The 57,671-nt window shown below is 50.9% G+C and carries 49 protein-coding genes and 1 tRNA gene (1 of these 50 running past the window's edge); 18 read left to right on the plus strand and 32 right to left on the minus strand.

The window, feature by feature from the left end; translation table 11 throughout:
• Positions 1-648: 648 nt before the first annotated feature.
• Positions 649-1,140 (minus strand): helix-turn-helix transcriptional regulator, encoded by a 492-nt coding sequence (locus tag LQ777_RS12605; RefSeq protein WP_232558281.1) that lies wholly within the window; start codon positions 1,138-1,140, stop codon positions 649-651.
• 193 nt (positions 1,141-1,333) lie between these two features.
• On the minus strand, positions 1,334-2,149 hold the full coding sequence (locus LQ777_RS12610) for a 2,3,4,5-tetrahydropyridine-2,6-dicarboxylate N-succinyltransferase (RefSeq protein ID WP_232558282.1): 816 nt from the start codon (positions 2,147-2,149) through the stop codon (positions 1,334-1,336).
• Positions 2,150-3,226: 1,077 nt separating this feature from the next.
• Between LQ777_RS12610 and gap the strand changes: the two genes are divergently transcribed.
• Entirely contained in the window at positions 3,227-4,222 is a 996-nt protein-coding gene (gene gap / locus LQ777_RS12615; RefSeq protein WP_232558283.1) for a type I glyceraldehyde-3-phosphate dehydrogenase, read from the plus strand.
• A 97-nt stretch (positions 4,223-4,319) separates the two neighbouring features.
• Here gap and trmB read toward each other — a convergent pair whose 3' ends face one another.
• Genes trmB through LQ777_RS12630 form a run of 3 tightly spaced genes read right to left on the minus strand, consistent with a single transcriptional unit; the run spans position 4,320 to position 7,213 of the window.
• Positions 4,320-4,985, minus strand: a complete 666-nt coding sequence (gene trmB / locus LQ777_RS12620; protein WP_232558284.1) for a tRNA (guanosine(46)-N7)-methyltransferase TrmB — start codon at positions 4,983-4,985, stop codon at positions 4,320-4,322.
• Between the two features lie 2 nt (positions 4,986-4,987).
• Positions 4,988-6,274: a bifunctional folylpolyglutamate synthase/dihydrofolate synthase gene (locus LQ777_RS12625; RefSeq protein ID WP_232558285.1), complete on the minus strand. Its 1,287-nt coding sequence runs from the start codon at positions 6,272-6,274 to the stop codon at positions 4,988-4,990.
• Positions 6,275-7,213 (minus strand): energy transducer TonB, encoded by a 939-nt coding sequence (locus tag LQ777_RS12630; RefSeq protein WP_232558286.1) that lies wholly within the window; start codon positions 7,211-7,213, stop codon positions 6,275-6,277. It lies immediately after the preceding gene.
• Between the two features lie 257 nt (positions 7,214-7,470).
• Here LQ777_RS12630 and menD point away from each other — a divergent pair, with 257 nt between their 5' ends.
• A complete protein-coding gene (gene menD / locus LQ777_RS12635; RefSeq protein WP_232558287.1) occupies positions 7,471-9,213 on the plus strand; it encodes a 2-succinyl-5-enolpyruvyl-6-hydroxy-3-cyclohexene-1-carboxylic-acid synthase in 1,743 nt (580 codons plus the stop codon).
• 154 nt (positions 9,214-9,367) lie between these two features.
• Here the strand turns inward: menD and LQ777_RS12640 are convergent, their stop codons facing one another.
• The 3 genes from LQ777_RS12640 to LQ777_RS12650 all read right to left on the minus strand — a co-directional run bounded on the left by LQ777_RS12640 (position 9,368) and on the right by LQ777_RS12650 (position 12,388).
• The gene (locus LQ777_RS12640) at positions 9,368-10,198 is read right to left on the minus strand and encodes an oxidoreductase (RefSeq protein ID WP_232558288.1); all 831 of its coding nucleotides are present in this window, start codon (positions 10,196-10,198) and stop codon (positions 9,368-9,370) included.
• 81 nt (positions 10,199-10,279) lie between these two features.
• Positions 10,280-11,182 carry a helix-turn-helix domain-containing protein gene (locus tag LQ777_RS12645; protein ID WP_232558289.1) on the minus strand — a complete coding sequence of 301 codons (903 nt, stop codon included), beginning with the start codon at positions 11,180-11,182 and terminating at the stop codon, positions 10,280-10,282.
• Between the two features lie 120 nt (positions 11,183-11,302).
• Positions 11,303-12,388, minus strand: coding sequence for a tetratricopeptide repeat protein (locus tag LQ777_RS12650; RefSeq protein ID WP_232558290.1), 1,086 nt, complete (start codon positions 12,386-12,388; stop codon positions 11,303-11,305).
• A gap of 41 nt (positions 12,389-12,429) precedes the next feature.
• Here LQ777_RS12650 and LQ777_RS12655 point away from each other — a divergent pair, with 41 nt between their 5' ends.
• Complete coding sequence (locus tag LQ777_RS12655; protein WP_232558291.1) at positions 12,430-12,678, plus strand: hypothetical protein; 249 nt, start codon at positions 12,430-12,432, stop codon at positions 12,676-12,678.
• Positions 12,679-12,710: 32 nt separating this feature from the next.
• Here LQ777_RS12655 and LQ777_RS12660 read toward each other — a convergent pair whose 3' ends face one another.
• The 4 genes from LQ777_RS12660 to LQ777_RS12675 form a co-directional block, all read right to left on the minus strand.
• Complete coding sequence (locus LQ777_RS12660) at positions 12,711-13,922, minus strand: ATP-grasp domain-containing protein (RefSeq protein ID WP_232558292.1); 1,212 nt, start codon at positions 13,920-13,922, stop codon at positions 12,711-12,713.
• Positions 13,923-14,031: 109 nt separating this feature from the next.
• On the minus strand, positions 14,032-15,519 hold the full coding sequence (locus LQ777_RS12665; RefSeq protein WP_232558293.1) for a leucyl aminopeptidase family protein: 1,488 nt from the start codon (positions 15,517-15,519) through the stop codon (positions 14,032-14,034).
• 48 nt (positions 15,520-15,567) lie between these two features.
• Positions 15,568-16,641 carry an alpha/beta hydrolase gene (locus LQ777_RS12670; protein WP_232558294.1) on the minus strand — a complete coding sequence of 358 codons (1,074 nt, stop codon included), beginning with the start codon at positions 16,639-16,641 and terminating at the stop codon, positions 15,568-15,570.
• 103 nt (positions 16,642-16,744) lie between these two features.
• Positions 16,745-18,601 (minus strand): M61 family metallopeptidase, encoded by a 1,857-nt coding sequence (locus LQ777_RS12675; RefSeq protein WP_232558295.1) that lies wholly within the window; start codon positions 18,599-18,601, stop codon positions 16,745-16,747.
• A gap of 108 nt (positions 18,602-18,709) precedes the next feature.
• Between LQ777_RS12675 and LQ777_RS12680 the strand changes: the two genes are divergently transcribed.
• The 3 genes from LQ777_RS12680 (at position 18,710) to LQ777_RS12690 (ending at position 24,685) form a co-directional block, all read left to right on the plus strand.
• Complete coding sequence (locus LQ777_RS12680; protein WP_232558296.1) at positions 18,710-21,769, plus strand: tetratricopeptide repeat protein; 3,060 nt, start codon at positions 18,710-18,712, stop codon at positions 21,767-21,769.
• An 88-nt stretch (positions 21,770-21,857) separates the two neighbouring features.
• The gene (locus tag LQ777_RS12685) at positions 21,858-23,546 is read left to right on the plus strand and encodes a porin family protein (RefSeq protein ID WP_232558297.1); all 1,689 of its coding nucleotides are present in this window, start codon (positions 21,858-21,860) and stop codon (positions 23,544-23,546) included.
• Positions 23,547-23,566: 20 nt separating this feature from the next.
• Positions 23,567-24,685, plus strand: a complete 1,119-nt coding sequence (locus tag LQ777_RS12690; RefSeq protein WP_232558298.1) for an HU domain-containing protein — start codon at positions 23,567-23,569, stop codon at positions 24,683-24,685.
• Positions 24,686-24,776: 91 nt separating this feature from the next.
• Here the strand turns inward: LQ777_RS12690 and LQ777_RS12695 are convergent, their stop codons facing one another.
• The 6 genes from LQ777_RS12695 to LQ777_RS12720 form a co-directional block, all read right to left on the minus strand.
• The gene (locus tag LQ777_RS12695) at positions 24,777-25,637 is read right to left on the minus strand and encodes a glycosyltransferase family 2 protein (RefSeq protein WP_232558299.1); all 861 of its coding nucleotides are present in this window, start codon (positions 25,635-25,637) and stop codon (positions 24,777-24,779) included.
• Between the two features lie 176 nt (positions 25,638-25,813).
• On the minus strand, positions 25,814-26,677 hold the full coding sequence (locus LQ777_RS12700) for a sigma-70 family RNA polymerase sigma factor (RefSeq protein ID WP_009282104.1): 864 nt from the start codon (positions 26,675-26,677) through the stop codon (positions 25,814-25,816).
• Between the two features lie 75 nt (positions 26,678-26,752).
• The gene (locus LQ777_RS12705) at positions 26,753-28,879 is read right to left on the minus strand and encodes a polyribonucleotide nucleotidyltransferase (RefSeq protein ID WP_232558300.1); all 2,127 of its coding nucleotides are present in this window, start codon (positions 28,877-28,879) and stop codon (positions 26,753-26,755) included.
• Between the two features lie 181 nt (positions 28,880-29,060).
• Positions 29,061-29,336, minus strand: coding sequence for a 30S ribosomal protein S15 (gene rpsO / locus LQ777_RS12710; RefSeq protein WP_232558301.1), 276 nt, complete (start codon positions 29,334-29,336; stop codon positions 29,061-29,063).
• Between the two features lie 117 nt (positions 29,337-29,453).
• The gene (locus LQ777_RS12715; protein WP_232558302.1) at positions 29,454-30,965 is read right to left on the minus strand and encodes an LptF/LptG family permease; all 1,512 of its coding nucleotides are present in this window, start codon (positions 30,963-30,965) and stop codon (positions 29,454-29,456) included.
• Between the two features lie 111 nt (positions 30,966-31,076).
• Positions 31,077-31,469 carry an START-like domain-containing protein gene (locus LQ777_RS12720; RefSeq protein ID WP_232558303.1) on the minus strand — a complete coding sequence of 131 codons (393 nt, stop codon included), beginning with the start codon at positions 31,467-31,469 and terminating at the stop codon, positions 31,077-31,079.
• Between the two features lie 174 nt (positions 31,470-31,643).
• Between LQ777_RS12720 and LQ777_RS12725 the strand changes: the two genes are divergently transcribed.
• Together LQ777_RS12725 and LQ777_RS12730 are read left to right on the plus strand one after the other, a co-directional pair.
• A tRNA-Met gene (locus LQ777_RS12725) sits at positions 31,644-31,717 on the plus strand.
• A gap of 359 nt (positions 31,718-32,076) precedes the next feature.
• The gene (locus tag LQ777_RS12730; RefSeq protein ID WP_232558304.1) at positions 32,077-33,171 is read left to right on the plus strand and encodes a lactonase family protein; all 1,095 of its coding nucleotides are present in this window, start codon (positions 32,077-32,079) and stop codon (positions 33,169-33,171) included.
• Positions 33,172-33,205: 34 nt separating this feature from the next.
• Here the strand turns inward: LQ777_RS12730 and LQ777_RS12735 are convergent, their stop codons facing one another.
• Positions 33,206-34,399, minus strand: coding sequence for a cysteine desulfurase family protein (locus LQ777_RS12735; RefSeq protein WP_232558305.1), 1,194 nt, complete (start codon positions 34,397-34,399; stop codon positions 33,206-33,208).
• A gap of 202 nt (positions 34,400-34,601) precedes the next feature.
• Between LQ777_RS12735 and LQ777_RS12740 the strand changes: the two genes are divergently transcribed.
• Both LQ777_RS12740 and LQ777_RS12745 read left to right on the plus strand, forming a co-directional pair.
• Entirely contained in the window at positions 34,602-35,414 is an 813-nt protein-coding gene (locus LQ777_RS12740) for a DUF2490 domain-containing protein (RefSeq protein ID WP_232558306.1), read from the plus strand.
• Positions 35,415-35,509: 95 nt separating this feature from the next.
• On the plus strand, positions 35,510-36,103 hold the full coding sequence (locus LQ777_RS12745) for a hypothetical protein (protein ID WP_232558307.1): 594 nt from the start codon (positions 35,510-35,512) through the stop codon (positions 36,101-36,103).
• Positions 36,104-36,162: 59 nt separating this feature from the next.
• Here the strand turns inward: LQ777_RS12745 and LQ777_RS12750 are convergent, their stop codons facing one another.
• Entirely contained in the window at positions 36,163-37,563 is a 1,401-nt protein-coding gene (locus tag LQ777_RS12750; protein WP_232558308.1) for a tetratricopeptide repeat protein, read from the minus strand.
• A 158-nt stretch (positions 37,564-37,721) separates the two neighbouring features.
• Positions 37,722-38,735, minus strand: a complete 1,014-nt coding sequence (locus LQ777_RS12755; RefSeq protein ID WP_232558309.1) for an NAD-dependent epimerase/dehydratase family protein — start codon at positions 38,733-38,735, stop codon at positions 37,722-37,724.
• A 298-nt stretch (positions 38,736-39,033) separates the two neighbouring features.
• On the opposite strand from LQ777_RS12755, the gene metG reads away from it, so the two are divergent.
• Complete coding sequence (gene metG, locus LQ777_RS12760) at positions 39,034-41,100, plus strand: methionine--tRNA ligase (RefSeq protein ID WP_232558310.1); 2,067 nt, start codon at positions 39,034-39,036, stop codon at positions 41,098-41,100.
• A gap of 63 nt (positions 41,101-41,163) precedes the next feature.
• Here the strand turns inward: metG and LQ777_RS12765 are convergent, their stop codons facing one another.
• Positions 41,164-42,417: a DUF2264 domain-containing protein gene (locus tag LQ777_RS12765; RefSeq protein ID WP_232562844.1), complete on the minus strand. Its 1,254-nt coding sequence runs from the start codon at positions 42,415-42,417 to the stop codon at positions 41,164-41,166.
• A 215-nt stretch (positions 42,418-42,632) separates the two neighbouring features.
• Here LQ777_RS12765 and LQ777_RS12770 point away from each other — a divergent pair, with 215 nt between their 5' ends.
• Complete coding sequence (locus LQ777_RS12770; RefSeq protein ID WP_232558311.1) at positions 42,633-44,408, plus strand: ABC transporter ATP-binding protein; 1,776 nt, start codon at positions 42,633-42,635, stop codon at positions 44,406-44,408.
• 73 nt (positions 44,409-44,481) lie between these two features.
• Here the strand turns inward: LQ777_RS12770 and LQ777_RS12775 are convergent, their stop codons facing one another.
• Both LQ777_RS12775 and LQ777_RS12780 read right to left on the minus strand, forming a co-directional pair.
• Entirely contained in the window at positions 44,482-44,802 is a 321-nt protein-coding gene (locus LQ777_RS12775; protein ID WP_232558312.1) for a hypothetical protein, read from the minus strand.
• Between the two features lie 53 nt (positions 44,803-44,855).
• Positions 44,856-46,145, minus strand: coding sequence for a hemolysin family protein (locus LQ777_RS12780; protein WP_232558313.1), 1,290 nt, complete (start codon positions 46,143-46,145; stop codon positions 44,856-44,858).
• A gap of 105 nt (positions 46,146-46,250) precedes the next feature.
• On the opposite strand from LQ777_RS12780, the gene LQ777_RS12785 reads away from it, so the two are divergent.
• Positions 46,251-46,952: an NUDIX hydrolase gene (locus LQ777_RS12785; protein WP_232558314.1), complete on the plus strand. Its 702-nt coding sequence runs from the start codon at positions 46,251-46,253 to the stop codon at positions 46,950-46,952.
• Between the two features lie 6 nt (positions 46,953-46,958).
• Here the strand turns inward: LQ777_RS12785 and coaD are convergent, their stop codons facing one another.
• The 4 genes from coaD to LQ777_RS12805 form a co-directional block, all read right to left on the minus strand.
• Positions 46,959-47,426, minus strand: coding sequence for a pantetheine-phosphate adenylyltransferase (gene coaD, locus LQ777_RS12790; protein WP_232558315.1), 468 nt, complete (start codon positions 47,424-47,426; stop codon positions 46,959-46,961).
• Between the two features lie 64 nt (positions 47,427-47,490).
• Positions 47,491-48,381: a DUF3822 family protein gene (locus LQ777_RS12795; protein ID WP_232558316.1), complete on the minus strand. Its 891-nt coding sequence runs from the start codon at positions 48,379-48,381 to the stop codon at positions 47,491-47,493.
• A gap of 104 nt (positions 48,382-48,485) precedes the next feature.
• A complete protein-coding gene (locus LQ777_RS12800; RefSeq protein WP_232562845.1) occupies positions 48,486-49,010 on the minus strand; it encodes an NUDIX domain-containing protein in 525 nt (174 codons plus the stop codon).
• 100 nt (positions 49,011-49,110) lie between these two features.
• Positions 49,111-49,548, minus strand: coding sequence for a CBS domain-containing protein (locus tag LQ777_RS12805; protein ID WP_232558317.1), 438 nt, complete (start codon positions 49,546-49,548; stop codon positions 49,111-49,113).
• 609 nt (positions 49,549-50,157) lie between these two features.
• On the opposite strand from LQ777_RS12805, the gene LQ777_RS12810 reads away from it, so the two are divergent.
• Both LQ777_RS12810 and LQ777_RS12815 read left to right on the plus strand, forming a co-directional pair.
• Positions 50,158-51,648 (plus strand): ATP-dependent DNA helicase, encoded by a 1,491-nt coding sequence (locus tag LQ777_RS12810; RefSeq protein ID WP_232558318.1) that lies wholly within the window; start codon positions 50,158-50,160, stop codon positions 51,646-51,648.
• Between the two features lie 94 nt (positions 51,649-51,742).
• Positions 51,743-52,378, plus strand: coding sequence for a DUF4126 domain-containing protein (locus LQ777_RS12815; protein WP_232558319.1), 636 nt, complete (start codon positions 51,743-51,745; stop codon positions 52,376-52,378).
• A 96-nt stretch (positions 52,379-52,474) separates the two neighbouring features.
• Here the strand turns inward: LQ777_RS12815 and htpG are convergent, their stop codons facing one another.
• Positions 52,475-54,304, minus strand: a complete 1,830-nt coding sequence (gene htpG / locus LQ777_RS12820; protein WP_232558320.1) for a molecular chaperone HtpG — start codon at positions 54,302-54,304, stop codon at positions 52,475-52,477.
• Positions 54,305-54,468: 164 nt separating this feature from the next.
• Here htpG and LQ777_RS12825 point away from each other — a divergent pair, with 164 nt between their 5' ends.
• Together LQ777_RS12825 and LQ777_RS12830 are read left to right on the plus strand one after the other, a co-directional pair.
• A complete protein-coding gene (locus tag LQ777_RS12825) occupies positions 54,469-54,837 on the plus strand; it encodes a hypothetical protein (RefSeq protein WP_232558321.1) in 369 nt (122 codons plus the stop codon).
• Between the two features lie 45 nt (positions 54,838-54,882).
• Positions 54,883-55,191, plus strand: a complete 309-nt coding sequence (locus LQ777_RS12830; RefSeq protein ID WP_232558322.1) for a rhodanese-like domain-containing protein — start codon at positions 54,883-54,885, stop codon at positions 55,189-55,191.
• A 30-nt stretch (positions 55,192-55,221) separates the two neighbouring features.
• On the opposite strand, the gene LQ777_RS12835 is transcribed toward LQ777_RS12830, so the two are convergent.
• From LQ777_RS12835 to rplS, 3 genes are all read right to left on the minus strand, one after another.
• The gene (locus tag LQ777_RS12835) at positions 55,222-56,151 is read right to left on the minus strand and encodes a bestrophin family protein (RefSeq protein ID WP_232558323.1); all 930 of its coding nucleotides are present in this window, start codon (positions 56,149-56,151) and stop codon (positions 55,222-55,224) included.
• A gap of 55 nt (positions 56,152-56,206) precedes the next feature.
• On the minus strand, positions 56,207-56,980 hold the full coding sequence (gene dapF / locus LQ777_RS12840) for a diaminopimelate epimerase (RefSeq protein WP_232558324.1): 774 nt from the start codon (positions 56,978-56,980) through the stop codon (positions 56,207-56,209).
• A gap of 127 nt (positions 56,981-57,107) precedes the next feature.
• Positions 57,108-57,482, minus strand: a complete 375-nt coding sequence (rplS, locus tag LQ777_RS12845; protein ID WP_232558325.1) for a 50S ribosomal protein L19 — start codon at positions 57,480-57,482, stop codon at positions 57,108-57,110.
• Between the two features lie 114 nt (positions 57,483-57,596).
• Here rplS and LQ777_RS12850 point away from each other — a divergent pair, with 114 nt between their 5' ends.
• Positions 57,597-57,671 carry the start of an NAD(P)H-hydrate dehydratase gene (locus LQ777_RS12850; RefSeq protein ID WP_232558326.1) on the plus strand. Its footprint extends 1,428 nt past the window's final position, so the window shows 75 of its 1,503 coding nt (coding positions 1-75); it begins with the start codon at positions 57,597-57,599; the stop codon falls past the right edge of the window.

Genomic DNA, 57,671 nt, shown 5'->3' on the forward strand with positions numbered 1-57,671 from the left:
GGGCCGGTACCAAAAGTATCGGCCCTCTTTTATGATGATCTTACTTAACATAATATAAATTATATAACAAATCGTATTGTACTGGAATAGCTGTCATGATACCGACCATGTTTAGTTTAGCTATGAAAGTAAGTAGTTTTCTTGAGATCAAGAAAACTACCAAGAGGGTGCCTTTCGCTGCAAGGTGATTGAACTCTACCGTGGGATTGGTGAGTAAAGACTAGCTTTTAGCTGAATTAAAAATCTTCCCAAATTCGCAGCATGTCTTAAACCAGATCTATCGACGCCATTATTATAAGTTCAAATAGCCTTGGCTGAGGAAAAACAAAATCGATGATTGGCGTACGCTCAGCAAGCAATTATCCCATGCTCCAAGTGGAAAAAATAAAGCTCAAAACCGTATGGTTTGCGTGACTTGATCGACAAGTTATCCACGTGGAACGCTAAAGTATTGCTTTACAAGGGTTTAGGGCATAAACGCAAAAAACAGTCTCCAGAGCATTCTAAAGGCTGTTTTCTAAGTATCTACAATTGGTTATTGGCGGTGAAACCGACGAGTAAAACGAATTAACGATCCTGATTCAACTGAGTTTATAACAAGAAACTAGCTCCAATAGGTCTAGTAGCTAATTATCTTCGGCAGCAACGTCAATGAGTTGATGTATACTCCCGGAATGAGCCATCCGTATAAAAAATCAGGATTCGTTCAACCTTCTTCTCTGCTGTGGTTGGCATCGGGGCTGGCTCCTCGACAAACTCAGAATTTATAGGAACTGTCGGCGAACTTGGTGGAATTTCATTGCGCTGGCTTCTTACGCCTAGAGGCTGCGGTACGGAATAAGAGACCTCTTGATGAAATCGATCAGGACGATCGTTCGGGCGAATCGTATTTCTAGTGGAGTAATTGATAGACGACGCCTGGGACGGCATCGGGTTTTGACTTTCATCTTCCATAATCCACTCGTAGCCCAACTCAGGAAAACGGCGAATTATTTTTTGTATAATGTCGAAACTAGGTCGATTTCGTCCTGATAATATATGAGAGATGCTAGACCGCTGAACCCCTATCTCATCGGCGAAATAAGACGGAGACAAGTTCTTTTCAATTAGGATCTGTTTAATCTTATCATTGATGGTCATAATTCTTCTTTGTCTACGGAATACCATATGCGATACAAAGATAAACGTAAATTCTGTACCGTAAATTACAGCCGTAAATGTACGGACATAATACAAAAATAAATAGGGTGTACAATTGAATAATAACAATTGTACACCCTATTTATTTTTGTCACGTTACTGGTTATGTAAGTAAATGTGACTTTGTAAACTATTAAACTGTTACATTGTTCTCGCGCAACGCATCGTTCAGGGATGTTTTTAAATCTGTAGATTCTTTACGCTGGCCAATAATAATAGCACAAGGAACATGAAATTCGCCAGCCGGAAATTGTTTAGCATAGCTACCAGGGATCACAACGGAGTTAGCAGGAACTTTTCCTTTGTACTCGACGGGCTTTTCACCAGTAACGTCAATGATTTTTGATGAGCCAGTGATGGTTACTCCGGCGCCGAGTACAGCCCGCTTACCTATGTGAGCTCCCTCAACAACAATGCAACGCGAACCAATAAAGGCTCCATCTTCAACAATGACGGGTGCGGCTTGTGGTGGTTCAAGTACTCCCCCAATGCCAACACCGCCACTAAGGTGAACATCTTTACCAATCTGAGCGCAACTGCCTACGGTAGCCCATGTATCAACCATCGTACGTTCATCTACATAAGCACCAATGTTTACATACGAAGGCATAAGGATAACCCCCGGCGCCTGATAGGAACCGTATCGGGCAACAGCCGGTGGAACTACCCGTACTTTAGCTTCAGCGAATTTAGTTTTTAATGGGATCTTGTCGTGGAATGAAAAAATTCCTACCTCCTCTTGTTTCATCTGTTGACTAATGAAATAAAGAAGTATGGATTTTTTTACCCACTCATTGACGATCCATTCCCCCTGTTCATCAGTCGATGGATTGGCCACCCGCAGAACTCCCCTATCTAATTGATCTATTACTTCTTTGATCAACTCAATTGATTTTGGATCAGCTAATAATTCTCGATTAGCCCAAATAGCTTCGATTTCGTTACGCATTCAGTTAAAGTAAAAGTTTATAGATAACCTTATAACTTTCTCATATTCAGTGTTATATACTAATAAGCAGAATATTCTTTTATATTTCAATGATATTATATAGGTATATAAATTCTAGCGACTCAAAGATAGTAATAAGACGCGTATAGTTTAAATATAGCTTAGAATTTTTGAGGACTGTTTTTAAAGGATGGTTCTAAAGCAGTTAAGTATCATTGGTCCTCTATTAACTTGTTGCATAAATAATGCCATCTACATATAGGAACCACAAAATCGAACTGATAGTAGTTTTGGAAAAAAAAGAATAAATGTTTCTACTATCTATGACTGTGTTAAATTATTGATCTGCTAGCAAGCGCATAGTTGGGATTGTACTCGCTTGGTTAACAAAAAGAACTATGTCCTACCTGTTAAGATCGACAAATTCCTATCTATTTTAAGCTTTATGAAGCCATTTATAAATCAATAAATAAAGTCATCATTGGTCCAGTATGTTCTTAACTGATATGCATTGTAGGTGTACGTATAGATTTTAATTTCTGATCTAATAGTCACGATAAGACTTCTAACTCAGTATGCTTCTGATTCCAAGTAGAATAAATTAACCAATCAAACTTAGTAGACTCGAGAGAAATATAAGAGAATATAAAGCCTTCAGGCGTTCTGTATGCATGCAAAAATAATAGTAGAAATTGAGCCTCACTGTGGGCAAAAATCAGCAATAATCTATTTCAATATGATTACCGACGATCGTAGAACCATAGTCTAAAGTCAAATTAGTTATAGCTCTCCTATTCAAAAGAGATTTAGCTGATAAAACTAAGTTAGTAAAATTAGTATTCTCTGTAGTATTTTATGCGAAAATTAGCAATTTGTTTAGTATATTCCTATAAATATTAGGAAACATTGCAAATACGGCTAAATATTGTTAGTTTTACTAATATAATTTACTAAATTTATAAACTGATTTACTAATATACTAAAATTGTCTTTCTGATATTGCTAAATATCTTATCTTTTTATCTCCTCTACTTTAATCCGTATATTTGAGGCCAAAACAAATTATTTTTTAAGTTCATGGAAAAAATACGCGTTGCCATTAATGGCTTCGGTCGCATCGGTCGCCTTTCTTTCAGACAACTACTAGCAAAGGAAAACATTGAAGTTGTAGCGATTAATGATCTAACAGATAATGCAACATTAGCACATCTGTTAAAGTATGATTCCGTACACGGCAAGTTTTCTGGAAGTGTCGAGTCAGATAAAGAAAGTATTACCGTAAACGGTCAGCGGATAAACGCTTACGCGGAGCGGGACCCCAAGAATCTTCCCTGGAAAGATCTAAACGTTGACGTGGTTCTTGAGTCAACTGGCCGCTTTGTAGATGAAGCTGGTGCCGGACAACATTTGCAAGCCGGTGCTAAAAAAGTAGTTATCTCTGCTCCCGCTAAAGGCAACATCCCTACGGTTGTTTTAGGCGTCAATGACGAAACACTGACAGGCGAGGAAACAATCGTATCGAATGCTTCCTGTACAACCAACTGCCTGGCGCCAATGGCAAAAGTTCTGGATGATGTTTTCGGTATCGAGAAAGGATACATGACAACCATCCACGCTTATACCGCTGACCAGAATTTGCAGGACGCTCCTCACTCTGATCTACGTCGGGCCCGGGCAGCTGCTCTATCAATCGTTCCAACGTCTACCGGTGCCGCTAAAGCAGTTGGTTTAGTACTTCCTCAATTGAAGGGTAAACTAGACGGAAACGCACTCCGCGTACCAACTCCCGATGGATCGCTGACCGATTTAACGGTCGTTTTGAAACGGGAAGTCACGATTGAAGAGATCAACAATGCGATCAAAGAAGCATCGGAAACGACGCTGAAAGGGTATCTGGAATACACGGAGGATCCAATCGTTTCTATTGACATCGTAGGCAACCCACACTCATGCATATTCGATTCACAGTTGACTGCTGCTAATGGAAACCTGGCAAAAGTAGTGGGCTGGTACGATAACGAATTTGGCTACTCAAGCCGTGTTGCTGACTTGATCGTAAAGCTATTTAAGTAAGTCACAAATGTAAACTAAGTCGCTGGAAGGCCAGTCATCTACCTAGTTTACCTTATTGAATAGACTTTCTGGTTCTTAATTTACAAATGGGTGCGGTTTACAAAACTGCACCCATTTTACATTGTAAATAGTTGATTGTAAAGCCTTTATTAAAAAACATTTCTTCGTATTTAGTCTTTATACCGATGTGAATTCTATTTAAATTGGACTGATATAGGTCTGTTGTTGATTGTAAATCGTAGCAACCGTTGCCTTTAACTTGTTCCAGACTATACGCGAACAGCTCGGGATTGTCAGTTTTCAAATGTAATGATCCACCAGGCTTAAGTAGTCGTTTGTAAACAGCCAAAAAGCGTGGATGCGTCAGTCGGTGCTTCTCTTGTTTCGGCCTGGGTTGCGGGTCAGGAAATGTAATCCAGATCTCATTGACCTCTCCTTCGTCAAAGAATTCCTCCAGGTAATTAATGTCTGTCCGTAGGAATGCCACGTTCGACAAACCCAGGGTCTGCGCGATCTTCGACCCTCTCGCAATCCGGTCTCCTTTGATATCGACACCGATGAAATTTTTGTCGGGAAACGCCTGCGCTAAGCCAACGGTGTATTCACCTTTCCCACACGCCAACTCCAGTATTAGCGGATTTTCGTTTGTAAAATAGTCGGCACGCCAATGACCTTTAATGCTTTTGTAAAGAGGTTTACCAACTTCAATGACGTTTGTGCTTTCCGCATTTTGCAGAAAGAAATGATGTTTGCGACGAGTCACGGTTATAAATTAATTAATTCAGCAATGTGATAATTACTCCCCGTAACGACCACTAAATCGTTAGGGGATGCTTCCTGTAAAGCAGCTTCAAGCGCACTGTTTACATCCTTGTAGTAAGCGCCGAAACGGCCCAGCACCTGTGCTTCCGCTTGCAACGTTTCGGCGGGCAGTGACCGGGGTGAATCGGCCTGACAGAAATAGTAAGTAGCCGATGTGGGTAAGGTGAGCAGAACCGAAGTCCGATCTTTGTCGGCAACCAGGCCGATGACCATTCGCAACGAAGCACATGACATGGTTTGCAGCGTGGCAAAAAGCGCTTCCAGTCCCGGTTTATTATGGGCTGTATCGACAATAACACGGGGCTCCTGACGAAGCATCTGGAAACGACCTTTCAGTCCGGTCAGTGAAACCACCGATCGTAAACCGTTCTCAATAGCCTCGAATGAGACGGGCCATATTGGCTGTAAAACAGCGATTGTGGCGAGCACCGTTGCTACGTTCCGAAGCTGGTAACCGCCCGTCAAATCCAACGACAAGGACCGCGTTGGAGCCGTATCGTTGCGAACGCGTAGCTGCCGCAGCCCTTCCGAAACCCCATCCTGTTCTACTAAATACTGCTGGTCGGCAATGGTCAGTGGGGCATTTAGCAAATTAGCAATATCGGTAAAGACCGGAATTGTTTCGGCCTGCGTTTCTCCCACGATGACCGGAACGCCGGGTTTTATAATTCCGGCTTTCTCCCGGGCGATTTGCGGGAGTGTGTCACCCAACACGTCGGTATGATCATAGCCGATATTGGTGATCACCGATGCCAGCGGTGTAATTACGTTGGTCGAGTCGAGCCGCCCCCCCAGGCCTACTTCAATGATCGCCACATCGAGTTGCTGGCGGGCGAAATAATCGAAAGCCATTGCTACAGTTACCTCGAAAAAAGACGGTTCGATGGTTTCGATCAACGCCTGATTGGCTGTTACGAAAGCGGCTACCTCCTCTTCGGCGATCGGCTGCCCATTGAGCCGAATGCGCTCGGTAAACGATTTTAGGTGTGGAGATGTGTACAATCCTACCCGATAACCCGCCGACTGATAAACAGCCGCCAGCATGTGTGAGGTACTGCCCTTGCCGTTTGTTCCGGCAACATGAATACTGTTAAACTGGTGTTGCGGATTACCGAGTGCCTCACACAATCGGAGCGTATTGGTCAATCCGGGCTTGAGTGCCTTGGCACCGATCCGGTGAAAAACGGGGAGCCGACTGTACAGATAGTCGAGCGCTTCCTGATACTGCATTTACTTGGACGTGATAATAAAGGTAATCGTACCGGTGGCTACGGGTGGCGTAGCGCCCCCTTTGGGCCGAAGTCGAAGCCGTTGCACCGCTTTCCGGTAAACTTCGACGACGGACGGACTAACGGTTGTTTGCTGGGTTTGAACGCGGGTAATTTCGCCCTCGCCATCAACGGTAATCTTAAACACAATCTTTCCGGTTTCATCCGAATCGTCGTTCACGCTCGGACGACCGGCCAGTGACCAGCCCGACACGTCAAATGCAACGCCCGTAGCGGCCCCACCCGGCGTACCGTATAAACTCTTGGCATCAATTTTACCGTTTGGATTGCCTTTGTCCCCAACGCCACTGGCGTCATCCCCGTTGTTGTTGCCCCCGACACCGGATGCTTTGCCAATTGTTCCATTGGAACCTCCGCTGCTGGTTGATTTTTTAAACAAGGCATCACTGTTTACCGACTCGGCTTTCCGGGTCGGAGCGGGTGGAGCAGGCCGTTCGGCGGGGGCTACCTTCGCGGTTTCGATTCGTTTCGGTTCCGGACGTTCGGGCGTGGTTACCGGGCTTTCCGCTTTGCTGGCAATAATCGGCTTTTCCGTTGCGGTTTTGGCGGGTTTGGCATCCTCAACCTTCGGCGTTGGAACGGGCCGGACCTTTTCCAGCTTGGGCGTCATCGTTACTTTCGGATTCTCGCGTTTTTCGGACGCTTTCACTTCTTCGGGGTTGGGCGAATCGGATGCCTTATTGTGCGTCTGGATGCGACCGCTTCCCCGCGTATCTGTTCCGAAGTTAACCTCCACAAACTGGATAGGCGTTGGAACGGGAACGGTCTGCGACAGATGAACAAATAAGAGAACGGCCACCAACAGGACGTTGATAAGGGCTGCCCCCGCCAGCGACTTTACCCGAATGGATTCTTCGTTGTCAAATGTGATTCGGTTCATGAAGTAGGATTAACGGATTAAATGGATTGGTGTACACTATAACGTTACCAGCCTCCGCTTCGTTTATGACGGATTAGCTGGATTGACAGAACGGACCGATTTCATTGATCAGTGGGGTGAAAAAGAACAGGCCAATGGGTGCGGATTCGGGCAAAAAGTAATTCTATAAACAAAGTAACGTAAAATCTAGGACAGATGGCCGAACGCTGTCCCGTTTCAATGGTTATGTTTGCAGCCCTAACGTCTCTTTACGCTTTATGCCGGTCCTGCAACCCATTGTCAACATCGCCGAACTTCTTTATCAGAAAGGAATCACCGACGTGATGGTCGCGCCGGGTTCGCGCTCCGCTCCGCTTACACTGGCGGTCGCCCGCCATCCGCATCTTCGGGTGCGCGTCGTTGCCGATGAGCGGTCAGCTGGCTTTATTGCCCTGGGCATGGCTCAGCAAAGCCAAAATCCGGTGGCGTTGATCTGTACCTCCGGCAGTGCGGTGTACAACCTCGCCCCCGCCGTTGTTGAAGCGTATTTTCAGCAGGTCCCGCTGCTGCTGCTGACCGCCGACCGGCCGCACGAGTGGTTGCACCAGCAGGATGGTCAAACCATCGATCAGGCGACTATCTTCGGAACGCACGTCAAGCGGAGTTACGATCTGCCCGCCGATTACAGCCACCCCGATGCCCGCTGGTTTATCGAACGCTCGGTCAACGAAGCCATCAATCTGTGTCGCCTGCCCGCACCGGGGCCGGTTCACATCAACGTTCCCCTGCGGGAGCCTTTTTATCCAACTGCCGAAGAATCGTTTCGGGCCGAGCGGGTACGGGTACTCGATACCCTTCCGGCTCAGCCTACGCTGTCAACCGACACCTGGCACAAGCTGCTCAATGAATGGGATCAAAGCGAACGCACGCTCCTGGCGGTGGGGCAGATTCCCTACGATCCGGCCTTACTGGCTATTCTTCGGAAAATAAGCGAGGAACTGGGCGTACCGGTCGTCGGGGAAATTACCACTTCGATGGCCCACAATGATCAGTTTATCACGCATACGGACACGTTTCTGGCGGGGATCGACGCGACAAACGCCGAAGCGCTGCGACCCGACCTGCTGATTACCCTCGGCAATTCCTTTCTGACCCGAAACCTGAAAACCTATTTCCGCCAGTATCCCGCCCGACGCCACTGGCACATCCACCCCACCGTTGACCGCATCAATGATTCGTTTCAATCCCTGACAACGCTTGTCCCCTCCGAACCCCGGCCTTTCCTCGACAAACTATTTGCCGATTTAGATTACCAGCGTTTTTTGCAGGGCGACGATGCCGATCAAAACGACACCTTTCTCAACCGGTGGCAAACCGCCGACCGACAGGCCACTAAACTAGTTCGGCAAACCGTCAGCGGTACCGATCGCCGACTAACCGACTGGTCGGCGGTACAACAGGTACTCGATCACTTGCCGGCGCAGTCGGTATTACACCTGGCGAATAGTATGCCCGTGCGGTACGCAAATCTCTGCGGCATCGATGAACAGCAGCACATTCAGGTCTGGGCCAACCGGGGCGTCAGTGGTATCGATGGTTGTTTGAGTACGGCGGTCGGTACTGCGTTACTAACCGATCAGATCGTGACACTTGTGGTGGGCGACGTTGCTTTTTTTTACGACCGGAATGCCTTATGGTCGAATCCCGTACCGCCTAACCTGCGCATTGTCCTTCTTAACAATGACGGTGGACATATCTTTCGGATCATCGACGGGCCGAGCCGACAACCTGAGCTGGAACGCTATTTCGAAACACCGCACGGTTATACGGCCCGGAACACCGCCGAGGATGCCAGGCTCGACTACCAGGTATGCACCTCGCTCGAAACGGTACAGACCCTCCTACCGGATTTTTTCACCCGGAGTGAACGAGCTAAACTACTGGAAGTAACGACCGACAAGTACGTCAACCAGGAACAGTTTGCCACCTACAAAGCACAGTGTCGGCAACTGTTCCAATAACTACAACTACAGGTATAGTTAATTAGTTGGTCCCTTCAACAGAAGCGTTCGCCTTCCCCGAAAAGCCAGTACAGTAAACTCCCTGACTGGTTTTTGGGGAAGACGAACGCTTATAGGACGGGCTATCCGGATTATGACGAACCAGTTATTGTTATCAATAATCCGTCGATTTGGTTAAGCGCTCCCAGGTGGCCCATTCCGTTCGCATAACGTCCAGCTTGTGAAAGGCTCGTTGATACGCATCGGTACCCAATAAGAGATAAAGCGGAGGATCAGGAACCGATGCCACCTCAATCATGGCTGATGCCGCTTTCTCCGGGTCGCCGGCCTGCTTGCCATCCAGGGTAAGGTAGTAAGCGTGAGAGGACCGTACAGCTTCGTATGCGTCAATGGGGTTCTTTGCCATCACGATCGACTCGTCACTCAGAAACTGCGTTCTGAACGCGCCCGGTGCCACCACGGTTACGTTGATACCAAACGCCCGTACGTCTTGCGCCAACACCTCCGAAAGCCCCACCACGGCGTATTTAGCGGCCCCATAAACAGCCCATCCGGTGTTGGCCGTAATACCGGCAATGGACGAAATGTTGATAATGTGGCCGGACTGCTGCGCCCGCAGGATGGGCATAACCTGCCGAATCACATTCAAGGTTCCAAACACATTGACGTCGAAGCTCGCGCGGGCTTCTTCATCGGTCAGTTCTTCGATGCTTCCGCCTATTCCGTATCCGGCATTGTTGACCACGACGTCAATCGTACCAAACCGGTCAACGACCTGTTGAACAGCAGCTGCTACGCTGGCATCACTGGTCAGGTCGACGGCTAAGGGTAAAAAGTCAGGGCTTTGCGGTTGTGAATCGATCAGAGCCTCCACGTTTCGGGAGGTAGCCGCTACCCGTTCGCCCTGTGCTAACAACTGCTTTACCAGGCTTCGCCCGATTCCCTTCGAGGCCCCGGTTATAAACCAAACTCGTTTGTTATTCATAGTCATCATCGGTTGACCGGACAAAAGTAGCGGGGCCAAACCGGGAGACACTAGCGCAATTCAAGCCGATACTTGCAAAATTCAAACAATCCGAAAAGCGGAGGGTGTTAGCTGGGTGTGTTTACGGAAAAAGTTGTTGAAATGAGACGGTTCTTCGAAGCCCAGGCTGTAGCTAATTTCCGAAACCGTCCAGTTCGTATGTTTCAGCAAAGCCCGTGCTTCGCTGACGACGCGCTCGGCAATGTGATCGGTAGTCGTTTTTCCGGTGGTTTCCCGAATGGCCCGGTTCAGGTGATTGACGTGGACCGACAACCGCTGTGCGTAGTCCGTAGCCGAGCGCAGCGAAAACCGTTGCGCGGGGGATTCAATCGGGAACTGACGTTCGAGGAGTTCGGTAAAAATAGCCGTGATGCGCGTGTTGGCGTTCGGATGCTGATACAGGGTCTCGGACGGCTGCATCTTGAGGGCGTAATGAATCAGCTCGGTTACGTAGCTCCTCAACAGATCGTACTTGAAGGGATAGTCCGAATTGATTTCGTTGAGCATTTTCTCAAAAAGGCCACTGACCTGGGTATCCTGGGCCGCGGTCAGCATGTACGCCGGTTTGCCCCCCGTCGTAAACATAGGCAGCTCGCTCAACCCTCCGCGCATCTTTTCGGTAAAAAAAGCTTCCTTAAAAATGCAGAAAAAACCCGTTACGTCGTCCGACAGCGATTCCCAGGTATAAGGCACCTGCGGATTAAAGAACATCAGTGTAGCCCCCGCGATCTCAATGCTTTTATCGGCGTAGTGATACACATTCTTACCCCGGATCAAACTGATCTTGTAAAAACTACGGCGGCTATAACTGATGGGTGTGCTGTGCGGACTCAGGCAATCTTCCAGCCTGAATACATTAAAATGCCCGATATCCTGTTTGAGGGATTCGGGTAACCAGTTGAATTTATGCTGGTAAAACTCTTCGAGGGTTTCGGTCTTCGGCATAGCGCAACGTTTAACGATTCAACGACCATAAGGTAAACAATGCGTAAAGCACTTCGTGGGCTCTAAGGTCTGGTAACGGGTGCGGTTCGGACGGATACGGACACAATGTCCGCCTTCCGTCTATTGACAACGGGCGGTTCGTTCCCGACGGGCTAGCTCATCCCCCGCCGATTCGCCCCGTTGCCAGGTCGCGCAGGCCCCCGTTTTATTCCCCGCAGCCAATTCGGCCTTACCCAGGTAATAATAAAGTGCATCGACGGAGGCATCCAGCTTTTCGGCTTCTTTGAATGCCGCGAGAGCCAGGGCCGGCTGTTTTTGATTCAGGTAATACAGGCCAAGCGTCCGATGCGCCCAGGCGTTGGTTTTGTCCAGTCGCAGGGATTCCTGCACCAGCGGCAGGGCCTCGGCGGTACGATTTAGCATCAGCAGTAAATACGCTTTGTTGTTCAGGTAATACGGTTGATTCGGTTTAGCGATCAGCGCCCGCTCCACAAAGGCTAAGGCCTCCGCATAGTTTCCGTCACGCGCCAGTAATAAGCTTTTGTTGTTTAGCGCGGCATCCTGTTTAGGATTCAGCCGCAGCGCCTGCTCACTATCCGCGCGGGCCTGCTCGTACGCTTTCTGGCTAAAGTACAACGCGCCCCGGTTCGTTAAGGCTTCGACGTTAGTCGGTTGCAGTTGAAGCGCCCGGTCGTAGGAAACCTGCGCCTGCGCGGGGTTATTCAGCCGCACATAGGTATCTCCCAGCCGCGTCTGGAAAAAGGTCGAATCCCGGTATTGTTGCTCGATGCGTTGCAGGTCGGCCAGACTACCGGCGGCATCCCCGGTTTCGAGCAACACCTCCGCCCGGTTCAGGTAGGCCGCGCCAAAATCCGTGTCGGTCTGGATGGCCCGCGTATAATCCGCCAGAGCCCCTTCCCGATCGTCGTCACGGAACTTGGCCAACCCCCGGTTGTTGTACGCATCGGCGAAGTCCGGCTTTTTCTCCAGCGCTTCGGAGTAAAAGCGAATTGCTTCTTTATACTCCCGTTTTTGCAACTGAACGTTCCCCCGCAGGAAAAACTGGGCCGCTTCGTCGGTATTGTTTGTACACGAAAAGCTTGTTCCGATAATTTGTACTGCGAGAAACGCCAAAAAGAAGGCACGACTCGGAGAGTTTCCTACCTTTGCCGTCTCCATCGGACTTTTTTGAAAAAAAGAGTTCATTCGTCAATAGACCGGCTATTCCGGTTAACAATCAGTCACGTATGCGTTTCGTTCACGAGATTCCACACCCCCACTTTCGCATTGGCCTCTACGCCTGGAACAACAAATATATCGTTAAGATCGAAGCCGGTCCGTACGAACAGACGTATAAAATCAGCGAAATGGATGTAACCGCCCCCGACGACGTTCCCGCGATGCTCGACGAACCGTTTCTGGCTACTGTCGCACAACGGTTTGCGCAGATGGATACCGACTGGCAGGCCACCGGCGAACGAAACGGCATTTTATAAGGCACATTCATTGTCAGAATGTACATTCGTTGTCAGTTCGTTGGTTTTTCCGGAACTGGCGCGGACGCGTGAAAGTCGGTATAAATCCGATGCATGTACGCGTCCAGAAGTTGCTGAATGCGGTCAGCATCCGTTGCGCGCACAATCAGCCCAATGTGGTGTTCCCGCTTCATTCGCCACCAGATTTCGGAATCCGTAAACGACGACAGATCCGGCCACTGCTGGCGTGCCAGCGAAACAATCAGGCCGGCGTACTGCGGTTCGTTCACCGGAACCTGGTAGGTTTCACCCCGCGCCACCGCCACTTCCAGCTTGGCCCATTCGCTCCACAGGTTGATGCCGGATGCGGCTTCGACCATTTCGGCAATGTGTGCACCCCCTACCCGCGACGACGTTTCCAGAAAATACAACTCTCCGTCATGATCGCCCCGGATGTATTCCGAATGTGATGCGCTATGGCGCATACCAAATGCGTTTAACACACGGGTATTGATTCCGTACAGCGAACTCGTTTCGGGGGCTTGGGGCGATAAATTCATTGTCCGGAATACCCCGCCACCATGGGCAACTTCCATGGGTGTTGCCAGATACATACTAGCGAGCGTAAACACAATGGTTTTCTCGTAGGAAAGCGAATCGACGTGGTAGACCCGCCCCGGCTTGAATTGTTCGATCAGGAACTCGTGCCGCCGGTCACCCAGGGCGTGGATCACCGACCAGGCTTCTTCGAGCGAGTGCACTTTTTGAATACCCGTCGCCGAAGCTTCCGAACGGGGTTTTATCAGCCAGGGGGCCTCGGTAGCGCGCAGGAAGTCCGTAACGGTTTCGTCATGGAAAAGCGCGCTGAACGCCGGAACCCGAATACCTTCCGAAGCCGCCCGCATTCGCATGGCCAGTTTGTCCCGGAAAAAACGGGCCGTCGTCTGCCCCATACCCGGAATCCGGAACGTTTCCCGGATCAGGGCTCCTTTTTCTACGTCGAAGTCATCCAGCGCCACCACCCGATCGATCTTGCGGGAGCGCATAACATGGGCCAGTCCAGTAACCATCTCCGCCAAGCTTTCGGACGAATTGCTCGGCGATTGGAGGAAAAAAAACTCGTCGATGGCATCGCGGGGCCATTCTTTATCCGCCAGTTTCTGGTCAGTCAGCAAATAAACCGTGTTGCCTAACGACTTGCAGGCCCGTAGAAACGCTTCGCCCTTGAAAAAAGTAGCGATGCACAGAAAGGACAACGAATGCATAGAAATGAGCTGGTTAGTAGTGTGAACGAGGCTGTCAACTACGTAGGTAACTGCGTAAGCGGACGGTTGGTTATGGGCTGGCGGGTTTACGCCGGTTGATTTTCTGCGGTTAATCCACGTCAGCCAGCCGTTGCAGGTAATCAATCAACAGTCGGATACCATAGCCAGTCGCGTTTTTCTGCGAACCAAATTCGTTGTCGGCGAAGGCCGTACCGGCAATGTCCAGATGCGCCCAGGCCGGATGATTCTCGGTAAAGACTTCCAGAAACTTGGCGGCACTGATCGAACCAGCCACGGGTTTTCCGCTAAAGTTCTTCACGTCGGCTACGTCAGACTTAATGTCTTCCTTGTACACATCCCAGACGGGCATCCGCCACAGTCGCTCACCGGTATAATCGGCAGCGGTCGTAAGTTGAGCCGCCAGCTCGTCATTGGGCGTAAACAGGCCCGCTGCGTGGTAACCCAGGGCGGCAATGACGCTGCCGGTCAGGGTAGCCAGGTCGATCAGCACATCGGGCTGGAAATGACGCACCATATACCCCAGTCCATCGGCCAGAATAACCCGTCCCTCGGCGTCGGTATCGATAATCTCAATCGTTTTGCCCAAATACGAGGTAATGACATCACCGGGCTTGGTCGAACGACCATCGACGCTGTTTTCCGTGGATGGGACAATGCCGATCAAATGAATGGGCAGTTTCAGCTTGGCGGCAACCTCTACCGTGCCGAGAACCGCAGCGGCTCCGCCCATGTCGCTCTTCATCAGGTGCATGTTGGTCGAGGATTTGATCGAAATACCGCCGGTATCGAACGTAACCCCCTTGCCCACCAGCCCCACTTTCGGCAATGGCTTTCCCGGCTGCGCAGCCGTCAGGTCGGGTTTGTATTCGGCAATGATCAGGACGGGCGGGGTATCACTCCCCTGACTCACGCTGAGCAGCGCCCCGAGTCCCTGCCGTTCCAGTTCGGCTTTGTCCAGCACGGTCACTGCATAGCCGTTTTCACGACCGGATTGAGTTGTCCAGTCGGCCAGCGTCTGCGGATTTTTGTAGTTAGCGGGCGCATTCAGTAAATCCAGCATTTCCCGTTGGGTTTGGGCAATCGCTTCGGCGCGCGAACGGGCTTGATTAGCCGTTTCTACCGCATCGGTATCAACCGTTAGCTGTAACGTCCCCGACTCCCCGTAGAATAGCCCCGCATCCGGTTTATCCGTCTGGTATAGGCGAAGATCGTAGCCACCCGCCCGAATGCCCAGCACAACCGCTTCGACCACCTCGCCCGAAAAGCCAGTCAGGCTTACCTCAACCTGCTGAGGCAACCGGCTCTTCACGGTAAAGAATACCTTACGGAACGCTTTCAGCCAGTCGATGGCTCCGGGCTTCTTTCCCAGACCCAGCAGAAAAATTCGTTCTCCGCCCGGCTGATAAACGGGCAGAACCTCGTGCAGTTCCGCCTTGAAATCAGTTTGCAGAACCTGGGCGGGTAAGCTTAGCTGGTCGGCCAGGGTAGCCAGCGAATCGGCTAACGCTTCGGTTTGAACAACAGGAATAATCCGGGCGTCGGCCGAACGGCCCTTTATTTGTACGATACTAATCATGGTACACCTAACGCACTACGGATAACGGTTAGTTTCCGTTCGTCTCATTTAATAAAACAACCACTCGACGGCTGCCGGAAACTCGTTCCCCCAGCAGGATTCGCTATGGGTTCCCTGGGGGTTGGTGGCCAGTTGAATAGCCATGCGCTGCTGCTGGGGCGGTTTACGCAAGGCATCGACAAATCGTTTTAGCCCCGGCACCATGCTCGCTGACTCGCTCTCCCCTCCGTACAGGTACCATTTTGTTCCAGCTGGTATCCGGCCCCGGGCCGCCGTCGTGAAAACGGTCCGGGATAACCAGAGGGAAGGCGAAAAGATCAGTAGCCGACCAAAAACTGTTGGGTACACTAAACCAGCGTACAGGCTGATAAGCCCCCCCAACGAACTCCCGCCAATGCCCGTATGGGCCGTACCGGGTTCCGTACGAAACAAGGAATCAATGGCTGGTTTCAAGGTGCAGGCTACGAAGTCAAGGTATTTACGTCCTTCGCCGGTACCGGCCATCGTACGGTCCGGCGTAAATTCGATCAGGCGGTTCTCCGCCCCGTGATCGATGGCAACCACGATCAGCTCGTGATGATGACGCGAAGCCAGCACCGCCAGGCGACGGTCGATTTCCCAACTACCGTACGCCGAACCCGCGCCGATCAGGTTTTGTCCATCCTGGAGATACAACACGGGGTACCGCTTATCGGTATCGTCGTAATCATACGGCACCAGAACCCGCACCCGACGCGTTGTCTGCAATTGCGGAACGGCAAATTCCTCGTCGATCATCCCCAGTTTAGGCAGAAAATGGGGATTGTACGCGTGCCCAAACCACCGCCAGTGGGGAACAACAGCCCGCAGAACACCGTTTTTTTGTTGGGAAACCCGATTGGGAGGCACATCCCCAGCCAAGTCAAGTTCTGCCTGATCCCACCCCCCGCGCGTAAACTTATATTCGAGCACGTCGGGTAGCTCCACCTCCGCCGGAAGGTCCAGCGCGTAACACCCCGGCCCGGTAGGCCACAGGCGAAGCGAGTCCAGGTTAGGATGCCAGCCACAAAAATTACCCGACACGTAAACCGGACGGTCGTCGAGTACGGGCGTCGTCAGTTCAAAGCGCAACGGAGAAGCCATGCAATACAGTAGATGAAGTAAGACAAAACCACACCAATACGCCCAAACGAAACAAGGCCAGACGGATGCCTGGCCTTGTTTTCACGGACTAGAACGGCGCGGGCTACTTGGTGTATAGCCAGCGGGCATACAATGTTTTCTGCGCTTCCGTTTGATTCGCCAACGGTTCCAGCCGGTAGCTGACGAGCGGATTGGGGGTTAACGTAATCGGAAGCTCCCGCAGAATTCCGGCCCGGTTAACCAGCACCTTGAGCGTTTCGCCCACGCGCCGACCGCTGATCAGCCGCAGCAGATCGTCACCCACCCGAACGCTGTCCACCGAAATAACCTCGTCACCTACGTTTAGCCCATCCGTGTAAGCCGCCGACCCGCGCCGAACGCTCGTTACCGTCGATTTTCCATTGGCCGGACTCACTGCCGCGCCCAGAAAGCTATCCTGACTTCTGGCCGCTACATTGACCAGCCGAAGCCCGACGGGTTCGAAATACGCGTTGTAGTTGATCGGATCCGCCGTATTGACTGCCGTCGTGAAGAAGTCATCGAGTTTGCGACCCGCCACCTGTTCAGCTGCCCGCCGGAATTCTTCGTCCGTAAACCCGCGTTTCTGCTTTTTGTAGTATTCGTTGTACAGATAACGCATCAGGTCATCCATATTCCGCTGGCCGTTGCTACCCGCCAAAATCGCCAGATTCAGGAGTGTTCCCAGAACACTTCCTTTGCTGTAGTACGAAATGGTGGTGTTCGACGAGTTTTCGTTCGGACGGTAGCCTTTAATCCAGGCATCCCAGCTCGATTCGGCCGCCGACTGCACGCGGTTACCCGGCTGATTTTCGATGGTGTTGATATCGTTGGCGACAATCGAAAGGTACGCTTCCGGCGTATGAAACCCAGCCCGACGCAGGATGTAATCTTCGTAAAACGACGTACATCCTTCCGACAACCACAGCATGTGCGTGTAATTTTCGTTCTCGTAGTCGAACGGTCCGAGCGCAACCGGGCGAATGCGCTTCACGTTCCAGAGGTGAAAATACTCGTGCGCTACCAACGTGAGAAACCCTTTGTAGTTGCTTTGCGTCGAATACGCGTTGCGGTAGGTTTCGAGGGTGGTTGAGTTCAGGTGTTCCAGACCACCGCCCCCCTGCGGAATGTGGTGTACAATAAACGTATACTGCTTACAGGGGTGTTCGCCCACGACACTGGCTGCGGTTTCGCAAACCCGCTTGTAGTCAGCCGCCAGCTGTTGTTCGTCATAGTCCACATCGCCGAACATCGCCACGGTATGCGGTACGTTGGACGCTGTAAACCCAAACGTGCGCTGGTTACCGATCTCAATCGGCGAATCGACCAGCAAATCGTAATCCGGGGCGTCGAACGTGTTGGCCGCCCCCGCTACGGGTTCCAGGGCCGTCGTTACCGTTTTCCAGGATTTATAGGGTTGAACAACCACGCGGTGCGGTTGATTTTTGAGCGCATCGTGGTACATGAATATACTGGCGGGGGTTACGTACCCGTGATCGCTATCCACGAAACTGGTCCGTACCGTCAGTTCGTTGGCGTACACCCGGTAGCGGAGGGTCAGGTTGTCGTCGGTGGTCGTGACGCGCCAGGTGTTTTTGCGAATTTTTTCGCTCGGCACCGGTTGACCATTGACCGTTGCCGTAAACGCTTCTACGTTTTTGGCGTATTCCCGGATCAGGTACGAGCCGGGCGTCCAGACGGGCATTTTAATATCAACGTACCCGTTTTTTTTGGCGTTGGTGGCGGCCGCGCTGTTTTTTAATTGCATCTCTACCTCGAAATAGTGCGTCTGCGGCTGAGGCATGGAAAGCACATAGACAATCGAGGGGGAAGCGGCCAGCGGGTTTTCGTCGGAATGGTTTACGGGATTAGCTGTCGATCGAAAAGCGGTAAAAAATGTCCAGACAGTAAGTAAATACAGGAGCCGGGCGTTTTTTTTCATACGGAAACAGGAGTACCTTCGTTTTTTGTCCAGAATTGACGTGATATTTGCCAATTTACTGGCGAAGCTACGACGCATTCAAAGGATTCACAACCGTTCATTTCGTTTATGCCCTATTCAAACCCCCAACTGGGTCAGTACCTGACAGTCCGATTTTCGCCGGACAGGTGGCTGTTTTCCCTGGTTTTTGGGTTGCTTACCCTGCTGTCGGCATCAGCCCAGCGCACCCAAAGTTATTCCGAACCCGATTACCACTACCGCAACGGTCAGGAGTTATTCGAGAAGCATAATTATGCCGCTGCCCGTTACGAATTTCGGCAGTATCTCGAACCCCGACGCGGGGATGGTACTCGTACGCTGCTCAATACCAGCGACCAGAACGCGGTTGAAGCCGAATATTACATTGCCCTGACCAGTCTGTACATTGACGAGCCGGGTGCCGAGGTACTGGTCGATCGGTTTGTTAAAAACCACAGTCAGCATCCGAAAGCAAGCCAGTTGTACGGTGATCTGGGCACGTATTACTACACCCGTCAGGACTACAGTAAAGCCATCAACTTTCTGGAGAAAGCCGTTGCACAGGGGGGTGCGAACGCGACCTTTAAATACCAGCTGGCTCTCTCCTACTACAACACCCAGGATTTGCAACGGGCATTGCCTTTATTGAATGACGTAAAACGCGACGCTAACTCGCCCGACGCTCCAGCCGCATCTTACTACGCCGGGATCATTAACTTCCGGAATAAAAATTTCAACGAAGCCGTAACGGATTTTCGGCGAATCGAATCGAATCCGACGTACAAGGATCAGGTCCCCAACTGGATTGCGCAGGCGCTTTACCGCCAGCGTCGGTTCGATGATCTGCTGGCGTATACCGAACCGCTGCTCCGCCGGACGGGTGGTGCGGGCCTGAGCGAAGTGGCTTTGTTTACGGCTGAAGTGTATTATCAGCAGAACCAGTTCGCCAAAGCGATCCCGTATTACAAGCAGTACATCAACGCGGCTGGTGCCAAAGCACCGGGTGCGGTCAAATTTCGGTACGGCCAATCGCTGTTCCGCACGGGTGCTTATCCCGAAGCCATTACCCAGTTGAAAACCCTGGCCGGTGGCAAGGACACCACAGCCCAGTATGCAGCGTACACCCTCGGCGTGAGTTATCTGCAAACGCAGAACCCCGCTTACGCGTTGAATGCCTTCGATCAGGCCGGGCGCTTGGCATTTAATCGCGATATTCAGGAAGAAGCCCGGTTCAACCACGCCAAGCTGCTGCTGGATCAGAACAACGGAGCCGATGCCGTAAAGGAACTGACCGCTTTTCTGAAGCAATACCCCAACAGTAAATTTGAGAACGAAGCCAATGAACTGGTCGGCGAAGCGTATTTTGCGTCGAACAATTACCCGGCAGCCATTGCCTACATCGAAGGGTTAAAACGCCGGACACCGAAAATCAACGCGACCTACCAGCGCCTGACCTACAACCAGGGCGTCAGTGATTTTAATGCCGAACGTTACCCCCAGGCCGTTGCCAATCTGGATAAGTCGTTGAAGTTCCCGGTTGATCCCGAGCTTCAGCAGGGTGCCCAGTTCTGGAAAGCCGAAGCGTACTCGGCGGGTAAGCAATATGATACTGCCATTCCGCTTTACGCGAGCATAGCAAAAAGCACAGGCAGCTACGGGGGAAAAAGCTTGTACGGACTCGGTTACGCCTACTACAACAAAAAGGATTACGCCCGTGCGCAAACGTACTTCCGCGATTTTGTGGGTCGGGGAACAGGAGCCGGTGATCCGGCGCAGGTGCAGGACGCCACCATTCGCCTGGCCGATTCGTATTTTGCGACGAAGCAGTACGAAAACGCTATGCGCTACTACGACCAGGCTATCTCCCAGAATGCCCCCGACAAAGATTATGCTTCTTACCAGAAAGCGGTCATTCTGAGCTACGTAGGCCGGGATGCCGAAGCAAAGGCACAGTTCGACCAGGTGCAGCGTCAATACCCGAATTCACGTTTTGTGGACGAAGCCTTGTTTCAGACGGCCAACGTCGATTTTGAAAAAGGCGCGTATCAGGTGGCCATTCGGGGCTTTTCCAAGCTTATCGACGGCAAGCCGAACAGCACCCTCGTGCCGGCTGCGTTGCTGAAACGGGCCATCGCTTACGGCAACATTCAGCAGTACGATCCGGCGGTTGCCGATTACAAGCGCATCCTGGCTGACTACGGGGATTCCGATCAGGCACAAAGCGCTCTGCTTGGTATTCAGAATACGCTGAACGATGCGGGTCGTCCCGAAGAGTTTTCGCAGGTGCTGGGTCAGTACAAAAAGTCAAATCCGGCCAGCACCGATGTCGAGAAGGTTCAATTTGAAAACGCCAAGGATATTTACGCGAACCAAAAGTATCAGCAGGCCATTCAGTCCTTACTCGCGTTTATGCAGGAATATCCGGCGAGTCCTAACACCAACGAAGCTCGGTACTACCTGGCCGAATCGTATCGCCAGACCGACGACGTGGCGAATGCCCTCCGCTACTACAACCTGATTATTGCGGATAACAAGTCGGATTTTCTGATTCGGGCGGCCACGCGCGCGGCTGATCTGGAAATCAAACAAAAGAACTACCCCCGCGCTATTCGCAACTACCAGGTCATCCTGGCAAAAGCAAACGGAAAAGCGGATCAGGTAACCGCGCAATTGGGTATGATGGATACGTACTTCGTGATCCCCAAACTCGACTCAGCCGCTGCGATTGCCCGTGAAGTCCTCGTAGCTGGTAACGTGGTGCCGGGTGCCCAGAACCGGGCGCAACTCATGCTCGGCAAGGTAGCGCTCAACAAAGGCGACTATAAAACCGCGCAGGCCGATTTCGAAAAAACGATTGCCCTGGCCAAAGACATCAACGGAGCCGAAGCGCAGTATTACCTCGGCGATCTGTTGTACCGTCAGAAAAAATACAAGGAATCGGTGGCTTCGCTGCTCAAATTCAACGAGCAGTTCAGCGAATTTGAATACTGGAAAGGGAAAGCCTTTATCCTGGTCGCCGATAACAATGTAGCCCAGGACGAAATGGCCCAGGCCAAAGCGGTACTGAACTCAATCATCGAAAACTCATCAGACGAAGCCATCATTGCCGAAGCCAAACAAAAGCTGGCGAGCCTGGAATCGAAAAACTAACTTTTTTACTAGAGAACAGCGGACTGACCGGTATTTGTCCGCTCAACGCAGTTAGGCAGCCCGCTGTTCTCTATCATACATCAACCGTATGATTCGCCCAAGCCATTCAATACCCACCCTTTTTCTGGTTTCCCTGTCGGCTACGCTTTTTGCCCAGCAGCCTAAACCAACGCGTCCGGCCAAAGAAGGAGAAGTCGATAACCAGGAAATCACAGTCGAAAAAAGCCGAAAGATCGAACTCCCGCCCGCTAATCGACTATTTAACAAAATCCCGTCGGTGAAACCATCGGCCGAGCAGCGGAAACTCACGTACGAGTTTGAAGATCGCAAGCTAACCGTTGGTGATCCTCGCATCACGCCCGGCGTACTGGCCCCCGCAACGGGTCAATCCGACGACACTCCCGCTTTCAGCAATTACGTAAAAGTTGGCGCGGGGAATTACAGCTCGTTTCTGGGCGAAGGTTTTGTCGGAATCAATAACCTATCAAACTTATCCCTGGAAGCCTCCGCCCGCCATTTATCATCGGCCATCGGGCCAGTGGATGGTAAAAATTCGGCCCAGAGTGATACGCGCTTAAAGGTGACGGGTAAATACCTGACCGATGCCTTCAAGTTACAGGCCGATCTCGGATACGACCGGAACGGCTACAATTTTTACGGGTACAGCCGGGAGTATGCCGCCCGAGCCGACTTTAACCCGGACCTGATCAAACAACGCCTGAGTACGTTCAACGTTCGGCTGGGTATCGAAAACGCCAATACCGAAAACGCCATCGACTATTCGCTCCGCACGGGGCTTACCTCGTTGGGCGACCGTTTCAATGCTTCCGAAACGGACTGGGGCACAAACTTTACGGGGTCGTTGGGCATCACTGACAATGTCTTTGCGCTCGTGGCTGCGGATGCGTACGTCACCCAGCGCTCCGATGGATCAATTGTTGATAACCGGAATTTATTCCGCGTGAAGCCGACGTTCAAATACACGTCTCCGCTTTTTACGGTTACGGCCGGTATCAACGCCGTCAACCAGACGGATTCGCGCCAGGGCATCAACAATACCCGGGCGTTTCCGGTCCTTGATATCGACGTGGTTCCGGTAGGAAACATTCATTTCTTCGCCGGCCTGGATGGCGACATTAATCGAAACACATTACGCTCATTATTAAGCGAAAACAAGTGGTTAGCTCCACAAGTACTTTTAGTTAACACTGTTAAGTCGCTGGATATCTACGGGGGTTCGAAAGGCGGGCTGGGTGGTGGCTTCTCGTACGAAGGCAAAGTGTCGTACGCTAGCTACCGAAACTTCTCTACTTTCAACAATACGTTTCCTGACTCAACAAAGTTTTTTGTCCTTTACGACGGTGGTATTTCCAGGGTGCTAACCATCTCCGGTCAGCTGGCCTATGCGCGTAAAGACAAATTCCGGTCGACGCTTAAAGGCGACTTTTTCCGCTACGGCCTTGATCGGCTGGAAGAAGCCTGGGGCCGTCCACAATTCGCAGGTACCTGGACCAACTCGTACATTCTAAACAAGAAATTGTTTATCACGGCGGATTTGTACTTTTATCAGGGCATCAAAAACAAAAACGTTGTGTCTAACACGGTCTATACCCTTAAACCGATCTACGATGCCAACATCAAAATTGACTATTTCCTAGGAAAACAGTTGTCAGCGTTTGTCTCGTTAAATAATATCTTTAACCAGAACTACCAGCGCTATTTGTATTATCAATCGCAAGGGCTTAACTTTCTTGGCGGAATCAGTTATTCATTTTAACAACTGCCTCCGGTTACCTTATGGCTTCCGTTAATGACTATCTTAAAAAGTTGCTGTACCAGTACGACTGCGTAGTTGTGCCCGAACTGGGTGCTTTCCTTACGCACTACCAGCCAGCATCCTTTACGGAAAGTAGTGGCATATACCTTCCCCCCCGCAAACGCGTTGCCTTCAACGAAGCGTTGCGACTCGACGATGGTATTCTCGCTAACTACATCATGTTGCATGAGCCTGTTACGCGGGAAGGCGCTCAGCGTCACGTCGGTTTGTTCGTTGGCGAACTACGGCAACAGGTCGAACAAACAGGCCGCTTTGAACTGGATGGTATCGGTACGTTTTCGCAGAATGAAGAAGGTCGGCTTCAGTTTGATCCGAGTCTTCGGCATAACTTTTTCGGAGAAGCGTTTGGCATGAGTGCCATTTCCGTACAGTTGGTCGATCAGCCTGCTGTCGACCAACCAGTCCTGGAAGCGGTTCCCATTACAGCCCTCGGACCGGTTCTTGTTCGCGACGAAGACACAACGATCGAACCGATTCAACCGTCCTACTCCTATTGGCGCGTGGCAGCAACCGCTCTGCTAATTGGATCGCTTGGGCTAATCAGCTATTTTTCCGTTCTGAAACCTGGGCAGTCGTTACAAAGCAGCCTCAATCCAGCCAATTTATTTCGTCTTCCCGCGCTAAACGCTGAGCGTTCGACGGTTATCGCGAAAACGAAAAAACAAGATGCTGCTCCCAAGACAGCCGTAACACCGGCTGTTGTACCCGTTGCCGAACCGATCGCTGAGCCTATTCCGGTTAAGCCAATCGCGACTCCGGTTGAAACAAACCATTCGCCTGTAGCGTTGAGCAAGCAACCTCAGGTTCAGGTTACGGACAAAGAGGTCGTCAAAGCCGTACAAACAGGTCCTTATTATACCGTGATCGCGGGTAGCTTTTCCAGTAAAGTGAATGCCTTGCGGCTGAGAAGGCAGTTAAAAAAGGCGGGCTACACGGATGCTTACGTCATTTGCCCAACGCAAAAAGGCCAGCTTTATAAAGTAGCAGCCGCCGGTTCCACCGTTCGCGATGAAGCCGTCGCCAGTATGAGCATTATCGAAAAAGTAGCGCACTCGGAGCCCTGGCTTTATACAAAGTAAGTTGTGCAATATCGATTTAGAAGGGCGTCTCGCTAGCGGGGCGCCCTTTCTTATGAGACGAAACTACGCGCTGTTTCGGCTTCCTAACTTTTCAATAAAAGCTTTCTATCTTTAAAATCTGCTCTTCAACTCCGCTGGGCACGACTCGGCGGCTGGCTACTATGGTCGGAGCCGCCTGGAGGGCGTCCACGAAGCCCTTCCGTATGTTTACGTCTTTAGGAACAGCCTTCAGAATAAGCAGTGTATGCCGCAGGGCGTAATAAAATGGCCGACGCAGCCAGTAGTACCAGATGGTATCCCGGGTAATGTGTCGGGTACGCAACGAATTATTTCGTAGCTTAGACGGGTAATGGTGCGCAACGACATCGGCTGCGTAGGCCAGGCTCCACCCTATGGTACGCATGTCAACCGAAAATAAACGCTCTTCACCGGCAATGGCAAAACGGTTGTGAAAGCCCCCTACGCTCAGAAACGCTTCTCGCCGTACCACGACGGCACAACACACAAAGCCAAGAATAGCAGGGCCAGGTAATGGTCGTGGATCAGTAATCGGACTGTCCTGCATGGCGTGACACACCGGATCTTCCGCTTCGTCTTCTCCCACCAGCACCTTTCCGGCCAACACACCCAAGTGCGGGTACTGCTCGAAATAAGACACCGCTTTATGCAGCGCACCCGGCACCCAAAAGGAATCATCGTCGCAAAAGGTAATCAATGCTGTTTTTGCCCTTCGTACCCCTTCGTTACGAGCCGAACACGCCCGGTTTTCCGTTAACGCAACTACGGTTACATCGGGAAACAGGGCCTTGACTTTCTCCGGTGTCCCATCGGTGGATGCATTGTCGACAACGACAATGGGTGGCTGTTCGGGTAAAGCAACTAATTTACCGATTGTCCAAAGTAGCGTATCGACCCGGTTACGGGTGACAATAACAGCGGTTACATCAAGCATTGCCCAAGCTGATAAAATAGACGTTCCACTGGGACAACTGCGGAGGATAAGTGGGTGTTCGAAATGCCAAAGGCTGAACAAGCAAATGGCCTTCGCTTTGTCGTTTTCCAGAGGGGGTAAAAATGATAAAGGCTCCCACACACGCAGGAGCCATTTATCACACACAAACAGGAATGTTAGCCAAGGTACGTTTTTAACGCCTTCGACCGGGACGTATGCCGGAGACGACGAATGGCTTTTTCTTTTATCTGACGAACCCGCTCACGGGTTAGATTGAATTTTTCACCAATTTCTTCCAGCGTCATGGCATGTTCGCCGTTTAAGCCAAAGTAAAGGGTAATCACGTCGGCTTCGCGCTGGGTCAATGTCGACAAGGCCCGTTGTACTTCCTTCCGTAGCGAATCGTTGATCAGGCCCGAGTCGGGTTTATCTTCGCCATCGTTTTCAAGCACATCAAGCAGGCTGTTTTCCTCACCCTGTACGAACGGAGCATCCATCGATACATGGCGACCCGAAATTTTCAGCGTGTCGACAACCTCAGCAGCTGAGATTTCAAGCACGGCTGCCAACTCTTCCGGTGACGGCTCACGCTCAAATTTTTGCTCCAGATCCGAAAACGTTTTCGAAATCTTGTTCAGCGAACCCACGCGGTTCAATGGCAGACGAACGATACGCGATTGCTCGGCAAGTGCCTGTAGGATCGACTGACGAATCCACCAAACGGCGTACGAAATAAACTTAAACCCGCGTGTTTCATCGAATCGCTGCGCGGCTTTGATCAAACCCAGGTTACCTTCGTTGATCAAATCACCCAGCGAAAGTCCTTGGTTCTGGTATTGCTTAGCAACCGAAACTACGAAGCGCAAGTTGGCTTTGGTCAACCGTTCCAGTGACAGCTGGTCACCTTCACGGATTTTTTGGGCCAGAGTTACTTCCTCGTCGGGCGTAAGCAGGTCTACTTTACCAATTTCCTGCAAGTACTTGTCTAACGACTGGCTCTCGCGGTTGGTAATCTGTTTTGAAATTTTTAGCTGTCTCATGATACGTTGCCCCTACTCGGGTAGCTCTATAACGCTAACTTTTGACGTTGCATTACACAAAAAAGTAACAATCACTTACGCGTTTTTGTTCTCCGGCTTCGGAAGAAGAACTTTGCGAGATAAGCGATACTTTCCTGTCTTTTTATCGATGTCGATCAACTTTACGGAAACTTCTTCGCCTACTTGTAGAACGCCTTCCATTGACTCCAGCCGTTCCCATTTAATCTCGGAAATATGCAAAAGTCCATCTTTTCCGGGCATAAATTCAACGAACGCACCGAAGGGCTGAATGGTTTTTACTTTACCAACGTACACTTCGCCAACCTCCGGCACGGCCACAATACCCTTCACGCGGGAAACGGCTTTGTCCATGCTTTCCTTGTTGGTTGCGAAGATGCTTACCCAACCCGCATTATCGTGTTCATCGATGTTAACGACAGCACCCGAATCTTTTTGGATATCCTGAACGACTTTACCACCGGGTCCAATAACGGCACCGATTTGGTTCGTCTCGATCTTGATAACAATGGCGCGGGGAGCGTGGGCTTTCAGATCCGAACGGACATCGGCAATTCCTTTCGCCATCTCGCCAAGAATGTGCAGACGGCCCCGGCGCGCTTGTTCCAACGCCTGTGCCAACACTTCATACGACAGACCGTCAACTTTCAGGTCCATCTGGCAGGCAACAATACCGTTTTCGGTACCCGTCACCTTGAAGTCCATATCACCCAGGTGATCTTCGTCACCGAGGATATCCGACAATACCGCGTATTTCTCGCCATCCGAGATCAGCCCCATGGCGATACCGGCTACTGGCGCTTTGATTTTGATACCCGCATCCATCAGCGCCATCGTTCCGGCACATACCGTTGCCATCGACGACGAACCGTTTGATTCCAGGATATCAGAAACGACCCGGATTGTGTACGGGTTCTCGGCTTCCGGTGGCAACACTTTCTTCAACGAACGGTGCGCCAGATTACCGTGTCCGATTTCCCGGCGGCCAGCGCCCCGGTTTGGTTTTACCTCACCGGTCGAAAAACCAGGGAAGTTATAGTGTAACAGGAATTTACTGTAGCCCTGGAACATCGCCTGATCGACGATCTGCTCATCAATCTTGGTTCCCAGCGTAACCGTCGTTAATGACTGCGTTTCGCCCCGGGTAAACAAGGCTGATCCGTGCGGTCCCGGCAGATAGCCAGCCTCCGCCGAAATCGGACGGATTTGATCCAGCTGACGACCGTCTAACCGAACGCGCTCGTCAAGTACCAGTCGGCGGGACGCTTCCCAGACCAGATCATGGAAATACGTTTTAACCAGACCGACGTTAACCTCCGATCCTTCGGGGAACGTAGCCAGGTATTCCTGCTGCACTTCTTTGAAGCCTTCCGAACGGCCCTTTTTGCTTGGGTTCTGCCGACGGGCTACTTCGTATATCTTATCGTAGCAATACGCCCGAACAGCCGCCCGCAGTTCTTCGTCGTGCGTTTCGTGGTTGTACTCGCGCTTTTCGGTCTTGCCAACTTTCGCTTCCAGTTCTTTCTGCGCCTGGCACTGTACTTTGATGGCTTCGTGAGCGGCCTTGAGAGCCTCGACCACTTCGGCTTCTGAGCATTCGCTCATCTCGCCTTCCACCATGCAAATATCTTTTTCCGTCGCGGCTACGATCAAATCAAGGGTAGCCCGGTCAAGATCAGCCGTTTTTGGGTTGATTTTGTACTGACCGTCAATCTTCGCCACCCGCACTTCGGAAATGGGACCGTTGAACGGAATATCCGATACGGCCAGCGCTGACGAGGCAGCTAGCGCGGCCAGGGCATCGGGCTGAACTTCCGGATCAGCCGAAATCAGGGTTATAATTACTTGTGTATCAGCGTGATAATTGTCGGGAAAAATAGGCCGCAGGGCACGGTCTACCAAACGACTGATCAGAATTTCGTGATCGCCCAGGCGACCTTCACGCCGTTGGAAGCTACCAGGAATTCGACCAGCAGACGCGAATTTTTCCTGATAATCAACCGATAAGGGCAGGAAATCAACGCCTTCTTTAGCCTCTTTACTCGATACGACTGTGGCTAACAGCATGGTGTCGCCCAACCGCACAACCACCGCTCCGTCGGCCTGTCTGGCCAGTTTGCCGGTTTCGATGGTAATTTCCCGCCCGTCGGGCAGCGCAACGGATTGCGTGGTGATTTGAAACATACAACAGATTTTGAATACGCCCTCTTGCAGCTTTACCGCTATTCAGACCGGGACAATCCCGATCTGGTATTTACTTTATTTACGAACCGCTTTGATGTCAACGACTACTGACCTACTATGGAAATCACAAAAATGAGGGAATCTACTGATGAGCAGATTCCCTTTTTAGTGCGTGGTCCGATTATTTTCTCAGGCCCAGTGCGGCCAGAATGGCCCGGTATCGTGTGATCTCTTTTTGTTGGAGGTAGTTCAACAGGCGCCGACGCTTACCTACTAATTTTAAAAGACCTAATTGGGTGCCGTAATCGTGCTTATGAACTTTCAGGTGCTCGGTCAAATGACTGATCCGGTACGTGAACAGCGCGATCTGGGATTCGGCCGACCCGGTGTCCGTTGCACTTTTGGCGTGGCCCGAGGTGGAGAAAATCTCCTGTTTTTTATCGGTCGTTAGATACATCTTCAGACAGCTAATTAATGAATAAAAAAATAATTTTGGGTGCAAAGATAAGAAAAATAGTGATTTATTGGCGTTCTTTCCACTCGTTTTTCAAAATAACGAACGTTTGTTTTTCTTTTAGCCAACAGCTACCTTCTGCTCCTTCCGGGCCGCCCATTTTCGTTTTAATCGCTCCCAGGCAATGACATAAATGTCTTTATCGAAGAGCCGGGAATCATGGCGGGCACGCTGCATCAGAAACAGCCCTACCGGAAACAAGACCAGATTAGCCATCCACGCGCCGATAGGTACCCACAACAACCCTTCTTTGGCGTATTTATCGCCGGTTAACGTCAGTACGTACAGAAAGATAAAGAATACAATCGATACCAGTACGGGCAAACCAAATCCTCCTTTTTTGATAATGGCTCCCATCGGGGCACCGATCAAAAACATCACGAACACCGAAATGGCCTGCGTAAACTTGTGATGGGTTTCCAACTGGTATTTCCAGACGTTCTTTTCTTTTTCGTTCAGGTACGTCACGTTCGATGTGGCGTACGACAGAATATTCTGCGCCTGGCTGTAGGCCGTTTGGGCCAGTTCGGGCTGGGCGATTTTTTGTTTATTCAGAACCGAATCGACCCACTTACCGTCTTTTACAGGCACTTGTTTCGGCAGGTTGTTGGCGCTGTTGAGCTTAAACTGATAGTTGTAGTACTGCTTTGCCGTGTTGGCAACGCTCTGGCTCGTGTTTTTGTAATCCTTCTGCAACGAATCCGTCAGGGTCGAAAGCTGTTTCAGGTCTTTCATGTACTCGTGATACTCGAACTGGTTTTCGTCCGTACGCTTGATACCGAACGACTCCAGACTGATAACGAGCCGGTAATCCTTGAATCCATTCCGGACGAACTCCGCTCCTTTGGCGGGTGAGCCATTGCTGGCGTAACTCACCGTACTATTTCCGGAATATTCCTGGTAATCGTTTCCGTTGAAAAGCTCAAAGACGAGGTAAGTCCGGTCTTTATCCGTATACATCCGCCCCGAATCGGCCAGAATGATTTCCCGGTTTCCGGTTTCCATTCCGTTCGTCGGATGTTTGTAGATGACCAGTCCTTTCAGCAAATCGCCGGTTGTACTTTCTTTAGCGGTTTTGACTTTCTGGTCCACTTTGATGCTGTAGCCCGGCAGGTCATTGTAAAAAATCCCTTCTTTTAGGCTGAGCGTCGCTTTGGCCGTCTTGATATCGTACAAAAGGCTGTAGCCTTTCAGATTGGCCCAGGGCGACACGCTGTTGTTGAACCAGAATGAAAACGCACTGATCCCCACAGCTACGATCAGTAAGGGGCGCATGGCACGGGTAAGCGAGATACCTGCACTTTTTAGAGCCGTCAGCTCAAAGAATTCGCCCAGATTTCCGAACGTCATCAGCGACGACAGCAGGACAGCCAGCGGCAGCGCTGTTGGAATGGTCAGTAGCGCAAAGTAAAAAAGCAGGCGACCGAAGGTGGCTAAATCGAGGTCTTTCGAAACAAAATCGTCAATATAAAACATCAGGAGCCGCATCAGAAAGATAAAGATGACGACACCCAGGGTCAGAATAAACGGCCCCCAGAATGAGCCGAGTACTAACTTATCTATTTTCTTCATGCTACTATGCCGCTCATGCGGTTCGAACAGCCCAGCAAACGGGCGACGATTCGTAGGTGGTTTCTATACTATACGTATAACCAGCGGCTACCGTTCATTCATTAACAATAATTAACTGCCAACAATTTCCCGCAGCTTATCCATCAGGCCATCCCAAAGATCCTTTAGTTCGTCTTCGTCGGTGGTCGGTGAGTAATCTGTTACGCGCAAAAACGTCGACTGAGTAAGTTCGGATTGATCCACGCGGAAATCAATGTAATTATTGTCGGCTCCACTCTCCGCCGTATCCAGAAATTCAAAGCGCACGCCTTTGTTCTGCCGCATCGATACCTGCCGGGCAATGTGGCTCTCGTTGTCCCATTGAAAATCGTACCGTTGTTCAGGCATCGTATTGACTTTATTGGCGAACCATTGCGATAAGCCGGATGCCGTACTGATGTAAGGAAACAGCATTTTGGGCGAAGCCCGGAGTTCATATTCGACAACAAATTTAAATTTCTCCATAGCGACTCATTTAGAAAAAGGAACAGGGATACACATCGGACGCTCAGCCCGTTAGTTCACAAACGGAATTAACGGCTGATGGGGTCTGAACAAAGGTAAACGATTTTTTTTGCGAAAGTCAACGCACTTTTTTGCTTCGGCGCAACTTTTGTGTACTTTTGTGAAACCAAACCCGGCGGGGTAGCTCAGATGGTTAGAGCGTAGGATTCATAACCCTAAGGTCGGCAGTTCGATCCTGCTCCCCGCTACAAGGATCAAGCCTTTTGCACCAACGCGAAAGGCTTTTTTTATGATTAGTTTGCCGTTACCCGGTAGCTCGTCCTTTAGAAAGCTCCCCCACTTATCCGGCAAATAACCTCGCTTATCTCGCCGTCATTAACTCAAAAAGCCCTTATACGGCTCGGAATCGCTTAAATGGACCGTTTTGCGACAATCTTTTGGTAGAACAGCGGACCAATCGGGTCGTAAATCCATTGCCGGAATACGGAAAAGACGGGCAACGGACCATTTGCTGACAAAGCGGCCGCATTTACCCCCGATACCAAACCCTACCCTCGGCAATCAGGTTGGCTAATGGATCACGGATGTCCTCGTTTATCCAACAGTTATGACGCCAACCAAACCGGTCAGAGAAATAGTATACGTCGGTACGTACTCCGTTCGCGGTAGCCAGGGAATTTATGTTTTCTCCTTTAACCGAGCTAACGGTACGTTCGTACGTCAGCAAACCGTTGCCAATGCCAAGAGTCCTTCTTTTCTGGCGATCCACCCGTCGGGACGCTACCTGTATTCGGTCAATGAAGAAGACGATCAGGGAGACGATCATTCGGGTACGGTCAATGCTTACGCCATCGATCCGCAATCCGGCGAACTTTCGTTTATTAACCAACAACGCACGCACGGGCAGGCACCTTGCCACATCAGCATTCACCCAAACGGGCGATTAGCGTTCGTTTCCAATTACGGGAGTGGGAGCCTGTCGGTACTGTCGCTGCTCGATGATGGGTCGTTCGGTGAAGTCGTCCAGCGAATACAGCATACGGGCAAAGGCGTTGATCCAGAACGACAGAACGAACCGCACGTCCATTCGGCCATTCTTTCAGCCGATAGCCGGTTTCTGTACGTATCGGACCTGGGTACGGACAAGATCTACCTGTACGCAGTTGACGAGGAAAATGCAACGCTCACCCCTCATTCAACACCCTATATAACGGTTGCTCCCGGTTCAGGTCCCCGATTGGTCAGTGTTCACCCCAATGATCAGTTTATTTACTGCGTGAACGAAATGAGTTCGACGGTTGCCATCATCCGGCGCGACATAGCGGCCAATACGTTTGAACTAGTTGACGATAACGTCCGCTTTTTACCCGAAAGCTACGCGGGCGAACGATCCGGGGGGGATATTCACGTCGATGCCGCAGGGCGCTATCTGTACGTTACCAACCGGGGAAACAATGCGCTTGCCGGTTTCTCCATCGGGACGGAAGGCAGGCTAACGTATTGTAGCCTGCACTATACGGGTGGCGACGAACCCCGAAACTTTCTGGTGGACGACCAGGGAGACTACTTATTCGTCGGCCATCAGGAAACCGACAGGATCACCGTCTTCCAGCGCGACGCAGCCACGGGTGAACTAAGAGCCACAGGACAGGAGCTTTCCGTCCCGGCTTCGGTATGCCTGCTCATGCTTCGTCTGGAATAAAGCAACATCAGAAGGCCCGTCCTTCTATCAGCCTTTACTTAACCAGCTCTTTCTGGTACAGACCAACCAGCGTATCGACGGCATAATCGACCTCCTCGGCGGTATTGTATTTACCAAATGAGAAACGGACATAGCCGCGCTCAGCATCCAGGCCGGGTAAGGCTGCCAGCACGTGCGAGCCAACGTTGGACCCACTCGAACAGGCCGATCCACCAGAAGCGGAGATCCGGGCAATGTCTAAGCTAAACAAAAGCATATCATTGATGTCGGATGCGGGCAGGCTGACGTTCAGCACTGTATACAAGCTATTGTCGATATCAGCGGAGTCCCCATTGAACAAAACCGGTCCACCAGCGCCGTCGGGCATTTTTTCCCGAAGCTGCTCAATCATCCGGCGTTTCAACGATGTGATGTGCTGCCGATGAGCGTCCATATCGCGGTAGGCAATTTCAAGCGCCTTCGCCAGGCCAACGATACCGTACACATTTTCGGTCCCCCCCCGCATGTTGCGTTCCTGGGCACCTCCGTACATGAACGGGTGGATCTTGGCGCGGTCGGCATTGACGTACAGGAAACCGACGCCCTTGGGACCATGAAATTTATGGGCGGCTCCAACGATAAAGTCGACGGGTAACTGTTGCAGATCATGCCGGAAATGCCCCATCGTCTGCACCGTATCCGAATGAAAAATCGCGTCGTAGGCACGGCAGATTTCGCCCGTTCGATGCAGGTCGAGCATGTTGCCGATTTCGTTATTGCCGTGCATAAGCGATACCAGCGAACGTCCGTTCCCTTCGTTTCGATTCGATTCCAGCAGCGATTCTAGATGAGCCAGATCAATGTGGCCTTTCCGGTCCACGTTAACCAGACTTAACCGAATAACGCCCCGCTTTGCCAAATGGTCGAGCGTGTGCAGTACGGCGTGGTGCTCTAGGGGCGACGTGATCGCATGGGTCAGCCCATACGTTTCGATGCTGCTCTGGATTGCGGTATTATCGGCTTCGGTACCACCCGAGGTAAAGAAAATTTCGGCGGGTGAGGTATTAAGCAAACCAGCCACTGTTTTCCGGGCTTTTTCAATGGCCGTCCGCACGGGCCGACCGTGACTATGAATGGAGGATGGATTACCAAACTGCTCTGTCATAAGTGGTAACATAGCATCCAGAACTTCGGGGTCGAGCCGGGTCGTCGCGGCATTATCCAGGTATACAGCAGCAGTAGGTTTCATAGTTTGTCGAATATACGGTCGGCTTTTAATCCGGCAAAGGTACACCAAACCCCCGTAAAGTCGAAACACAATCCGAATCTTGGGCGTTCTCCTAATTCTATTTATAACCAATCCCTGAATTATGAAACAGTGGCCCGACTCCACAGACATTGGGCCCTGATTACACCCGTGTATGAAGCATTCGTTACTCTTATTTTTTTGCTTGGTCTCTTTATTTGTACAGGGTCAGAACTACCGAAATGACGTTCGGAATCGGGCCGTTTTCTGGACAGAGGTCAACCTGGTTTACAAGACGGCTGGTCGATGGAGTTTCCAGTTGGATCATCAGTACCGCCGTCAGGCCGATGATAACAACGGGCGGGATTTGAATGCGTTTCGGCATCCGCTTTTACAGGTCTTTCGGCCCTGGATCAACTACCAGCTTTCCAAACCCGTCAGAGTGTCTCTTTCGCCCATCGGTTTGTGGTGGAACTGGGGCCGGGTCAATGACTATCAGCCGACCACGTTTTTTCAGGAAGTTCGCATTATTCCTCAGCTCCAGATTACTAAACCGGCGGGCGATGGCGAATTTGTTCAACGCTTCCGGACCGAACTCCGCTGGCCTTCCCAAACCGATACCCTGACCAGTGCCTACGTCTTTCTTTCCGACGGGGAATCGCAGGAGGTGCTGGCCGACCGCTTCGATGTTCGGTTGCGGGCGATGGCCCGCTGGATCAATCCCATTTTTAAACGGCATAAAGACGATAAGCGGTGGTATTCGCACCTGAGCATCGAGCCGATGGTGGTGCTGTCGGCGTCGGCTGCCCGCTTTGACCAAAACCGCACCTACGTGGCACTGGGTCGGCAACTGGGCGAAAACCTGCGGGTAGAACTTGGGTATTTGAATCAGTTTACGGTTCAGCGAATACCCGACGACCAGTTGCGTCTGTTTCGCTTCAATCATGCGCTACACATCTACGTGTATTTTGAAAATCCACGGCGCTCAAAAGCCGAATCAGACTCCGGCCCTGAATAATCTACGGGTGACGGCTATTTCGTGCATCAATTAGCTTATTCTCCTATTTTATATTCCTATTTCTGCATATATTTAGGTATTCGATACACATACGTATGAGAAATGGTAGTCTAATCCTGGCCGCAGTAGTCTTTGGTTCAAGTACGTTGTGGGCGCAACATCGCGTTACGCCACCCAGCACGATTTTTATTCCCGTCGATCAAACGCCGACGCCCAATTATCAGTACCACGATGGTACGGCGACGCTGATTGATGGTACCGTCTTACAGGGGCTCTTTCGATACAACGGTAGAAACACGTTCGTGTATCGAACGGGCGGTCAGGCTCTCTCCAAGCGGATCGGTTTTTCGATGATCCGGCGGCTGGCGGTAGCGGGTGCCGATTCCACGACAACGACACGGTCGGATTCGACTATTTTTGTCAGGCTGGGGCGTCGGCTCTACCGCCAGCTAACGGGCGGGACAACCATGGTTGTTGATCGGCGCTTTAGCGTTGATGAGGAGCGCGGCCGAATCGGGCAACGGCTTTATGTGCTCGATGACAATGGAGATTTTCACCGATTTTCCTCCCTGCAAAAACTCAATAAATGGTTCTACGCGTTTCGTGAGCGGTCGGGCAAAAGCCTGCCAGACGTTTTTTTAAACGAAAACGAGATTGTCAAAGCCGTCGCCCGGATCAATGGCGAATAAGCCTACAAAAAAGCCCCGGCTGCGCACAGTCGGGGCTTTTTTGTGATCAGTTACTTCACTTACTTTTTATACTGCTGAATAATCTTGTAGAGCGCCTTTTGCTTTTCCAGTTCAGGAAAAAATTCAAACAACTGCACATGGGCATCGTAGTCGAGCGACAGCGCAGCTTCGAGTTGAATCAACGACTCGCGGTAGTAACCGGCGTGAATCAGGTACACTGCCGACCGGTAATACAGATCCGCTTCTTTCGGCATATCATCGATCCCCGCCTGAATAATCTCATTCGCGCGCAGGAAATCGCCCTGATCGAACGGTACCAGTGACCAGGTCAGATACACATCCGGATTTTCGGCATCTACTTCAGCGGCTTTCTGAAACGCTTCAATACTCGAGAGCACATTGCCTACTTTATACTCCGTTTCGGCGATGGCCAGGTGGTATTCGCCGTTCTGGTCGTTTAGCTTTACGGCCTTTTGCAGGAAAGGCAACGCTTCGTACCACTTACCGGATTCGCTCAGACAAACACCGATACCGTACCAGGCTTCGTCCCACAAGGCATCCAGTTTGATGGCTTCGCGGTATTCTTTGATGGCTTCGGGCAATCGATCCTGCTTTTCCAGACTAGCTCCCAGGTGGCAATACGTATCCGCCGTTGCTTCTTCGTATTTGAGCGTTTCCCGGTAGCAGACCTCGGCTTTCTCGAACAAGCCCATGTTCATGTAGGTATTTCCCAGGTTGAAATGAGCCGATGAAAAATCAGACTTAATAATAACGGCGTAGTCGTAGGCTTCAGCCGCTTCGGCGTAACGGGCCAGCTTGCTGTAGGCAATACCGATGTTGTACCAGGCATTGTACGAGTACGGGTCTTTATCGATCAGTTGCTGGTAATAAGCCAGGCTGTTTTCTAACTCACCCGTCACGTCCAGACAAAACGCCAGTTCGTACAGCGCGTTTTCGTTGTTGATGTTGAGGGCAATCGACTTTTTATACTGAACGATGGCTTCGTCGTATTTACCCCAGTTCTGATAACTCTGTCCTAGCTGAAAAAGAATATCATCTTTGTCTTCAGCGCGGTCGAGCAGTTGTTCCAGCACCTGAATGGATTCTTCGTACCGCCCCGCCATGTTCAGGACGGAACCCTGCATAAACGGTACATCCAGATCGCCGGGGTTAAATAAAGAAGCCCGTTCCAGAAGGTCTAACGACTCGTCATAACGTTGAAAATTGGCCAGGATCTGGGCTTTGTCGAGCATAAGCTCCAGCGCATACGGAAAGTTTTCCAAACCGGCCTCGGCGGCTTTAAACGCCTTGTCTAAATCACCATGATTAAGGTAATGCTCAATCATCTGCTCATAGACATCCAGGTCGAAAAACTGGCTTTGCTGCTGGTCCAGCATTTGCTCAAAACGCCGGATTGTTTCTTTAATATCGCCTTCTCGTTCTTCGAACTCTTGCTCCATGCTGTTGCCTTCAAAATTGTGGGCGGATAGGGGCCGCACCAAGGGTGCGATTTATCCTTTGCTTCATCAATATAAACGTAAAAAAACGAAACTCCAATCCCAAGCCTGAAAATTTTCGAACCACGCAGCTTGGTCTAACCAACGCTGAGCAACCCTTCTCACGACTTCAAAAACGCGTTTGCGACACGTTGGAGCGTCTCACTGAGCGGTCGGTACTGAAAACCAAGCACCTGCCTGATCCGTTGCCCGTCGTAGGCATACCGCGAACTCGACGAACGAGCCGTTTCCCGCGTAATTAAGGGTGCCTTGCCAACCAACCGCGCCCGCACAGCCTCCAGGGGCCAGAGCAACCGGGTTAAAGTAGGTGATACCCGCCTGGTCGGAGGACGTTTGTTCAGTACTGCTGCTATCTGTTCTAACAAGGATTTGTACGGAATGGTGCCCCCGTTCAAAATGAACCGCTGTGCCGTTACCTCCGATTGCATCAAACCGACGAGCGCATCGGTCACGTCGAGCACGTCAACGTAGTTGACCAGACCGGCCGGATAAAACGGTCGTTCGTCGTAAACGTACTTGATCAACTGCAAACTGCTCCGGCTCCAGTCGCCCGCACCGAGAACAATCGACGGATTTACCAGTACGGCATTGAGTCCTTCGGCAATGCCACGCCATACTTCCAGTTCAGCGCGGTATTTGGTTTTGGCGTAGGTTGAATTATTGGGCGACTCTTCCCATTTCTGTTTTTCGGTCACCACGATCGGGCCATCGGTCTTCCCTCCTTTCGGCAACGGGCGACCAATGGCCGCTACGGAGCTGATGAGGCCCAGCTTTCGAACCCCGGCCTGTAAACAAACATTGACTACGTTTGCGGTTCCATCGACATTCGTGCGCTCCATCTGGTCGCGGTCTTTCGGCACAAACGATACGATCGCGGCTGCGTGCACCACGTCTATGCCCGGAGCAATTGCTGCTTCAAGGGCGGGAATATCCAAAACGTCCCCTTCGTGCCAGGTAATTTTCTCGGCTACATCCGTCAACAGGCCGTAGCCGCTTTCAGCCCGTTTCAAAGCCGACACCGCGTAGCCTTCCGCCAGATACCGACGCGTGATGTGAGAGCCAATAAAGCCAGTTGCTCCGGTAATGAAAACCGACTTAGGTAGTGATGCTGTCATTCAAAATTCGTTCAGGTACGAGCAAGCCTTGAGTCCTCGTGTTCCACGCATCGCAGGCTTTTACAAGCCGTTGACGAATGGAAAGGTTTTGATTTCGACCCGATTGAGGAAATTATTCAGGCGCGCCATGGTGTTTCCCCAAGTAATCCGGCTTGTACTCTTTGCGTAAACATAACAACGTTCGGGACTGAATTGCTAATTTTGCCCCGTAAAAGCCGTTTTCAGTTGATGGTTTACCGTTGCAACGACGCAGCAGCCCGAAAACTGTGAACGATCACTGAGAACTCAAAACCTGCTTATGGCTCTCGAAAATCCACAACGCTATACGGTCACGGCGGCTCTGATCTACGCCAACGGTCCGATCCACATCGGCCATATCGCGGGTTGCTACCTGCCCGCCGATATCTACGTGCGCTACCTCCGCTCAACGGGCAAAGATGTCGCATTTATCAGCGGCACCGATGAACACGGTGTTCCCATCACCATCAAAGCAAAAAAAGAAGGGATTACGCCCAAAGAGGTTGTCGATAAGTACTACGTTCAGATCAAGCAGGCGTTCAGCGACTTCGGTATCTCGTTTGATATTTACTCACGAACGTCGAACCCCGTTCATCACCAGACTTCGCAGGATTTTTTCACAACGCTGTACGAAAAAGGTGATTTTGACGAAGAAGTAACCGAACAATATTACGACGAGGTCGCTGGTCAATTCCTGGCCGACCGGTACATCGTCGGAACGTGTCCGGTATGCGGCAATCCAAATGCGTACGGCGATCAGTGCGAACGCTGCGGAACGGCGCTCAGCCCCACCGAGCTGATCGAACCCCATTCGACGCTCTCCGGCTCCAAACCGGTGATGCGGTCCACCAAAAACTGGTTTCTGCCCCTCGACCGGATGCAGCCCGCCATCGAAGACTACGTAAACAGCCATACCGAATGGAAAACAAACGTATTCGGGCAATGTCAGTCGTGGCTGAAAGAAGGGTTACGTCCCCGCGCCATGACCCGCGACCTCGACTGGGGCATCAAGGTGCCGCTCCCCGACGCCGACGGCAAAGTGCTTTACGTTTGGTTCGACGCGCCCATCGGCTACATCTCGATGACCAAAGAATGGGCCGAGCAGCAGGGCCGCGACTGGGAACTGTACTGGCGCGACAAAGACACCAAGCTCGTTCATTTCATTGGAAAAGACAACATCGTTTTCCACTGCATCATTTTCCCGGCGATGCTGATGGCCGAAGGAAGCTTTATTCTGGCCGATAACGTCCCCGCCAACGAGTTTATGAACCTCGAAGGCGATAAAATCAGTACGTCGCGCAACTGGGCGGTCTGGCTGCACGAGTATCTGGAGGAGCTTCCCAACAAACAGGACGTGTTGCGGTACGTACTGGCCGCCAACGCGCCGGAAACCAAAGATAGTGAGTTTACCTGGAAAGATTTTCAGGCCCGGAACAACAACGAACTAGTGGCCGTCTTCGGCAACTTTATCAACCGGGCCATCGTGCTGACCCAAAAGTTCTGCGACGGTAAAGTACCACCGATCTGCGGCTTGACCGATTACGACCAGCAGGTACTGGACGAACTGGCGCAATTCCCTGACCGCATCGGACAGGCGATTGCTCAGTACAAATTCCGTGAAGCGTTGGGAAATGTGATGGACCTGGCCCGTCTGGGTAACAAATACCTGGCCGAAACGGAGCCGTGGAAAGTAGTCAAAACAGACGCGCTGCGGGCAAATACCATCCTGAACATTGCCCTACAGATTTCGGCCAACCTAAGCATTGTCTGTGAACCGTTTCTGCCGTTTACCGCCGAAAAGCTGCGCGGGCAACTGGCCATTACGGAGCATTTTAACTGGGTAAACGCGGGCCGCGCCGATCTGCTGACCGAAGGGCATGAACTGGCCAAAGGCCAATCGGGACCCGACAGTTTGTTGTTCGCTAAAATCGAGGACGACGAAATCAATAAACAAATTCAAAAATTATTGAATGCCAAGCGCATGAATGAGTTAGAAACAAAGACAGTACCCGCCATCCGGACCGAGATTACTTACGACGACTTTGCCAAAATGGATATTCGCATTGGCACCATCACGGAGGCAGAACGGGTTCCCAAAAGTGACAAGCTGCTCAAATTAAAGGTTGATGACGGTTTGGGTGGCCGCCAGATTTTGAGCGGTATTGCCAAGCATTTTGCCCCCGAAGAAATCATCGGCAAGCAGGTAACGTTCCTGGCGAATCTGGCTCCCCGGAAGATGATGGGCTTCGAATCGCAGGGTATGATCCTGATGGCCGAAGACCGAGACGGAAAACTATCGTTGATCACTCCCGGCGATTCGGTTTGGAACGGCGGTACGGTATCGTAACCCAACGGACCGCAGGAAACGGTTAGCAGAAAGCCGGAGTTTTGTTGACTCCGGCTTTTGTTTTTATCCTTTGATGGCGTGGTCAACTTTTACATTCTGTCCCGACCAGATTTTTTTAGCCGTCCAGTCCTCAGTAGGATCGGTCCAGAACGAGTCCGTTGCGGGTAGGCCCAGCGGCAGGAAAGCTACCGAACACAAATACAAACTCCCCGTTGAGATGTACGTTTCGCCAATGGCAGGCTGGTGACCACACAGACCAATCTGAAGCCACCCTTTTGCGTCGTACGTACCGGGCGCATCCATCGTCCGGCGAATGACCGCCGTCAGCGCCGACCGTATCTGTCCCGGCGACAACTCTTCCGGACTGTTTTTCTGTAAAGCCATTTGCGATAACAACTGAAACGCCCCGCAGCGGTAGGCCAGTGAACGACCGAAAGCCGCAAAAGAACCGTCCGGGCCAATCAGCCGCTCCTGAACGGCGGCATAGCGCTGGGCACGGGCCAACAAGGTTTCGTACAAACTTTTGTCGGCTTTTCCGGCTTCAACCAATGTTTTGACCACGTCCAGCAACATCGGCTGAATAACGTAGCTGTTGTAATAATCCCAGTGAAAGTCAGGGCCATCGCCGTAGGCACCGTCGCCTTTGTACCAGGCCAGATGCTGTTTGATGGCGTAATCCATGCGCAGTTCGTCGCCCGCACCGGTGTATTTAAGCAGGGCCGCTTCTACCATCGCGCTAAACAAGAGCCAATTGCTGTAGCCTGGTTTGATAACCCGGCTCGCCTGCAACGCCTTCACCAGATTCGCCTGTTCTTCGGCGCTTAAAGCGTTCCATAGCCGCGGAGCCCGCACCAGACCATGCGCCAGAAAAGCCGTATCGACCAGCGGTTGCCCACCTACCGTAAAATTCATGTAGTCAGGCGATTGCGGATTAACGGCGTTGGCGATACTTTTCCAGGTAAGATCAAAATAGCGCTGGCGGGTGCGTCCTTCCGGCGAGTCATCCGTTTCGAGTTGAAGCCAGGGAGCGAGTCCGGCCACCGTTCGTCCCAGTGCTTCCAGATGGGATACGAGGATGCGGCTTTGTTGCTGGCCGTCTGCTGATTCAATGGGCATTTCTGCTTTTAAGCGATTTTGCGCTAATGCAGTCAAGACAGGATCGGCAATTTTCTGTAGCGTCCGTACCCAATACGCTCTGTCGTCGTCGCTATTTCCAGGTTGCCCAGCCCCTGTCTTCGGTATTTTGCCGGATTCCTTCGCTGCGGAGAAGCTGATCGGGAGTGCGGCAACCAGCCGGGTAAACGTCCGCCGTTTCATTGTCATATAAAGTCCTGTTAGTGTATCTGCGTGGTGAATTTATAGCCTAACGGTTCGTCTGTTCCGGCTGTTTTCAATCGAATTTCATTCTGTAAAGCAATCGCGCTTTGATTTTACTGGTTTTATCGCCTGGCCCAGCGTTCAAATGTAGCATAGGCTGAAACGTTCGTTCTGGAAACGCTGTTACTTTTCTGAATTCGCCATTTATACTTCCTGTGAACCAAGAACAAAAAAGCGCCGAGTCGCCAGCCGGCAGAATCTTTGACCTAGCCATTCTACGGCGACTTTATTCGTTTGTGTCGCCCTATCAATCGCGCTTTTACCTGCTGATTGGGGTGATCCTGCTATCGGCCTGTCTGGCACCGCTGGCACCGCTGTTAATCCGCTATACGATTGATAACGTGATCGCGATGGGCGATTACCAACGGCTGACGCTGATGCTGGCAATCATGATCGGTGTGCTGGTCGTACAGGCCGTTGTCCAATTTTCCAATACGTACCTGTCGGGCTGGCTGGGTCAGTACGTTATCCGTGATATTCGGGTGCAGTTATACCGCAAGATTCTTCAGTTACGGTTGAAGTTTTTTGATAACACCCCGATTGGCCGACTTGTAACCCGCTCCATCTCCGATGTCGAAACGCTGGCGGATGTATTCAGCGAAGGCATGGCTGCCATTGCGGGCGACATTCTGCAACTAGTTCTGATCATTGGGGTCATGTTCTACACCGACTGGCGACTGGCCGCGATTAGCCTGTCTACCATTCCCCTGATGCTGATCAGCACGTACATCTTTAAAGAAAAAATAAAGAAGTCGTTTAACGATGTGCGGACCGCCGTTGCCAATCTGAACTCGTTTGTGCAGGAACACATTACCGGCATGAACATCGTCCAGATTTTTGGCAGTGAGAAAATCGAAGCCGAAAAATTCCGCGTCATCAACGACGAGCACCGGGCCGCTAACATTCGCTCGATTCTGTATTATTCGATCTACTACCCGGTAGCCGATATTATTTCAGCCGTAGCGGTAGGACTGGTCGTTTGGTACGGAGCCAAGCAAATCATTCATTCCGACATCACATTCGGGACCGTTACCGCTTTTGTGATGTTTATCAACTTATTTTTCCGACCGATTCGGATGCTGGCCGACCGTTTCAATACCTTGCAAATGGGCATAGTCAGTACGGATCGAATTATCAAACTGCTGGACAGCGACGAGTTTACGGTCAACGATGGTAATTACGCGCCCGATACCATTCAGGGGAAAGTTCAGTTCGACAACGTTTGGTTTGCTTACAACAACGAAGATTGGGTGCTTCGCGACATTTCTTTTTGCGTGAACGCGGGCGAAACAGTGGCTTTCGTGGGTGCAACAGGGGCCGGAAAATCATCGATCATCAATTTGTTGAGCCGCTTTTACGACATCAACAGAGGGGACATTAAAGTGGATGACGTAGACGTTCACGATTACGAACTCGGTCACCTACGTCGCAACATCGGCGTCGTTTTGCAGGATGTCTTCCTATTCTCCGACACCATTGAAAACAACATCACGTTAGGCGACAAACGCATCAGCCGCGAAAAGATGGAAGAAGCCGCTAAACTGGTGGGCGTCCACGAGTTTATTCAGCGACTCCCCGGCGGCTATGACTACAATGTGATGGAGCGCGGTTCTACCCTATCGGTTGGTCAGCGGCAGTTGATTTCGTTTGTGCGTGCCATGGTTCAGGACCCACGAATCATCGTGCTTGACGAAGCTACGTCATCGGTCGATACCGAAACGGAAGAAATGATTCAGAATGCAATTGGTAAACTGATGAAAGGCCGTACGGCTGTCGTCATTGCTCACCGGTTGTCAACGATTCAGAAAGCTGATAAAATCATTGTGATCGACAAAGGACGCATCGTTGAACAGGGCAACCACGAAGAATTGCTCCAACGCGAAGGCTTCTATGCGAACCTGTACCGAATGCAATACAAAGAAGTGGTCTAATCGGCAGTTGAGCCTACTTCTAACAAAACGCCCCGACTGAAGAGCCGGGGCGTTTTTATTGATCGTTACTAATCTAGCTTGATTGGCCTTTTAAAGCGTCTTCTTCCTCATCGAGGCTCGCACCCGTTACGCCTTCGGTTATGGTCTTATGACCAGACACATTCGGTGTATCGCCCGTCAGGCCAGGGCCGCTTCCGTCAATTGCGTAGGCTATGGAGTCGGCTAATTCATCGGGTGCAATTTTGCCGGTTTGCTCAACCGCCTTCGGGTATTGTTCGCCCGCCTGCTGGTCGATGATTTCTTCATCAGCGCGCGGATCGTTATCCATCACTGAGGGAACCTTGCTGGAACTGCCGCCGTAAGAATCAATAGGATCTGGAATGTAGTATCGCATGGCTATTGACAAGTTTGGTTCACGTCTATAACCAGCAAACGGGTTCGGCTGTTTTAGTCCTCAGCCAATTTACGAACCAATATTTTATCAATTCGGCTCTTATCCATATCGATGATTTCAAACCGGTAAGCCTGCCAGACAAAAGACTCGCCCGTCTGCGGGATGTCTTTCAGAATGTGCAGCGCGAAGCCACCAAGCGTATCGAATCCCGTAAGGTCCCGGCGCGCCTGAGCGGTTATGTTAATGTTGAAATAGGAAATAAAATCTTCGAAAGGTAGCTGAGCGTCAATCAGGTAGGTTCCGTCTTCGCGCTCGCGGATTTCATAGTCAGGGTACGTATCGTCGTTGATGTCGCCGACCAATACGTCCAGAATATCGTTTAGGGTTACCACGCCCAGTACGCCACCATATTCATCGACAATGATCCCGACGTACTGTCTCCGCTCCCGGAAGCGCTCCAGCACCTGATACGCCCGATTATTTTCAGGAACAAATAAGGCTTCACGCTTCAATTCGTCCAATCGGGTCAGTTCAACCTCTAAATCTTTTCCGAGAAAATCCTTCGAATAAATCAAACCAACTACGTCGTCTACGCTGCCGTTGCAAAGCGGGTAAACGGAGTGTTTGTAGTCCAGAATTTTTGCTTTGTTCTCGGCAATGTCATCCTCCAGATCAAGGTAAACAATTTCTTGTCGGTTGGTCATCAGTGAAGTGATTCGGCGATCACCCAACTGAAAGACATTCTGAACGATTTCCTGCTCGATTTCTTCGATGGCCCCGCCGGTAGTCCCTTCCTGAATCAGGCTTTTGATTTCTTCCTCAGTTACAGCATTTTCGTTTGGCTTGATGTTTAGCACTTTGAGCAGAATATCACTCGAAAAAGTCAGTAACGCGATGAAGGGCGATGTTATGCGCGACAGCAGAATCATCGGCGCGGCCATTGTTTTGGCAATTCCTTCCGGATTCGATAAACCGATTCGCTTCGGTACTAACTCGCCAAATACCAACGACACATAGGTCAGCATCAGCAGCACCAGCACGACGGCAATCGAATTGGCGTAAGGCCGAATAACAGCGATCTGGCCGATAAATTCCTGAACATCGGTCGTCAGCTTGTCGCCCGAAAAAATACCAAGCAGGATACCGATCAGGGTAATACCGATTTGAACGGTGGACAGAAATCGGTTCGGAGAGTTCGATAAATCGAGGGCTACCTGCGCCCGTCGATCTCCGTTTTTGGCGGCAATTTCCAGTTTCGATCGCCGGGAAGAGACAAGGGCAATTTCTGACATGGAAAAGACTCCATTCAGAAGCGTCAGCAATAAAATGATAAGAAGTTCCACAAAGGGGGAAGGTTGGCTCGTCGCAAAAATAGTTTATAATGGTATAACGGTGCAACAGACCGTTGGTTTTTGCTATTTTTACGCTTAGAACCGCAAATTGCCCCGATGATTGTTTTCATTAACGACCGCCCAATCCGGCTCGTTGGCCCGAAAGCCACTTCTCAACTGACCAATTCGTTGAAACGAGAAGCGTTCAGCGACTACGACAAAATCGTTGATGCCCGACTAGACATCCTGAAGGAAGACGCGCTACAAGGTCATCTTCTTGTCCTGAATACAACCCCCGCAACGATTGAAAAACTGGTGCATCTGCTGCAAAAAGCCAAAGCAACCGGTTTATCGTCCATAACGCTGGGCTGCCTCGACAAAAGTGCCTGCGAAGATGCCATCAAAAAACCGTTCAAGATCATCAAAGCTGCGGGTGGCATCGTTTTTAAAGGCGATAAAATGCTTTTGATGTTCCGTCGGGGTGTTTGGGATCTGCCCAAGGGCAAGTTGGATGACGGTGAGTCATCACGGCAGGGAGCGGCCCGGGAAGTCGAAGAAGAGACCGGCGTGCGCGTAACCGTCGGTGACCGGGTCTGCACCACCTGGCACACCTACAACTTAAACGGTAACCGGATTCTCAAACGGACAAAATGGTACCGGATGAGTGTAGTAGACGACAGACGCATGACTCCCCAGGCCGATGAAGGCATCGAGAAGCTGGCCTGGTTCGATCAAAAACAAACGAAATTGGCGCTTACCAACTCGTTTAGCTCAATCCGGTACGTCATTGACTCGGTCAACGAGTTGATCAAACAATAAAGCCTCTTAAACGGTCTGGTTTACCAGCTTATACGGTAAAAATTCGTCGACCTGCTGCCCATAACGGTGCAGGTCACGAATGATACTGGAGCTGATCGGGGCCAGATTGGGGGAGGTAATTAGAAAAACCGTTTCGATTTCTTCGTAGATGTGGCGGTTCACCTGCGATATGCCGTTTTCGTACTCGAAGTCGGTCGTATTGCGCAGCCCCCGCAGCAGAAATTTAGCACCTTCGTTACGGGCCACATTAGCCGTCAGGTCGTCGTAACTGATGACGCGCACGTTTGGGTACTCCTGGAAAGCCTCTTCGATCAGGTGAATCATCTGGTCGAGCGGAAAATACCGTTCCTTACGCGCATTGCGGCCAATCCCAATAATCACTTCGTCGAACAGCCGCAGTCCGCGTAATACAATATCTTGGTGACCTTTGGTAAACGGATCAAAGGAACCGGGAAACAGCGCAATTTTTTTCATACAATACGAAAGAGCAACACGTGAAATACGGACGCGAATCTAATTGTCTTGATTGGCCTTTTGCTCATTCCTCCAATAAAGTAAGTCCGTACAGGCTCAAATACCGGTGTTCGAGCAGTTCGTCGAATTCGTCGACCAGCGTCAGCCCCGGTGGCGTACGCCCAAACGTCAGCTTCGGTAAAAACCGGCTTAGTTCGGTGTAGGCTTCGGCAAAACGCGTTATCTCTCCGTAGAGAAACAGAGCAACCTCGTCGGGATTTAGTTTTTGTTCATCCAGTACGTACAACAGATAATACGCCAGATCCTGCACATTTTTGTAGCCAAACCGATTACAGTAGCGCAACTGGTGCTTATCCCGGTACAAAACGGAAACAAACTCGTCTTCGAAATAAAGCCAAACGTTATGGGGTGTCAGCAACTGACGATCCAGATCGGCTGTCGCCTGGATCAACGCTCCTGTCTGGTGAATAAACGTTAACGGCTGTAGTGGATAGGACCCGGAGAAAAAGTCTACCAACTGATGTTCCAAGTTGAAAACGGAAAGAAACCCTTCGGTGTCGTGCGTATAGGATTGCGCAAATTCGTGGGCGGGTAACGAACTACCCCGCATAAGCGCCAGATAACTGCTGGCGTACTCCTTCCGGAATAAGGGCTTGGGTACCAGCGTAAATGAAGGCGTGTTGATACCAATACGAACTTCCTGCCAGGGACCATCCGAAAGCACGGGATGGGTTCGGAACAGGTCAGGCAAAACGTCCGTCAGGGGTCGCTCCGTTAGTAACGAAGAAAACGTGTATTCCTCCAGGTAACAGCCCCGGCGACGCTCATCCCGCACCATAAACCGAAACCGGTCGCGCCCAACTTCCAGACACAGCACCGACTGAGCCGTCTTTAAGGAATCGAAGGAGCTTGAGCGAATGGTTACGGATGGTGTAAGGGTCACAGCGATTTGCACGAGTTCTGGGGGCAAAGAGGATTAATTTGACGCAAGTAAGACGAAACTAGGGGCGTTTCTGTGCTTGCCGGGTCAAGTAACAACAAAATAAATAAAATCGTTTGCTAATGCAAGTACCCCCGCAGTTGAAACACGTCGTCCAGCGACTGGCAGCAGCGAAACAAAGCGTGCATTTCTTCGGCTGGGTGGCTCTTTATTTCGGCAAAGCTCATGAATCGAACCTCATCAATGATCTGATTGTTCAGATTCATTTCCGGGTCAATCCCTTTCGTCAGCAACCCACCGGTAGCTTGTACAGCAAAAAATAGCTCAAGCGCGTGAAGCGGGGCGGCTATAAACTCATTGACGAACAACAGTTCACCAACGCGAATCGCCAACCCGGTTTCTTCCGCAAATTCCCGCTTCAAAGCCACGGGGGCCGACTCGCCAAACTGGGCTCCGCCACCGGGGGGGCTCCAGAATGAACCCGCCGGCCCCACTCCCCGGTGCCGCACGAGCAACAAGCGATCTTCCACTCGGTAAAGACCGCACACCCGTAGCCGTAAGCGATTGCCGTACAGGTTCAAGACGTCTTTCCTGGCAGCTTCCGAGCGATTATCCGACAAATCCACCGAACGACTGGGTTGCATGATACGACAATGGGGATTCATGAACGCAAAGGTAAGAAATTATGCGTTTGACGGCTGCCCGGTCATGTCCCTCCGCTGGTCCTGCTGTACGCGCGTAGAATTAGTACAGACTTCCCGAAATGTAGCTTTCCAGTGAATCGATCCGCGTCTTCTGGTCGCGTATAATGGCCGTTACCACGTCATTGATCGAGATAATACCGACTAAGGTATCCATATCCATAACGGGTAGATGACGAATGTGCCGATCAGACATAATGATCATGCATTCTTCCAGCGACTGTTCGGGTTCAATCGTAATCACGTGCGCCGTCATTACATCGGCCACGCGGGTGTCACTCGAATGGCGGTCTTTCAGGATGATCTTACGGGCGTAATCGCGCTCGGAGAAGATACCTACTAGCTTTCCGTTATCGACAACCAACACAGCGCCAATGTTTTTATCGGCCATGAGCTTGATCGCGTCCAATACGGTTTCATTGGACGAAACACTATACAACGCGTTTACCGCTTTCCCCTGGAGAATTTGTCGTATTTTCATGTGTGTGAGGGAGTTAATGTGCGGTGAAGATAGCAAAAAACACAAAGCAAGCGTTCAATACTATAAATAAGAAACAATAAGTTGTAAATAAACAAGACGATTCGTGACTGACAACGAGTAGTCGGGAAACGTCTGCTTTCGCTTGGCTTATTGGCTGACGCCTGGTTTGCCTTTTTTTTGCCGATGCTGGCCTTATCGATTATCAAGTAAAGAATCTTCAGTGGAAATTAACTTTATGGTCATTCATATGTGCTTACTAGTAAGTATGTTTGTTCGCAATTCAGTGTGAAGTTAGGCTAGTTCATGGCAGGAAACTAGACGTTGCTATAAGCTACCGCCTAGAACGCTTCTACACGCAGCGGTGGCAAGTACGCCTGAGCCTACGAAGTTTCGGGCTACGAACGGTATCGTTCGTCAAGCGCACTGGTTCAGATTTGTACTTATTTTCATGTATCTAAAATAGATCAAAACGCCCGGTACATCTTTGCGACCGGGCGTTTTTTATGGGCATAGCCTTCCTGCGCAACGCGTTGCGATGCGGCTTGTAATCGGTTTCTTTTCCGGTGAAATTCGGTTTCAAAAGACGCGAATATTTCGTATCTTACAGGTATGAATGAAACCCAGACGGCTGCGCAATTGCTGGCCAAACGTTTTCCTTACAAACCGACTTCCGGGCAACAGCAATTCTTTGAACAGATTGGTGCGTTCATCACGCGCGAAGAGTTTGAACATTACCGCGACTGTTTTTTACTGCGCGGTTACGCCGGAACGGGTAAAACCACCCTCGTCGGAACCCTCATTAAAGTATTACCACGTTTTGGTTATAAATCGGTGCTGCTGGCCCCTACGGGTCGGGCGGCTAAAGTAATGTTCAATTACGCCAAAAAACCAGCTCAGACAATCCACCGGAAGATTTATCGCCAGGTGGCCGATCCGGGCTCAGGTACATTGGCGTTTCAGCGGCAGAAGAATTACCACGAAGACACGCTCTTTATCGTAGATGAAGCCTCGATGATCTCCGACGAAGCCGATTTTGGCGGCAAAGGTTTGCTTACCGATTTGATTGATTATGTGTTCGAAGGGCCGGGCAACAAGTTATTGCTCGTTGGCGATACCGCGCAGTTACCTCCCGTTGGCCGGGAACTGAGTCCGGCGCTTGACCGGGGGTTTCTTTCCAGCGCGTTCGACATGACCGTCTACGAACAGGAGCTGACCGAGGTGATGCGCCAGGACGAAGAATCAGGTATTCTTTACAACGCAACCAGCCTGCGTCTGCTGCTCGGGGATACGGAGCCAACCCCCAAAGCAATCGGGTTCGACGCGCTCCTGAGCGATAACAGCAGTTCAACCACAACCGAAGTCCCTCCTATTCAGCTTAATGTGCGGTCGTTCAGCGATGTATACAAGATGCCACTCACCAAGCTGGAAGACGGCATCCGGTACGCTTACGATAAATACGGTCGGGAGAATACGGTGATTCTCTGTCGTTCAAACAAAACAGCGGTTCAGTACAACCAGTTTGTTCGGCGGATGATTGACCAATGCGAAGAAGAACTCGACGCGGGCGATATGCTGATGATTGCCCGCAACAATTACACAACGCTGGACGAAGACTCCCCCGCTGGTTTTCTGGCAAACGGAGAATTTGCCGAGGTGCTTAAGATCAGAAACAAGGAAGAAATGCACGGCTTTCGGTTTGCCACGGTTACCCTACGCCTGGTGGACTACGAAGAACAACCGGACTTTGAGGCCAAAATCCTGCTCGACACGCTGCACACTCCCGTTCCGTCGCTGACATCGGAGCAGCACAAAGCGCTCTACGAAAGCGTGATGAAGGATTATTTTTACATCAAAAGCAAGAAAGAGCGGGCCGAAGCAGTCCGACGCGATCCTTACCTGAATGCCTTGCAGGTAAAGTTTGCCTATGCCCTTACCTGTCATAAAGCCCAGGGGGGCCAGTGGAGCGCGGTTTTTGTCGATCAGGGGTTCCTACCCGATGGCCAGGTGAACAACGAATTTGTTCGCTGGCTTTACACCGCCCTTACCCGCGCCACCGACGAAGCGTTTTTGATGAATTTTAACGCGCAATTTTTTGGTTAAAACCGTGCGGGCCGAAATCAGGTTTATACTAGTCGGTATGACCGCTCGTTGACGAACAGCAGACAGACCATTCATCAATAACTGTTTACGAACTATGTCCATTCAATGGATTATGAGCGCCTGTATCGGCGTAGGTCTGGCTGCCTGCTGTGGTTTTCGCGTCTTTGTTCCCTTACTCATTGCCAGTGTAGCTACTAAGCTGGGATTTATTGGCACGGTAGCGGGCTTTGAGTGGCTCAGTGACTGGCCTGCTTTATTCGGCTTATCACTGGCAACAATCTTCGAGATTGGAGCTTACTACATTCCCTGGCTCGACAACCTGCTGGATACACTCGCAACCCCCGCATCCGTCATTGCGGGGACTGTACTAAGCACATCCTTTTTACACATTGATAACTCACTGGTCCATTGGGGGTTAGGGCTTATGCTGGGTGGTGGTTCGGCGGGTATCGTGCAGGCAGGAACCAGTTTGCTTCGACTGGGCTCGACTGCGACCACGGGTGGTGTTGCCAACCCGGTTGTCGCTACCGGCGAGAACGTTGCCTCATTTGGTCTTTCCTTGTTTACTATTTTCTTGCCGCTTATTGGAGCGGTCATCATCGGAGCCGTCCTTATCTTTATCATTGGTCGGTTGCTCGCCAAACGAAAAGTGTGGTTTACGCGCGCTTCCCGTAAACCGGCAGGTGGTTCCATCACCCAGATACCGCGTAGCAGTAATGGCCGGGCCTAGTCAGGACGAACAAAAAATGGGCTACTCCAAGTTGGAATAGCCCATCTGCTTTTATACACAGAATAATTAATTGTTACTTTCTTTTTCCGAAAACGCCTACAGCGTGGCAACGGTGCGACGAACAAAGGCCGTCAGGTCAGCACCGGTCAGCATGTTCTGCGACAATAACGCCAGATCGTACACCTGCTTCACCAGCGACTTCTGCGCATCAGCATCCGTTTCGGCCAGCACTTTACCAATCAGTGGGTGGTTCGCATTGACCACCACGTTATACGTCACCGGCAGGTTACCATAGAACGACTGCTCACCCGATAAGGCCGACATGTCTTTCATCCGACGCATAAATTCCGGCATCGTAATGGTAACGGGTAATTCGTCCGTTGGCTGCGCTTCAATGCTCACGTTCAGCATTTTGTTGTTAAGCACCTGCTCAAACGTTTCCTTGAGCTTTGTTTTATCGTCTTCCGACAAAACACTCTCGTTGTTGATTCCTTTGTCGATCAGCTTATCCAGCGTATCGGCGTCAACACGCTGGAAGTTTATTTTTTCCAGCTTTTGTTCGAGCGCATTGATAAAATGCGGATCAATTACCGTGTTCAGCAACAGAACATCGTATCCCCGGCGACGTGCCGACTCAATGTACGCATCCTGCTGCTTCGGATCCGTAGTGTAAAGAACGACCAGGGTATCGTTTTTATCGAGTTGGTTTGCCTGAATTTTTTCCCGGTACTCGTCGAGGGTGGCGTATTGGCCTTCCGTATTTTTCAGCAACACGAAATTTTTGGCTTTCTCCCAAAACTTGTCGTCGCTTAGAATACCATATTTGATGAACAGACCGATATCGTCAAACTTCTCCTCAAACGCTTTCCGGTCGGCGTTGAACAGATCGTTCAGCTTATCCGCTACCTTACGGGTGATATAGCCGTTGATTTTCTTGACGTTGGCGTCGGCCTGTAAGAAGCTCCGCGATACGTTGAGCGGAATGTCCGGCGAGTCGATAACACCGTGCAGCATCATCAGAAAATCAGGCACTACGTCTTTTACCTCATCGGTAATAAACACCTGACGGCTGTACAGCTGAATTTTTTCGCGCTGGAACCGCAACTCGTTCTTAACCCGGGGGAAGTACAGGATACCGGTCAGGTTGAAGGGGTAATCGACGTTCAGGTGAATCCAGAAGAGCGGTTCTTCGCTCATCGGGTATAGCTCCCGGTAGAACGTTTTGTAATCTTCGTCGGTCAATTCAGACGGTGCCTTGGTCCAGATCGGCGTTGTGTTGTTCACCACCTGCCCATCGAATTCCACCGTGACGGGCAGGAAGCGAGCGTATTTGTCGAGGATTCCCCGGATGCGGCCTTTGTTGAGAAATTCTTCCGAATCGGGGGCAATGTAAAGAATGATGTCCGTTCCCCGTTCCGCGCGCTCGGCAGCCGTCAGCTCAAACTCGGTCGATCCATCGCAGATCCAGCGGGCGGCCTCGGCGTTGTCCCGGTACGATTTGGTAATAATTTCTACTTTCTCGGCTACCATAAAGGCCGAGTAAAAACCTAAGCCAAAATGACCGATGATCTGCCCTTTGTCGTCCGTTTTGTCTTTATACTTCTCCAGAAAGTCAGACGCGCCCGAGAAAGCAATCTGGTTGATGTATTTCTTGATTTCATCGGCGGTCATCCCGATTCCATTGTCACTAATGGTAATCGTTTTGGCTTCTTCGTTGAGCGAAACCGTCACTTTCAGATCACCTAGCTCCCCGCCAAATTCACCAAACGAAGCCAGTTGACGCAACTTTTGGGTAGCATCTACGGCGTTTGACACTAATTCACGCAGAAAAATTTCGTGGTCGGAGTAAAGAAATTTCTTGATAATCGGGAAGATATTCTCGGTATGGATCGAAATCTGCCCTTTTTCGTTTTGAACGGCTTCCATAAGGTCTTAAAGGTCCTGAGTAAATAGAATGATAACGTAACGGGGCGTGATCAAATCCTGTTCCAGCCTGCGCCTGGCTGACAGATTGACAGCCTCAAACAGATCGTTCAGCTGTTTGTTTTAACCGTTTAGAAGCCCGTACTACCTTACCCAAACGAACCGGTATGAAACCATTCTTATGCCTGCTGGTAGCCCTACTACTGAATTGCAAGACTCAATCAGCCAATAACCTGGGTCCCGAGCGCACCGAGCCAGCGTTTATTTACGCCAATAGTCTGGCCACCGACGGCTGCGAAGAGTTTGTCCGACTCGATCACGGCAACCCGTCAGCCGATGCGCGGTATAAACCAACGGCCAATTCACTGCCTATTTTGCAGAAAGCTATGGCCAGTACGCCGGCTGGCGCAAGCCCGTACGAACGTTCGGTAACCATTCGGTTTGCCGAAACGGGTAAGCAGGTACCGCTACAATGTGGCTGGGGCAGTCGTCCCGAAGTAGGCGAGATTGAAATTATAGCAATCCGTGATCGATAGCACCCCAACTGAACGGCCAGGCCGAATCGATGGTTATTCAGGCGTATGACTGCACATGACTACACAGATATTCCGCTCGCGGACCTCGACTTGCTTCGCCAGCAAGCAAACACCGCCGTTATCGATGTTCGCGACGAATGGGAGTACGAGGAGTTCAACCTCGGTGGAGTAAACATTCCCCTGGCCGATATCCGCGCCCGGAAAGCGGAACTGGCTCCCTATGATACGCTTATTGTGCTTTGTACCAATGGCGTCCGGAGCCGGATTGCTGCTAAAGATTTGTTAAGACAGCCCGACATGCAGACCAAGACGATTTACCATGTACACGGCGGCATCATCGAAGCAGAAGACTAAGCCACGGTTTCGGTAACCTCATCCGCTCAGCTACGTCACGATGGTGAACCCAGGCTTGGCAGCCTGCTTCTCGATGGGCGGCAGATTGATCTGTAAAATATCGTGTACGTTGACCCGAATCTGCCGACTTAGCTGATTCAGGGGCAAATCATTACGCTCGAGTCCGAACGGCTCCTCAATTTCTTCACCGATCATCTCCAGACCAACCAGCACGTAAGACGTGAGAATTACAGCCGGAATTGTCAGGTAGCCATAAGCCGTAATGATCGTGAAGGGCAGAATAGCCACGTAGATCATGATAAACAGCTTGATAAATAAATTGTAGGAAAACGGAATGGGTGTGCTTTTGATCCGTTCGCAAATGCCGCATACGTCCATCAGAACCGTCAGGTTCCGGTTGAGGTTGATGTGCTGCGATTCCGAGATATGCCCCGCCCGATAAAGCATCTCTGTTTTCACCCAGAGTTGACTGGTCACACCGGCGGGTTTATGATCAAACTTATCCAGACTGCGCCGGTCAACTTCTTCCACGACATCCAGTTCATCCGTACCCGGTATATCCCGTAAGTGATTTTTAAGCGCAAACGGGAAATTAGAAATGGCTTTGGCAAAGAACAGCCGGCTATCCGTATCGCTCTGCGGCAAAACAGCGTTGAAGAAAATCGCTAAATTCCGGCAATTGTTTACAAGCGTCCCCCAGGCCTGCCGTCCCTCGTAAAAGCGGTCATACGCGGTGTTGGTACGGAAAATCAGGAGCAAGCTCAACAGAATGCCCATCGCCTGCAAAAACGAACTAGGCGTATCTTTCAGGCGAAAGTCAATGAAATTCAATTCCCCTATCGTCACAAAGGTGGCGTAAATGCCAACGACGACCAATCGACGGAGCAGTGCGATAGCCGTAGGGCCTGTGTGGAAATGCCAGAGCGCAGGCAGCCAAGCCTTTGATTTATAGATAATCATTGACGATAACGTTCGGTAATGTTGAACTAAAACTACGGACTATCTGAACACAACATCAGCGGGGCAGGGTACCCGTAAACACACGCTGCGCTGGACCAATCAAGTGAATAGCCTCAAAGCGACCGTCGGCCAGCGCCGTAAACGAGACGCGCAGGTTACCGCCGATGGTCCGTATCGAGACCGGAGTAGGCGTATTCAACTGCTGGTGAGCCACCAAGGCCACCGCCGTTACCCCCGTCCCGCAGGAATACGTTTCGTCTTCTACCCCCCGCTCGTACGTTCTGACAAACAGGGTATTTTCGTCAACCACCTGCGCAAAGTTAACATTCGTTCCACCCGGTTGAAACGGAGCGCTATACCGAATCTTGCGCCCTTCGGCAACGACATCAAGCGACTCCAGATCATCGACAAACTGGACAACGTGGGGAGAACCCGTATTGAGAAATGTCAGTCCATTTCGTTGCTCAATACCGGATACATTGCTCATTTTCAAGGATATTTCGCCTTCGTTTACCAGCGCGGTATGTTCACCATCAACGGCCATGAACCGGGTCTCGCTCTCGAATACCCCCAGATCATGCGCAAAACGAACGATACAGCGCCCACCGTTGCCGCACATGCTTCCTTCGGCTCCGTCCGCGTTGAAATAAACCATCCTGAAGTCATACTCGGAATCGTTCTGTAACAGAATCAAACCGTCGGCACCGATGCCGAACCGCCGATGGCACAACCGTTCGATAAACGCCTGATCGGAAGCAGAAAACGCACCCGCCCGATCGTCTACCAGCACGAAATCATTACCGGTGCCCTGGTATTTATAGAAATCCATAGTCGAATTGCAACAGACTCCGGATGGGTGAATCGTCCCTGCAATAGCCGGAGACGATTGCAGGGAATACAAAAAAAGCTACCTGTACAGGCAGCTTTTCAGAAGATAATGGTTACTCAGAAGCGGACTAAGCGGCTGCAACTGCTTTTGGCTTACGCTCTTTGAGACGTGCAGCTTTACCCTGACGACCACGTAGGAAGAACAACCGAGCGCGACGTACTTTACCGAGACGAACCACTTCAATTTTGTCGATATTTGGCGAAAGGACCGGGAAGATCCGCTCAACACCAATACCATTCGATACTTTGCGGACAGTAAACGTCTCGCCAGCGCTACTTGGGTTCCGGCGCTGAATGACGGTTCCCGTAAACACCTGAATACGCTCCTTATTTCCTTCGCGGATTTTGACGTGTACGTTCACCGTATCGCCCGCCCGGAACGTGGGCAAATCGGCGCGACGCTGCGCGTTGTCTGCCTCCACTAATTTGATTAACTCGCTCATGACTGTATATAAATCGCCAGATAAGTATTTGCGAAATGAGCCGCAAAGATAGCAAATTTATCCGTACTAGAAAATACTTTTGCGAAATTACACGGCCTAACCAATACGCCCTTCATGAAAATATTAAATGCCGATCAAATTCGTGCCCTCGATAAATCCACTATTCAGAACGAACCCATCGCGCCCATC

This window comes from Spirosoma oryzicola (assembly GCF_021233055.1).
Classification (GTDB): domain Bacteria; phylum Bacteroidota; class Bacteroidia; order Cytophagales; family Spirosomataceae; genus Spirosoma; species Spirosoma oryzicola.

Bases quoted from the DNA above. Each gene is read 5' to 3' on its own strand.
- LQ777_RS12785 (WP_232558314.1), top strand. From the start codon at position 46,251: ATGATTGTTTTCATTAACGACCGCCCAATCCGGCTCGTTGGCCCGAAA.
- LQ777_RS12705 (WP_232558300.1), bottom strand. From the start codon at position 28,879: ATGTTTCAAATCACCACGCAATCCGTTGCGCTGCCCGACGGGCGGGAA.
- LQ777_RS12685 (WP_232558297.1), top strand. From the start codon at position 21,858: ATGATTCGCCCAAGCCATTCAATACCCACCCTTTTTCTGGTTTCCCTG.
- LQ777_RS12655 (WP_232558291.1), top strand. From the start codon at position 12,430: ATGCGTTTCGTTCACGAGATTCCACACCCCCACTTTCGCATTGGCCTC.
- LQ777_RS12650 (WP_232558290.1), bottom strand. From the start codon at position 12,388: ATGAACTCTTTTTTTCAAAAAAGTCCGATGGAGACGGCAAAGGTAGGA.
- LQ777_RS12645 (WP_232558289.1), bottom strand. From the start codon at position 11,182: ATGCCGAAGACCGAAACCCTCGAAGAGTTTTACCAGCATAAATTCAAC.
- LQ777_RS12745 (WP_232558307.1), top strand. From the start codon at position 35,510: ATGAGAAATGGTAGTCTAATCCTGGCCGCAGTAGTCTTTGGTTCAAGT.
- htpG (WP_232558320.1), bottom strand. From the start codon at position 54,304: ATGGAAGCCGTTCAAAACGAAAAAGGGCAGATTTCGATCCATACCGAG.
- LQ777_RS12810 (WP_232558318.1), top strand. From the start codon at position 50,158: ATGAATGAAACCCAGACGGCTGCGCAATTGCTGGCCAAACGTTTTCCT.
- LQ777_RS12800 (WP_232562845.1), bottom strand. From the start codon at position 49,010: ATGCAACCCAGTCGTTCGGTGGATTTGTCGGATAATCGCTCGGAAGCT.
- LQ777_RS12665 (WP_232558293.1), bottom strand. From the start codon at position 15,519: ATGATTAGTATCGTACAAATAAAGGGCCGTTCGGCCGACGCCCGGATT.
- LQ777_RS12765 (WP_232562844.1), bottom strand. From the start codon at position 42,417: ATGAAACGGCGGACGTTTACCCGGCTGGTTGCCGCACTCCCGATCAGC.
- menD (WP_232558287.1), top strand. From the start codon at position 7,471: ATGCCGGTCCTGCAACCCATTGTCAACATCGCCGAACTTCTTTATCAG.
- LQ777_RS12630 (WP_232558286.1), bottom strand. From the start codon at position 7,213: ATGAACCGAATCACATTTGACAACGAAGAATCCATTCGGGTAAAGTCG.
- LQ777_RS12690 (WP_232558298.1), top strand. From the start codon at position 23,567: ATGGCTTCCGTTAATGACTATCTTAAAAAGTTGCTGTACCAGTACGAC.
- LQ777_RS12675 (WP_232558295.1), bottom strand. From the start codon at position 18,601: ATGAAAAAAAACGCCCGGCTCCTGTATTTACTTACTGTCTGGACATTT.
- LQ777_RS12815 (WP_232558319.1), top strand. From the start codon at position 51,743: ATGTCCATTCAATGGATTATGAGCGCCTGTATCGGCGTAGGTCTGGCT.
- LQ777_RS12830 (WP_232558322.1), top strand. From the start codon at position 54,883: ATGACTGCACATGACTACACAGATATTCCGCTCGCGGACCTCGACTTG.
- LQ777_RS12835 (WP_232558323.1), bottom strand. From the start codon at position 56,151: ATGATTATCTATAAATCAAAGGCTTGGCTGCCTGCGCTCTGGCATTTC.
- coaD (WP_232558315.1), bottom strand. From the start codon at position 47,426: ATGAAAAAAATTGCGCTGTTTCCCGGTTCCTTTGATCCGTTTACCAAA.
- gap (WP_232558283.1), top strand. From the start codon at position 3,227: ATGGAAAAAATACGCGTTGCCATTAATGGCTTCGGTCGCATCGGTCGC.
- LQ777_RS12755 (WP_232558309.1), bottom strand. From the start codon at position 38,735: ATGACAGCATCACTACCTAAGTCGGTTTTCATTACCGGAGCAACTGGC.
- LQ777_RS12695 (WP_232558299.1), bottom strand. From the start codon at position 25,637: ATGCTTGATGTAACCGCTGTTATTGTCACCCGTAACCGGGTCGATACG.
- metG (WP_232558310.1), top strand. From the start codon at position 39,034: ATGGCTCTCGAAAATCCACAACGCTATACGGTCACGGCGGCTCTGATC.
- LQ777_RS12670 (WP_232558294.1), bottom strand. From the start codon at position 16,641: ATGGCTTCTCCGTTGCGCTTTGAACTGACGACGCCCGTACTCGACGAC.
- LQ777_RS12720 (WP_232558303.1), bottom strand. From the start codon at position 31,469: ATGGAGAAATTTAAATTTGTTGTCGAATATGAACTCCGGGCTTCGCCC.
- LQ777_RS12715 (WP_232558302.1), bottom strand. From the start codon at position 30,965: ATGAAGAAAATAGATAAGTTAGTACTCGGCTCATTCTGGGGGCCGTTT.
- LQ777_RS12610 (WP_232558282.1), bottom strand. From the start codon at position 2,149: ATGCGTAACGAAATCGAAGCTATTTGGGCTAATCGAGAATTATTAGCT.
- LQ777_RS12625 (WP_232558285.1), bottom strand. From the start codon at position 6,274: ATGCAGTATCAGGAAGCGCTCGACTATCTGTACAGTCGGCTCCCCGTT.
- LQ777_RS12825 (WP_232558321.1), top strand. From the start codon at position 54,469: ATGAAACCATTCTTATGCCTGCTGGTAGCCCTACTACTGAATTGCAAG.
- LQ777_RS12680 (WP_232558296.1), top strand. From the start codon at position 18,710: ATGCCCTATTCAAACCCCCAACTGGGTCAGTACCTGACAGTCCGATTT.
- rpsO (WP_232558301.1), bottom strand. From the start codon at position 29,336: ATGTATCTAACGACCGATAAAAAACAGGAGATTTTCTCCACCTCGGGC.
- LQ777_RS12605 (WP_232558281.1), bottom strand. From the start codon at position 1,140: ATGACCATCAATGATAAGATTAAACAGATCCTAATTGAAAAGAACTTG.
- LQ777_RS12660 (WP_232558292.1), bottom strand. From the start codon at position 13,922: ATGCATTCGTTGTCCTTTCTGTGCATCGCTACTTTTTTCAAGGGCGAA.
- LQ777_RS12775 (WP_232558312.1), bottom strand. From the start codon at position 44,802: ATGCGATACTACATTCCAGATCCTATTGATTCTTACGGCGGCAGTTCC.
- LQ777_RS12730 (WP_232558304.1), top strand. From the start codon at position 32,077: ATGACGCCAACCAAACCGGTCAGAGAAATAGTATACGTCGGTACGTAC.
- LQ777_RS12735 (WP_232558305.1), bottom strand. From the start codon at position 34,399: ATGAAACCTACTGCTGCTGTATACCTGGATAATGCCGCGACGACCCGG.
- LQ777_RS12805 (WP_232558317.1), bottom strand. From the start codon at position 49,548: ATGAAAATACGACAAATTCTCCAGGGGAAAGCGGTAAACGCGTTGTAT.
- dapF (WP_232558324.1), bottom strand. From the start codon at position 56,980: ATGGATTTCTATAAATACCAGGGCACCGGTAATGATTTCGTGCTGGTA.
- LQ777_RS12640 (WP_232558288.1), bottom strand. From the start codon at position 10,198: ATGAATAACAAACGAGTTTGGTTTATAACCGGGGCCTCGAAGGGAATC.
- LQ777_RS12700 (WP_009282104.1), bottom strand. From the start codon at position 26,677: ATGAGACAGCTAAAAATTTCAAAACAGATTACCAACCGCGAGAGCCAG.
- rplS (WP_232558325.1), bottom strand. From the start codon at position 57,482: ATGAGCGAGTTAATCAAATTAGTGGAGGCAGACAACGCGCAGCGTCGC.
- LQ777_RS12750 (WP_232558308.1), bottom strand. From the start codon at position 37,563: ATGGAGCAAGAGTTCGAAGAACGAGAAGGCGATATTAAAGAAACAATC.